53 protein-coding genes and 1 pseudogene (1 of these 54 running past the window's edge) are annotated in these 57,671 nt (G+C 40.0%); 15 read left to right on the forward strand and 39 right to left on the reverse strand.

Features of this window, described 5'->3' with window-relative positions:
* Positions 1–21: 21 nt before the first annotated feature.
* The 10 genes from P20311_RS05240 to thrS all read right to left on the reverse strand — a co-directional run bounded on the left by P20311_RS05240 (position 22) and on the right by thrS (position 10,458).
* A complete protein-coding gene (locus tag P20311_RS05240; protein WP_008110464.1) occupies positions 22–846 on the reverse strand; it encodes a LytTR family DNA-binding domain-containing protein in 825 nt (274 codons plus the stop codon).
* Positions 843–1,916, reverse strand: a complete 1,074-nt coding sequence (locus P20311_RS05245; protein WP_008110465.1) for a sensor histidine kinase — start codon at positions 1,914–1,916, stop codon at positions 843–845. The genes P20311_RS05240 and P20311_RS05245 overlap by 4 nt, the downstream gene beginning before the upstream one ends.
* 258 nt (positions 1,917–2,174) lie before the next feature.
* On the reverse strand, positions 2,175–3,731 hold the full coding sequence (locus P20311_RS05250) for a SulP family inorganic anion transporter (RefSeq protein ID WP_008110467.1): 1,557 nt from the start codon (positions 3,729–3,731) through the stop codon (positions 2,175–2,177).
* 114 nt (positions 3,732–3,845) lie between these two features.
* Positions 3,846–4,304, reverse strand: a complete 459-nt coding sequence (locus P20311_RS05255) for an Lrp/AsnC family transcriptional regulator (protein ID WP_008110469.1) — start codon at positions 4,302–4,304, stop codon at positions 3,846–3,848.
* 84 nt (positions 4,305–4,388) lie between these two features.
* Positions 4,389–5,030, reverse strand: coding sequence for an MBL fold metallo-hydrolase (locus P20311_RS05260; RefSeq protein WP_008110471.1), 642 nt, complete (start codon positions 5,028–5,030; stop codon positions 4,389–4,391).
* 1 nt (position 5,031) lies between these two features.
* On the reverse strand, positions 5,032–6,849 hold the full coding sequence (locus tag P20311_RS05265; RefSeq protein ID WP_008110473.1) for a M14 family metallopeptidase: 1,818 nt from the start codon (positions 6,847–6,849) through the stop codon (positions 5,032–5,034).
* A gap of 287 nt (positions 6,850–7,136) precedes the next feature.
* The gene (rplT, locus tag P20311_RS05270) at positions 7,137–7,499 is read right to left on the reverse strand and encodes a 50S ribosomal protein L20 (RefSeq protein ID WP_008110477.1); all 363 of its coding nucleotides are present in this window, start codon (positions 7,497–7,499) and stop codon (positions 7,137–7,139) included.
* Positions 7,500–7,514: 15 nt separating this feature from the next.
* Positions 7,515–7,715 carry a 50S ribosomal protein L35 gene (gene rpmI / locus P20311_RS05275; RefSeq protein ID WP_004587840.1) on the reverse strand — a complete coding sequence of 67 codons (201 nt, stop codon included), beginning with the start codon at positions 7,713–7,715 and terminating at the stop codon, positions 7,515–7,517.
* A 212-nt stretch (positions 7,716–7,927) separates the two neighbouring features.
* Positions 7,928–8,488 (reverse strand): translation initiation factor IF-3, encoded by a 561-nt coding sequence (gene infC, locus P20311_RS05280; protein ID WP_008110479.1) that lies wholly within the window; start codon positions 8,486–8,488, stop codon positions 7,928–7,930.
* Positions 8,489–8,547: 59 nt separating this feature from the next.
* On the reverse strand, positions 8,548–10,458 hold the full coding sequence (thrS, locus tag P20311_RS05285) for a threonine--tRNA ligase (protein ID WP_008110481.1): 1,911 nt from the start codon (positions 10,456–10,458) through the stop codon (positions 8,548–8,550).
* A 564-nt stretch (positions 10,459–11,022) separates the two neighbouring features.
* Here thrS and P20311_RS05290 point away from each other — a divergent pair.
* A complete protein-coding gene (locus tag P20311_RS05290) occupies positions 11,023–11,469 on the forward strand; it encodes a DUF3010 family protein (RefSeq protein WP_008110482.1) in 447 nt (148 codons plus the stop codon).
* 331 nt (positions 11,470–11,800) lie between these two features.
* Positions 11,801–13,534, forward strand: coding sequence for an AMP-binding protein (locus P20311_RS05295; RefSeq protein WP_008110484.1), 1,734 nt, complete (start codon positions 11,801–11,803; stop codon positions 13,532–13,534).
* A gap of 45 nt (positions 13,535–13,579) precedes the next feature.
* Here P20311_RS05295 and P20311_RS05300 read toward each other — a convergent pair whose 3' ends face one another.
* The 7 genes from P20311_RS05300 to P20311_RS05330 form a co-directional block, all read right to left on the reverse strand.
* A complete protein-coding gene (locus tag P20311_RS05300; RefSeq protein ID WP_008110485.1) occupies positions 13,580–14,686 on the reverse strand; it encodes a GGDEF domain-containing protein in 1,107 nt (368 codons plus the stop codon).
* A gap of 180 nt (positions 14,687–14,866) precedes the next feature.
* Positions 14,867–16,219, reverse strand: coding sequence for an NADP-specific glutamate dehydrogenase (gene gdhA, locus P20311_RS05305; protein ID WP_008110487.1), 1,353 nt, complete (start codon positions 16,217–16,219; stop codon positions 14,867–14,869).
* 402 nt (positions 16,220–16,621) lie between these two features.
* Positions 16,622–17,095, reverse strand: a complete 474-nt coding sequence (locus P20311_RS05310) for a DUF1456 family protein (protein ID WP_008466937.1) — start codon at positions 17,093–17,095, stop codon at positions 16,622–16,624.
* A 98-nt stretch (positions 17,096–17,193) separates the two neighbouring features.
* Positions 17,194–18,438, reverse strand: coding sequence for a lipoprotein-releasing ABC transporter permease subunit (locus P20311_RS05315; RefSeq protein ID WP_008110491.1), 1,245 nt, complete (start codon positions 18,436–18,438; stop codon positions 17,194–17,196).
* Positions 18,428–19,126 (reverse strand): lipoprotein-releasing ABC transporter ATP-binding protein LolD, encoded by a 699-nt coding sequence (gene lolD / locus P20311_RS05320; RefSeq protein WP_008110493.1) that lies wholly within the window; start codon positions 19,124–19,126, stop codon positions 18,428–18,430. Before lolD ends, P20311_RS05315 begins: the two co-directional genes overlap by 11 nt.
* On the reverse strand, positions 19,119–20,336 hold the full coding sequence (locus tag P20311_RS05325) for a lipoprotein-releasing ABC transporter permease subunit (protein ID WP_008110495.1): 1,218 nt from the start codon (positions 20,334–20,336) through the stop codon (positions 19,119–19,121). Before P20311_RS05325 ends, lolD begins: the two co-directional genes overlap by 8 nt.
* 136 nt (positions 20,337–20,472) lie before the next feature.
* Positions 20,473–21,345, reverse strand: a complete 873-nt coding sequence (locus P20311_RS05330; RefSeq protein ID WP_029609976.1) for a LysR family transcriptional regulator — start codon at positions 21,343–21,345, stop codon at positions 20,473–20,475.
* Between the two features lie 130 nt (positions 21,346–21,475).
* Between P20311_RS05330 and P20311_RS05335 the strand changes: the two genes are divergently transcribed.
* Positions 21,476–22,597 (forward strand): S-(hydroxymethyl)glutathione dehydrogenase/class III alcohol dehydrogenase, encoded by a 1,122-nt coding sequence (locus P20311_RS05335; protein WP_008110499.1) that lies wholly within the window; start codon positions 21,476–21,478, stop codon positions 22,595–22,597.
* A gap of 66 nt (positions 22,598–22,663) precedes the next feature.
* Complete coding sequence (gene fghA / locus P20311_RS05340; protein WP_008110501.1) at positions 22,664–23,506, forward strand: S-formylglutathione hydrolase; 843 nt, start codon at positions 22,664–22,666, stop codon at positions 23,504–23,506.
* On the opposite strand, the gene P20311_RS05345 is transcribed toward fghA, so the two are convergent.
* Positions 23,460–23,792, reverse strand: a complete 333-nt coding sequence (locus tag P20311_RS05345; RefSeq protein ID WP_008110502.1) for a hypothetical protein — start codon at positions 23,790–23,792, stop codon at positions 23,460–23,462. The two genes, fghA and P20311_RS05345, sit on opposite strands and share 47 nt — an antisense overlap.
* Before the next feature lie 271 nt (positions 23,793–24,063).
* On the opposite strand from P20311_RS05345, the gene P20311_RS05350 reads away from it, so the two are divergent.
* Both P20311_RS05350 and P20311_RS05355 read left to right on the forward strand, forming a co-directional pair.
* The gene (locus P20311_RS05350; protein WP_008110504.1) at positions 24,064–24,480 is read left to right on the forward strand and encodes an MgtC/SapB family protein; all 417 of its coding nucleotides are present in this window, start codon (positions 24,064–24,066) and stop codon (positions 24,478–24,480) included.
* 127 nt (positions 24,481–24,607) lie between these two features.
* Positions 24,608–25,792, forward strand: a complete 1,185-nt coding sequence (locus P20311_RS05355) for a DUF1624 domain-containing protein (RefSeq protein WP_036984886.1) — start codon at positions 24,608–24,610, stop codon at positions 25,790–25,792.
* Positions 25,793–25,860: 68 nt separating this feature from the next.
* On the opposite strand, the gene P20311_RS05360 is transcribed toward P20311_RS05355, so the two are convergent.
* Entirely contained in the window at positions 25,861–27,768 is a 1,908-nt protein-coding gene (locus tag P20311_RS05360) for a beta-ketoacyl synthase (RefSeq protein WP_008110509.1), read from the reverse strand.
* Positions 27,769–27,897: 129 nt separating this feature from the next.
* Here P20311_RS05360 and P20311_RS05365 point away from each other — a divergent pair, with 129 nt between their 5' ends.
* A complete protein-coding gene (locus tag P20311_RS05365; protein ID WP_008110511.1) occupies positions 27,898–28,908 on the forward strand; it encodes a GlxA family transcriptional regulator in 1,011 nt (336 codons plus the stop codon).
* On the opposite strand, the gene P20311_RS05370 is transcribed toward P20311_RS05365, so the two are convergent.
* Positions 28,897–29,247 carry a GGDEF domain-containing protein gene (locus tag P20311_RS05370; RefSeq protein WP_008110514.1) on the reverse strand — a complete coding sequence of 117 codons (351 nt, stop codon included), beginning with the start codon at positions 29,245–29,247 and terminating at the stop codon, positions 28,897–28,899. The genes P20311_RS05365 and P20311_RS05370 overlap by 12 nt on opposite strands.
* A 38-nt stretch (positions 29,248–29,285) precedes the next feature.
* The gene (locus P20311_RS05375; protein WP_008110515.1) at positions 29,286–29,942 is read right to left on the reverse strand and encodes a GGDEF domain-containing protein; all 657 of its coding nucleotides are present in this window, start codon (positions 29,940–29,942) and stop codon (positions 29,286–29,288) included.
* Positions 29,943–30,174: 232 nt separating this feature from the next.
* Here P20311_RS05375 and P20311_RS05380 point away from each other — a divergent pair, with 232 nt between their 5' ends.
* On the forward strand, positions 30,175–31,404 hold the full coding sequence (locus P20311_RS05380) for an EAL domain-containing protein (RefSeq protein ID WP_008110517.1): 1,230 nt from the start codon (positions 30,175–30,177) through the stop codon (positions 31,402–31,404).
* A gap of 12 nt (positions 31,405–31,416) precedes the next feature.
* Here P20311_RS05380 and P20311_RS05385 read toward each other — a convergent pair whose 3' ends face one another.
* The 3 genes from P20311_RS05385 to P20311_RS05395 are packed head-to-tail and all read right to left on the reverse strand — an operon-like array spanning position 31,417 to position 34,485.
* On the reverse strand, positions 31,417–31,929 hold the full coding sequence (locus P20311_RS05385) for an MgtC/SapB family protein (RefSeq protein ID WP_008110519.1): 513 nt from the start codon (positions 31,927–31,929) through the stop codon (positions 31,417–31,419).
* A 16-nt stretch (positions 31,930–31,945) separates the two neighbouring features.
* Positions 31,946–33,091 (reverse strand): GNAT family N-acetyltransferase/peptidase C39 family protein, encoded by a 1,146-nt coding sequence (locus P20311_RS05390; RefSeq protein ID WP_008110521.1) that lies wholly within the window; start codon positions 33,089–33,091, stop codon positions 31,946–31,948.
* Complete coding sequence (locus P20311_RS05395) at positions 33,091–34,485, reverse strand: RimK family protein (protein ID WP_008110523.1); 1,395 nt, start codon at positions 34,483–34,485, stop codon at positions 33,091–33,093. The genes P20311_RS05390 and P20311_RS05395 overlap by 1 nt, the downstream gene beginning before the upstream one ends.
* Before the next feature lie 315 nt (positions 34,486–34,800).
* On the opposite strand from P20311_RS05395, the gene P20311_RS05400 reads away from it, so the two are divergent.
* Positions 34,801–35,136 carry a zinc ribbon domain-containing protein YjdM gene (locus P20311_RS05400; protein WP_008110524.1) on the forward strand — a complete coding sequence of 112 codons (336 nt, stop codon included), beginning with the start codon at positions 34,801–34,803 and terminating at the stop codon, positions 35,134–35,136.
* A gap of 148 nt (positions 35,137–35,284) precedes the next feature.
* Here P20311_RS05400 and P20311_RS05405 read toward each other — a convergent pair whose 3' ends face one another.
* From P20311_RS05405 to P20311_RS05430, 6 genes are all read right to left on the reverse strand, one after another.
* Entirely contained in the window at positions 35,285–35,626 is a 342-nt protein-coding gene (locus P20311_RS05405; RefSeq protein ID WP_008110527.1) for a hypothetical protein, read from the reverse strand.
* A gap of 406 nt (positions 35,627–36,032) precedes the next feature.
* Positions 36,033–36,329 (reverse strand): hypothetical protein, encoded by a 297-nt coding sequence (locus P20311_RS19265; RefSeq protein WP_008110529.1) that lies wholly within the window; start codon positions 36,327–36,329, stop codon positions 36,033–36,035.
* Positions 36,330–36,433: 104 nt separating this feature from the next.
* The gene (locus P20311_RS05415) at positions 36,434–36,910 is read right to left on the reverse strand and encodes a GreA/GreB family elongation factor (protein ID WP_008110531.1); all 477 of its coding nucleotides are present in this window, start codon (positions 36,908–36,910) and stop codon (positions 36,434–36,436) included.
* A 265-nt stretch (positions 36,911–37,175) separates the two neighbouring features.
* Complete coding sequence (gene secF / locus P20311_RS05420) at positions 37,176–38,105, reverse strand: protein translocase subunit SecF (protein WP_008110532.1); 930 nt, start codon at positions 38,103–38,105, stop codon at positions 37,176–37,178.
* Positions 38,098–39,936: a protein translocase subunit SecD gene (gene secD, locus P20311_RS05425; RefSeq protein ID WP_008110534.1), complete on the reverse strand. Its 1,839-nt coding sequence runs from the start codon at positions 39,934–39,936 to the stop codon at positions 38,098–38,100. Before secD ends, secF begins: the two co-directional genes overlap by 8 nt.
* Before the next feature lie 108 nt (positions 39,937–40,044).
* Positions 40,045–40,506: a hypothetical protein gene (locus tag P20311_RS05430; protein ID WP_036984887.1), complete on the reverse strand. Its 462-nt coding sequence runs from the start codon at positions 40,504–40,506 to the stop codon at positions 40,045–40,047.
* Positions 40,507–40,619: 113 nt separating this feature from the next.
* Between P20311_RS05430 and P20311_RS05435 the strand changes: the two are divergent.
* The 4 genes and pseudogenes from P20311_RS05435 to P20311_RS05450 all read left to right on the forward strand — a co-directional run bounded on the left by P20311_RS05435 (position 40,620) and on the right by P20311_RS05450 (position 46,928).
* Positions 40,620–42,409, forward strand: a pseudogene (locus tag P20311_RS05435) (ABC transporter ATP-binding protein/permease).
* 187 nt (positions 42,410–42,596) lie between these two features.
* Positions 42,597–44,675, forward strand: a complete 2,079-nt coding sequence (locus P20311_RS05440; protein WP_008110542.1) for a M13 family metallopeptidase — start codon at positions 42,597–42,599, stop codon at positions 44,673–44,675.
* Positions 44,676–44,847: 172 nt separating this feature from the next.
* Entirely contained in the window at positions 44,848–45,561 is a 714-nt protein-coding gene (locus P20311_RS05445) for a YebC/PmpR family DNA-binding transcriptional regulator (protein WP_008110544.1), read from the forward strand.
* Between the two features lie 92 nt (positions 45,562–45,653).
* Positions 45,654–46,928, forward strand: coding sequence for a leucine-rich repeat-containing protein kinase family protein (locus tag P20311_RS05450; RefSeq protein ID WP_008110545.1), 1,275 nt, complete (start codon positions 45,654–45,656; stop codon positions 46,926–46,928).
* A gap of 299 nt (positions 46,929–47,227) precedes the next feature.
* Here the strand turns inward: P20311_RS05450 and gap are convergent, their stop codons facing one another.
* The 5 genes from gap to glk all read right to left on the reverse strand — a co-directional run bounded on the left by gap (position 47,228) and on the right by glk (position 53,125).
* The gene (gap, locus tag P20311_RS05455; protein WP_008110546.1) at positions 47,228–48,232 is read right to left on the reverse strand and encodes a type I glyceraldehyde-3-phosphate dehydrogenase; all 1,005 of its coding nucleotides are present in this window, start codon (positions 48,230–48,232) and stop codon (positions 47,228–47,230) included.
* The gene (locus tag P20311_RS05460; protein ID WP_008110547.1) at positions 48,229–48,861 is read right to left on the reverse strand and encodes a bifunctional 4-hydroxy-2-oxoglutarate aldolase/2-dehydro-3-deoxy-phosphogluconate aldolase; all 633 of its coding nucleotides are present in this window, start codon (positions 48,859–48,861) and stop codon (positions 48,229–48,231) included. Before P20311_RS05460 ends, gap begins: the two co-directional genes overlap by 4 nt.
* 33 nt (positions 48,862–48,894) lie before the next feature.
* Complete coding sequence (edd, locus tag P20311_RS05465; RefSeq protein WP_008110548.1) at positions 48,895–50,745, reverse strand: phosphogluconate dehydratase; 1,851 nt, start codon at positions 50,743–50,745, stop codon at positions 48,895–48,897.
* A 338-nt stretch (positions 50,746–51,083) separates the two neighbouring features.
* Complete coding sequence (locus tag P20311_RS05470) at positions 51,084–52,097, reverse strand: LacI family DNA-binding transcriptional regulator (RefSeq protein WP_008110549.1); 1,014 nt, start codon at positions 52,095–52,097, stop codon at positions 51,084–51,086.
* Between the two features lie 29 nt (positions 52,098–52,126).
* Positions 52,127–53,125, reverse strand: a complete 999-nt coding sequence (gene glk, locus P20311_RS05475; RefSeq protein WP_008110550.1) for a glucokinase — start codon at positions 53,123–53,125, stop codon at positions 52,127–52,129.
* A gap of 291 nt (positions 53,126–53,416) precedes the next feature.
* Here glk and P20311_RS05480 point away from each other — a divergent pair, with 291 nt between their 5' ends.
* Positions 53,417–54,433, forward strand: a complete 1,017-nt coding sequence (locus tag P20311_RS05480) for a LacI family DNA-binding transcriptional regulator (protein ID WP_008110552.1) — start codon at positions 53,417–53,419, stop codon at positions 54,431–54,433.
* A 285-nt stretch (positions 54,434–54,718) separates the two neighbouring features.
* Complete coding sequence (locus P20311_RS05485; RefSeq protein ID WP_008110553.1) at positions 54,719–55,351, forward strand: trimeric intracellular cation channel family protein; 633 nt, start codon at positions 54,719–54,721, stop codon at positions 55,349–55,351.
* 9 nt (positions 55,352–55,360) lie between these two features.
* Here P20311_RS05485 and P20311_RS05490 read toward each other — a convergent pair whose 3' ends face one another.
* The 4 genes from P20311_RS05490 to P20311_RS05500 form a co-directional block, all read right to left on the reverse strand.
* The gene (locus tag P20311_RS05490) at positions 55,361–55,600 is read right to left on the reverse strand and encodes a DUF3955 domain-containing protein (RefSeq protein WP_008110554.1); all 240 of its coding nucleotides are present in this window, start codon (positions 55,598–55,600) and stop codon (positions 55,361–55,363) included.
* A gap of 57 nt (positions 55,601–55,657) precedes the next feature.
* Positions 55,658–55,798, reverse strand: a complete 141-nt coding sequence (locus P20311_RS19090; protein ID WP_162470240.1) for a hypothetical protein — start codon at positions 55,796–55,798, stop codon at positions 55,658–55,660.
* 352 nt (positions 55,799–56,150) lie between these two features.
* A complete protein-coding gene (locus tag P20311_RS05495; RefSeq protein ID WP_008110556.1) occupies positions 56,151–56,633 on the reverse strand; it encodes a DUF2971 domain-containing protein in 483 nt (160 codons plus the stop codon).
* A 454-nt stretch (positions 56,634–57,087) separates the two neighbouring features.
* Positions 57,088–57,671, reverse strand: the 3' end of a protein-coding gene (locus tag P20311_RS05500) for an alpha-amylase family glycosyl hydrolase (RefSeq protein ID WP_008110559.1). It continues 1,129 nt past the right edge of the window; the window shows 584 of its 1,713 coding nt (coding positions 1,130–1,713); its start codon lies beyond the right edge, outside the window — the gene reads right to left on this strand; it ends in the stop codon at positions 57,088–57,090.

Below are 57,671 nucleotides of genomic sequence, written 5' to 3' on the forward strand. Positions count from 1 at the left end.
TTTTTATGTTATTTATTAAAATTAGCTAGCCAGTGCTGCTTTTACTTTATCACGGTAACTTCTACTTACTTTAAGCTCTTGTCCGTTATCTAACACTAATAAATATTCACCACTAACCTGAGTTACCAGCTTGCTAATTTGTTTGGTGTTAACAATCGCGCTGCGATGAACACGTACAAATAAGCTTGGATCTAATTCTTGTTCAAGCTCTTTCATGGTTTTACGTAATATATGCGTTTGCCCATCTTGGCAATGCAGACACATGTAATCACCTGCCGCATCTACCCACTGTATAGTAGCAACGGGTACTCTGACAATTTCGCCCTGCTCTTTTACGGCCAATGACTCAGGATAACGACGATCTGTAAGGGTATCGCCTGTGGCCAATTTCTTTAAAATTTCTTCGCAGTTATTGCCTGTTATCCCTGCTACGAAACTCGCTAGTTTTTTCTTATGGGCGTTATCCTGCTGAGTTTTTAAATAGGTATGCACTTTTTCTACCGCCTGTTTTAATCTGTTATCATCAACGGGTTTTAAAATGTAATCTAAAGCATGAATTTCAAATGCTTTAACAGCAAAGTGATCAAACGCCGTAACAAACACAATGGCAGGTAAATCTTTACTGCTTTCACTTAAAGCACGTGCGACTTCAAAACCGTTCATACCAGGCATTTGAATATCAAGAAAGACAAGATCAATTTTTTCGTTTTTACAACTTTCAATCGCATCAAAACCTGAGCTACACAGTTTGATCACTTCAATATCAGAAAACTCTTCAAGCCTGACGGCTAAACCTTTACGTGCTAATGGTTCATCATCAACAATAAGCGTTTTTATTCTTGTCATTTCTTCACAGCCTTCTCAAACGGGACTCGCAGATTAACTTTTAATCCACTTGGCGTATTATGTGATAATACAAACGAGTAATTATTTTCGTAGAGCGTTTTTAATCTGTCTCGGGTGTTTGCCACCCCTACGCCTTGTGCATTAACTAACTGACCATTTTCAATATCAGTGCCAGGCCCATTATCGCCCACTTCAAGTAATAATTCATTAGCAAAAACTTGCGCTTTTATATCAATAACACCACCTTCTGACATATGGGCAATGGCGTACTTAATGGCATTTTCGATGATCGGTTGTAATATTAAGCTTGGCACTAATGCTTGTTTGGCCTGCTCACTCACGTCCACATTAACTTGTAAGCGCTCATCAAAACGTACACGTTCAATTTCTAAATAGAGCATTAATGCATGTAACTCTTGCTCCAGCGGCACTTTTTTAATTGGATCAGTATTAAGCGTATAGCGTAAAAAGTCACTCAATTTAGATACCATCAAGTTAGCATCTTTATTTTCTTTTACCAAAACTAAGGTTGATATTGCATTGAGCGTATTAAACAGAAAATGAGGATTTAGCTGGTATCTAAGCATTTTTAACTGCGCTTCGTGCGCCATTGTGGTCGCTTTTAAGGCTTTTTGACGTTCACTTTGTAATAACTGGTAATACTTAACCCCAAAGTACAAACCACTCCAACACAAAATAATATAAACAGAATCAAGTCCTTGTTGTAAATAATAAAACCATTCTTCAGGACGGTATCCGTGGCGATAAATTTCCCACAGGTTAAACTTTTGCACCACGGCCCATAATGTACCGGTTATATAAGAGGCGCCAAATACAACAATAATTAATACCCAAGGTGAGGCATTCCAAATTTTGCGATAAATATAACGCAGAGGCACAGTCATTAAACAGCCCGCATAGGCGTTTAGTAAAATAACGAATACGTAAATATCACGCATTTCGAATACTTTAGAACCAATATAGTTAACTAACGCATAACCTATCCAGCCTGCAATTTGCAAAAGCCAGAAAAAACGTTGTCTGTTATCAATTAAAGACTGCCAATTCAAAATTAATTATTACCTTGTAAATTTGTGACTATTATATCGATTTATCGTCAGGTATAGCACTACCAACTGTCTTACTTTTTAATAGCCCTATCGCAAACAATAAATTAAATAAATGCAGGATGGATGTTCAGTTCTGGTTTAGTTGTTACGTTGAACAGGCTAAAACTCGTGTTGCAATTACCCCTTGCGGATGGTTTAAAGCGCATAAAAAAAGCGAAAGGAATTCACCTTTCGCTTATCAATGTTTACTTTTATTTTTTAAGCAAGCTTATCTGAAGCAACTTTATAAGTCGGATCTTCAATTACGTTCACTTCAACTAAGTCACGTGCTTTATGAAGTAGTTCTGTACAGTCTTTACTTAAGTGACGCAAGTGCAGCTTTTTACCCGCTTTATTGTATTTGTCAGCTAAGCTGTCGATGGCCTCAATCGCACTATGATCCGCAACGCGACTGTATTTAAACTCAACAATCACATCTTTAGGGTCATTCTTAACATCAAATAAATCAGCAAAGTTTTTAACCGAACCAAAAAATAAAGGCCCATGTAGCTCATACACTTTTGAACCTTCTTTATCAATATAGTTAGTTGTGTAAATATGTTTTGCATGCTGCCATGCAAACACTAACGCAGAGACAATAACACCTACACACACCGCAATCGCAAGGTCGGTAATAACCGTTACACCCGAAACTAATACAATTACAAAAGCATCAGATAAAGGCACGCGTTTCATCATTTTGAAACTCGCCCATTCAAACGTACCCAGCACCACCATAAACATAACCCCAACTAATGCGGCCAGTGGAATCATTTCGATTAAGCTTGAAGCGAAAATAATAAATGCAAGTAACATCAATGCTGCACTAATACCTGATAAACGCGAACGCCCACCTGAATTAATGTTGATCATAGATTGGCCAATCATGGCACAGCCACCCATTGCACCAAAGAAACCACATGTGACGTTGGCCGCACCTTGGCCAATACATTCTTTATTAGAATGGCCACGGGTTTCTGTAATTTCGTCAATCAAGCTTAGCGTTAACAGCGATTCAATTAAGCCAATTGCTGCAAGAATAAGCGCATATGGAAAGATAATTTGTAGTGTTTCTAGGTTAAAAGGGACCATAGGAATATGAAACTGTGGTAAGCCACCGGCAATGGTTGCAGCTTCATTTCCTGTCATGCCTTTTAAGAAATCAAGTACTGTACGCGCTTCTAAATCAAGACCAATCACTAAACCCGTTACAGTAACAATAGCAACCAGTGATGAAGGCACTGCGGTAGTTAATTTTGGTAAAAAGTGAATAATTGCCATCGTTAGCGCCACTAAACCTAACATGATGTAAAGCGCACTGCCCGTCATCCACATTTGGCCGCCAGCACCATCAGGCACTTTAAACTGTCCAAGCTGGGCTAAAAATATAACAATCGCTAAACCGTTAACGAAACCGAGCATAACAGGATGCGGAACCATACGAATAAATTTACCGAGCTTAAATACCCCAGCCAATATTTGTAGTAGTCCCATCAGCAACACAGTGGCAAATAGGTATTCCACTCCGTGATCAAGTACTAAACTTACCATCACAACCGCTAATGCACCGGTTGCACCCGAAATCATACCCGGACGACCACCAAAAATAGCCGTAATTAAGCCCACAATAAATGCGGCGTATAAACCAACAAGAGGTTCTACATTTGCAACAAAGGCAAATGCAACAGCTTCTGGGATCAAGGCAAGTGCCACTGTCAATCCAGAGAGAATATCGTTTTTAGCAGAGCTTGGCGCTCTGCTGAGTAAGTTAAACATTGAGTTCCTCAGTTTTATTTCGCTAACAAAAAAAGCGCTAGATTTTATCAAATTAGCGCTCATTTCACAATTATAGTTAATTCAGCCTGTGTGTTTTTAGCTGCTTAGTAAAGTTTAAAGTGGCAGTGCCGTGCTTCGTTTAACACACGTCATGGTCACATTAGAATGAACCTCTTGTACATATTCTAAGCTAAGCAAGTTATCGCGTACAAAGTGCTCATAACCTTCTATGCCTTGAGAAATAATACGCAACATAAAGTCCATAGTGCCAGCCATGGTGTAACATTCAGTCACTTCATCATAGCTAAGTATTAATTTTTCAAACTCAGCTAAATTCTTTTTACCATGGTTTGATAAACGTACATGGGCGTAAACCAACATATCAAAGCCCAGCTTTTTTTCATCAAGCAATGCGACTTTACTTTTGATGTAGCCATCTTGTTCTAATTTAGCAATACGACGCCAACAAGGAGACTGAGAAAGTCCGACTTTGTCTGCAATCTCAGCAGTTGATAAACTTGCATCTTGTTGTAAAAGTGCCAATATTTGGCGATCTACGTGATTTAGAGACATTTTATTTCTTATTTATCTAATAAATTGGTTAAATTATACAGCCTTTTTAAAAAGCAGTCTGCTTATTTTTAACAAATATACACATCAACCAAACTGGCCACTTACAAATGGGTTAGTAGCCTGTTCATGAGCAACATGGGTGTTGTCACCATGGCCACTTAAAATTGCAGTGTTCGGTGGTAATGTCATGATATGTTGCATTATAGAGTCGATTAGCTGCTTGCTGTCGCCTTTAGGAAAGTCGGTACGCCCTATTGAACCTTTGAAAATAACATCCCCGACGATAACCGTATTGTGTGCTTGTTGATAAAACACAACATGGCCAGGCGTATGCCCTGGGCAATGAAGTACTTTAAACTCAAGCTGCCCAACCTTGATACTATCACCATGGGCTAACCATTCATCAGGATAGAAGGAGTTAATCGGTTTAAAGCCAAACATAGTGGCTTGCATCGGTAAATTGTCGAACCAAAAACGTTCATCCTCATGGGGACCAATCATTTTTACCTTGTGTTGCTCGCGTAAATTATGCGCAGCGCCTACATGATCTAAATGCCCATGGGTTAACCAAATCGCTACTAATGATAAATTATGCTGCTTAAGTGATGCATTAATTTTGTTAGTATCACCGCCAGGGTCAACCACAACAGCTTGCTGGGTTTGTTCACATACTATAATGCGGCAATTTTGCATAAACGGGGTTACGGGAATAGTGATTATTTTCATCTTATATTTCTTTATCTTTTTGTGCTGGAATAACTATATTCTCTTCGTATGACATTAAAACTGGGTATTTCAAATAAGCTTGATCATAAAATGGGCTATGCTCATATAACCAATTTAAACGTGCATCAGCGTTCTTAGCAAAGTCTTTATCCTGGTTTACTTTTTTATCAAATTCTTGGGCTAATTTGGGGTCATCAGCAAGCATTTTTTCAGCAAACGGTATCAAAGCATAATTTTCCATATATTCAGTGCGCTGAAAAATAGTATTAAACTCCCCCCAAGCAAAAAATGAATCTGGTGCTTCAGGATGTAGCAAGTGGACAGCTAACTCTCCTGCCTTTTGCTGCGTACTCACTTCAAACCAACCATCTAAATCCACATTTGTAGCTGGTACATAATCAAAACTAGCCGACACTCTAAAACGCCCTTCAAATGGCGCTTTATCAAAACTATATTGCGCTACTTTTGCCATTTTTAATGGCTGAGTGTTGGCACCACTGAGCTTATTAACTGACACCCCATGCAGGGCTAATTTCTCAATAATATCGGTGTAAACAGGTGGAATAAAGAATGATTTTGGTACTTCAACCGTGTGCTGCACCTCTTTTTGCCAAAAAATAGGTAGCTTGTCATAACCCTGTTTTTTACCCAAATAGCTTACTTCTTGTTGATTAGACAATGGGCTCAGGCTTTTAGAATAAGCAATACCTTTAAACGCGATATGATCAGGCTGCTCAGAATAACCACGCTTAACAATTAATTGCTTAGGAACAAATTCTTGTTCTTTTTTTACTGCATTAGCGAGTTTATCTTTATGCGCTGATAATGCTTCAATAGCACCATCTATAAACACATAAGTCCCTAACACGCGTTGTTTGTATGGCTTTAAAGAATGGTTTTCAACTAAAATGGTAGGCAATGACTTTAAATCACCCCACCCGTTTGAAAACCGCGGTGTGGCAACCCAACCGGCCAGCCCTGATTTAAATTCTTGCTTATCCATAACAAACACTAAAGGGCCCGGAATATGGCCTTGCTCAGTGAGGGTTTGATCAATCATTGGTTTAAAATAACGGTTAAGCGCATCTGAAATGGCAGGCGACTCGCTAGCAAATACTGGGTTATAGCCATAGGTTACATCGTATTGGTAATCAGCCCCATCAGTGACGTGTACGTCAATATACAAATTCGGATTATAATCATTAATTACTTGAAGGACGCTTTTAACCTCTGGCGTATCAAGCTTAGTGTAATCACGATTTAAATTAAGATTATTTGCGTTTGTTCTAAAACCCATTTTTACAGGGCCACGCTGATTAATACGATTAAACGCACTACTACGCTCGTGACCATCAACGTTTAATATTGGGATAAATAAAATGTTTACCTTTTTTAATATATCGCGTCGTTTACCCGTAGCAATGTCTCTAAGCAGCATAAACATCGCATCTTTACCATCAATCTCACCAGCGTGAATACCAGCCTGAATAAGCACGGTTGGTTTGGTGCTATTGGCCATTTGCCCCGCATTAAAAAAACCTTGTTCGCTGGCAATCAACATTTTTATTGCTCGTTTACTATTACTATAGCCAATCGTTTTTGATTTAAATTGAGTGGGATTCGCCGCCACTAATCTATCAACAAATGCCATGGTATTAGCATAATTGGGAGACGAGACTCCTGCAGAAATTTCAAAGTCTGTGGTTAAGGGTCCCTGTTGTTGCAATAGTGAGGTACTACTACCTTCCCATGGCAATAATGGCGGTAAATGATTGCTATTTGCCATACTTGCAGATAAAACCAATAAACTTATAAACATATACTTCTCTAACAAACCCATTAATTAAGAAAAATTATAGCAATTAAACTTTTCTAGTTGCCAAAACTGCGGTGGTTCAACAAAAAAATACAGCCAACGGCATTTTTAGTTGCAGCCCAGCCACGCTATCAACATCTACTGAATAAAAAGGGCTAATAAGTACCTAAAAAAACGAACACACAACGGTAATAAATAAAGGAAAAAGCCTACAAGCGCATAAAAAAGATAATAAATTATAGGCACAAAAAAAGGAGCCATGGGCTCCTTTTCATTACTTATACAAAAACTTAAGCTGCCGCTAGGCCTTCTTTTGCTTTTGCTACAAGCGCTGCGAATGCAACTTGGTCGTAAACAGCGATATCTGCAAGGATCTTACGATCGATTTCTACAGATGTCTTTTTAAGACCATTGATAAAACGGCTGTAAGACAGACCATTTTGACGTGAAGCAGCATTGATACGTGCAATCCATAGTTGACGGAAAGTACGTTTCTTAGCACGGCGGTCACGGTAAGCGTATTGACCCGCTTTAGTAACAGCCTGGAAAGCTACGCGGTAAACACGTGAACGTGCTCCGTAGTAACCTTTCGCTTGTTTTAAAACTTTTTTGTGACGTGCACGTGCGACAACGCCGCGTTTAACTCTTGCCATTTCTAAAAACCCCTATTAAGCGAATGGTAACATACGTGAAACTAGACCATGGTCATTTTTATGAACCATCATCTTAGGACGTAGGTGTAACTTACGCTTAGAAGTTTTCTTAGTCAGAATGTGACGAAGATGCGCTTGTTTACGCTTGAAACCGCCAGAAGCAGTCTTTTTGAAACGCTTAGCTGCGCCTCTGTGACTTTTTAGCTTGTAAGCCATTGCAATAACTCCAATTGTATTGCTTTAAATTTAGTAAGAAGGCGTGAGATATATTGCTATAGCTCCACTTTAAAGGCCTAACTTACTGCTATGTTCCGGTGAAAACCCGATATAAATACCGCAATTTTACTTTAAAACCGGTTAACTCAGGTGGACATTTTCACATCACTTGCAAACCTGAGCTAAATTCGGTGCGTATTATCGCCTAATTATTACTTTTTAGCAACCGGTGCCATCATCATAACCATTTGACGACCTTCAACACGATTTGGGAAAGACTCAACAACTGCTAACTCTTCTAAATCGGTTTTAATACGGTTTAATAATTCGATACCAATTTCTTGGTGAGCCATTTCACGACCACGGAAGCGGATAGTTATCTTAGCTTTATCGCCAGCTTCTAAGAACTTACGTAAGTTGCGCAGCTTAACCTGATAATCGCCTTCATCCGTTCCCGGACGGAATTTGATTTCTTTAATCTGGATTTGCTTTTGCTTCTTCTTCTGCTCTTTTAGTTCTTTGCTTTTTTCAAAGATGAACTTACCGTAGTCCATAACCTTACAAACAGGCGGCTCAGCGTTTGGACTGATCTCTACAAGATCAACACCCGCTGCATCAGCCATAGCTTGCGCGTCTTTTAATGACTGAATTCCAGCTTGTTCGCCGTCGATGTCGATTAAACGAACTTCTAGCGCTGTAATTTCTTCGTTAATACGATTTTTTTGAGCTGTTTGTTGCCCTTTCTTGCCGCCTCTAATGGTACGTTCCTCCAAGAATATCAATAATATAAGCGTGTAGTTGGCCGTTTGTGATTGCCCTACACGCTCGATTTTTACTGTCGATTTTTGATTTCTTCACTGATTTTAGCGATAAAATCATCGACATTAAATTTGCCTAGGTCTTCACCTGTGCGAGTTCGTACTGCTACTTCTTGTTGTTCAACTTCTTTATCGCCAACAACCAGTAAGTAAGGAATACGCTTAAGTGTATGTTCTCGGATTTTAAAGCCAATCTTCTCATTTCTCAAGTCAGCAGCGGCTCTAATTCCAAGTTTATTTAATTTTTGTACAATTTCCTGCACATAAGGTGCTTGTTTATCGGTGATATTCATAATCACCACTTGCTTAGGCGCAAGCCACGTTGGGAATAAACCAGCGTACTCTTCTGTTAAGATACCGATAAAGCGCTCAATAGACCCTAAAATAGCGCGGTGTATCATAACAGGTGTGCGACGTTCGTTATTTTCAGCTACATAAGTGGCGCCCAAACGACCCGGTAATGCAAAATCTAGTTGCACTGTACCACACTGCCACGCTCTGTCTAAGCAATCGTACAAAGTAAATTCAATTTTAGGGCCATAAAACGCCCCTTCACCTGGTAAATAATCAAATTCAATGTCATTTGCTTTAAGTGCGTCAGCAAGTGCAAGCTCTGCTTTGTCCCACATTTCATCTTCGCCAATACGTTGCTCTGGGCGAGTTGAAAGTTTAACAACAATTTTTTCGAAACCAAATGTTTCATAGGTATCGTAAACCATTTTAATACAGGCCGATACTTCATCCATGATTTGCTCTTCTGTACAAAATACATGCGCATCATCTTGGGTAAAGCCGCGTACACGCATTAAACCGTGAAGTGCGCCTGATGGCTCGTTACGGTGACAACAACCAAACTCAGCCATACGCAGTGGTAAATCACGGTATGATTTTAAACCTTGGTTAAAAATTTGTACGTGGCCTGGGCAATTCATTGGTTTAATTGCGTATTCACGCTTTTCAGATTCAGTGGTAAACATCGCCTCTGAATATTTTTCCCAATGCCCTGATTTTTCCCACAAAGAGCGATCCATCATCATTGGACCTTTCACTTCTTCGTATTGGTACTCACGTAATTTTTCACGCACAAAGTCTTCTAGCTCGCGGTAAATGCTCCAACCATCGTTGTGCCAAAATACCATGCCTGGCGCTTCTTCTTGCCAGTGCCATAAATCAAGTGCTTTACCAATACGACGGTGATCACGTTTTTCAGCTTCTTCTAAACGCTTTAAGTACGCTTTAAGTTGTTTTTTATCGCCCCACGCTGTGCCGTAAATACGCTGCAGCATTTTATTTTCAGAATCACCACGCCAGTATGCACCTGCTACCTTCATAATTTTGAAGTTTTGACAGAATTTCATGTTAGGAACGTGTGGTCCACGACACATGTCTACATATTCTTCGTGGTGGTATAAACCTGGGCGATCATCTTGAGCAATATTTTCGTCAAGAATTTCTATTTTGTATGTTTCGCCACGCGCCGCAAACGTGTCGCGTGCTTCTTGCCAGCTAACGGTTTTTTTCACTACATCGTAGTTTGTTTTTGCAAGCTGTAGCATACGTTTTTCAATGGCATCAAGATCATCTTGAGATAACGAATGTTCCATATCAATATCGTAGTAAAAACCGTTATCAATTGTTGGACCAATCGCCATTTTTGCATCAGGGAAAAGTTGTTTAACAGCATGACCAATTAAGTGCGCACACGAGTGGCGAATAATCTCTAGACCATCGTCGTCTTTTGCGGTAATGATCTCAAGACGAGAATCGTCACTAATTAAATCACACGCATCTACGCGTTCGCCATTAACACGACCCGCAATGGTGGCTTTAGCAAGACCTGGGCCTATATCGTTTGCTACATCAAGTGTGCTTACAGGGTTTTCAAAACTACGCTGACTACCGTCAGGAAGAGTAATAACTGGCATTATAAATCCTTACATACAGTGGTGACACCTACAATGTATCACGTGTATTTTAATTAATTAAATGAGAATGACTCGACAACGCTTTTACGAATAAGCATTGACTATTTTTCGCCGACAAAGGCTAATGTAGGTGCTGAGTCTGCTCAACTACAAGAGAGTTATTGTCGCGTGCTGCAGCATTAATTACAAGTTTTAAGCTATTAAAAACCACCCAATTTTACCATAAAAGTGCAATTAATAACGTTTAATAGGAGTCTGTTGGCTTTCTATATTAGGATTTGTTCAATCTAGGGGCGATTTAGTTAAAGCCCGGGAGCTATCACCTGGCGCTAAGTAAAAAATTGAGCAACGCTCACACCTATTTAAAGTAAACAAACCATAGCGCTGTCTTGGCTAAAAAAAGGAGGGCTGCATATTTAGCCGCAAAGATAAACAGACCTTGTTACATCAAAATGACGAATGGACGTTAAGCGCTAACAAAAACACCACTGTAAGTGCTTAAACTCGCATTTTAATGCGTGTTGCGTATAATAACGGGTAATTAAGTTATAGTAGAGATTAGCAATGAGAACATGTGGTGTAGAAATTACCGGTAGTGATGTACTACTTTGTATTTTAAGTAAAGATAATGACGTTTTTGATATTCGTGATGTGCGCCAAACACGCTTTACCTTAGGTAACGGTAACGACACTGAAGTAATGCGTAAGTTTCAGTTTGATTTTGCCAAGTTAATGCAAGATTACCAAATTGATTCGGTTGCCATTCGCGAACGCCAACCTAAAGGTAAGTTTGCTGGCAGCGCTAAAGGATTCAAAATGGAAACCGCTATTCAGTTAATCGATAATCTCGATGTACGCGTGTTTTCAACCACCGAAATAAAAGAACAAGTAAAACGTAATCCGATACCTATCGCGTTTGAAGACACCGGTCTTAAAAAGTATCAAGAAAATGCATTTGTTAATGCTTACGTTTACATCATGAAAAAAACGTATCGCAGCGACGAAATGTAAATTAATTACACCCTTATAAAAACGCGTATTCGCTAGAGAGTACGCGTTTTTTTGTCTTTAAATTCTACATAAAAACAGTAATACCAATTCGCTTAACTAAGTGATCTAATTTGAGGGAGGAAAATCGTGTCGATATCAAAGCAAAAATTTCGTTAGTTAGTTGTTCTAAATGAGAAATTTTTAACACAGTTAGCGTCTGATTTGCCCCCTCAAAATGGTTTAGTATTATTGCCGATTGGTATAATACATTAGTCTAACCCTCTTCCTTTTGTCGACAATTCGTGTTTATTTAAACAGCAGGCCTCTCAAAAATAAAAACATGGAGTATGTCATGAAAGCGACACAAAAAGTGATAAAAGAAGTAGAGAAAATAAACACTATACCGCTATCAAGCAGCTATTTTAAAGGAATTCAGAGCACACCATTAGTAGAACAAACCATAGGCGAATACTTTGACGCCATTGTCGACAATAACCCAGACGCTCTGGCCGTAGTCGTTGCCCATCAAAATATACGTTTAAGCTATAAGCAATTTCAACAGCAGATTAATCAACTTGCTATGGGGTTACTGGCTTTAGGGGTAAAACCTGGTGAACGGGTCGGTATTTGGTCACCGAACAATATACAGTGGTGCTTAACACAATTTGCCACCGCTAAAATAGGTGCCATTATGGTATGCATTAACCCAGCTTACCGCCCTAGTGAACTGCAATATGCACTAAACAGTGTGGAATGCTCTACGCTTATAACCGCCACTGAATTTAAAGGCAGCCACTATATTAATATGCTGCAAAGTTTAGCGCCTGAGCTTAGCGGTTGTAACAAAGGTGAGTTAACCGCAGTCAAATTACCCACTTTAAAAAATGTAATTTGTATTGGTGATGAACCCGTCGATGGGATGTTTTCCTTTAATGAGGTTATGAGCATGCCCACCGATGCACATAAATTAGAACTGCAAGCGGTGGCCAAAACCCTCGATTGCAATCAAGATATCAATATTCAATTTACCTCTGGCACAACAGGAAACCCTAAAGGGGCTACGTTGACGCATAAAAATATATTGAATAATGCGCTTTTAGTCGCACAAGCTATGCACTTTACTGAGCGCGATAAGCTCTGTATTCCTGTTCCGCTATATCACTGCTTTGGCATGGTATTAGGCAGTTTATTGTGTGTCAGTAAAGGGGCCGCTGCAATTTATCCAAGTGATTCTTTTGATCCAAAAACTACATTAGAGGTGGTACAACAAGAAAAATGCACCGGCCTTCATGGTGTACCCACTATGTTTATAAGCGAGTTAGAGCTTAATAACTTTAACGAGTATGACTTAAGTACACTGCGAACGGGTGTTATGGCAGGCTCAACTTGTCCTGAACAGGTGATGCGTAAAGTACAAACACTCATGAATATGAATCAGGTGGTAATTGCCTATGGGCAAACAGAATGCAGCCCAATTAATAACATTACCGAAACCGACTCTTCTATTGAGCGTCAAGTCACTACGGTTGGCCGAGCACTTGCACACACCGAAGTAAAAATCATTGATGAAGTGGGTGACATTCAAAAAATCGGGCAGCCTGGTGAAGTATGTAGCCGTGGGGCCGGCATTATGCGTTGCTACTGGAATGATGAAGAGAAAACCAAAGCCACTATCGACAATGACGGCTGGCTGCACTCGGGCGATTTAGGGGTAATGGACAGTGAGGGCTTTGTCAGCATTGTTGGCAGAATTAAAGACATGATTATTCGTGGTGGTGAAAACATTTATCCGCGTGAAATTGAAGAAGTGCTTTACACCTATCCGGGTATACAAGACGCCGCTATTTTTGGTATTAGTGATGAAAAATTTGGCGAAGAAGTCTGTGCTTGGATCCAGCCTAAAGAAGGTGAAGTGCTTGATGAGCAAGCAATTCGTCTGTTTTTAAAGGACAAACTTGCCTACTTTAAACAACCTAAATACATTCGCTTTGTTGAAAATTACCCGATGACGGTAACCGGCAAATTGCAAAAATTTAAAATGCGTGAACAAATGCAAGAAGAGCTCGCCGAGTCTGCATTTTCGTAATCCGATTCAATGCGAAGCACTATCAGCTTAGTGCTTTGCATTGTCTTACTCAATTTCAGGTTGTTTAGGGTCAACAAAATCGGTAATACTGATATTTCGTCCTGCATTTTTAGCTTTATAAACCCCTACATCAGCAGTTGCTAACAATGATTTTATTGAAGGTCTGTATGTAGTGTATTTATCAATTGCAATACCAGCAGAGACAGTAATACGGTTAAAAGGTGAATATTGGTGTGCAATGGGGTCGTCTGCGAAGCGTTTAGGTAAGTCATTCAACCAGTCTAGCTCATTCGCTTGCAATGTTTTTACCAATATGAATTCTTCACCACCAAAACGCACCACAATATCAGCGTCACAATGCTTTAATCGGTTTGCTACTGCTATTAGTACGTTATCTCCCTCTAAGTGGCCGTAGTTATCGTTATATTTTTTAAAATAGTCGATATCAATCATTGCTAACCCTAAATATTGTGATGGCGCTAACTTGTTAATTAATGCTTTACTGCGCCTATCAAAACTATGCCGATTATGCATACCTGTTAACTGATCGGTGTTGGCTTTTTCCGTTTCAAATAACTCCGCTTTATATTGCTTTCTTAATAAGGTATCTAGTTGATATTGCACAATAGCCAATACAATCACCATGCTAAAATAAAAATAAAGTGTCCATATAATCGAAGTAGAAGAAAAAAGCTCAATAAATATCAAGGCAATGCCGATTATTGACCATAAAACCAGTTTATGTCCTAAGTGCAGCATCGGTATGGCTATAAATGCAGCCGCTACAAGCATAGGCCCTCCCTCTTTCAACTCACCGTAACGCTGAACATATACCCAGAAGAAATAACTAAATAAAAAACAAAATAAAACCGCATAACTAAAAAAGCGCGAATGTAAGTACTCTGAACTTAGTGTTTTATTTATAATAATGAGGACTATCGATAACAACACCATAGTTACGCGTAAAATTGTTATGGTTGAATTGGCAGGCTCTTGTTGATTAAGCCAAGACATAAAAATAAAAGACAATAAAAACAGTGTTACTAGATAGAGTGATGCATCAGCAAGACGCATTGAGCTTTTATTGAGTTGATTTTGGAAGTTGTGCTCTGTTGCACTTGAAAAATAAAAAACTGCGGGAATAAGACGCACCTGCACTCTCCTTAATAAGCTCACTTATCCTTATCCACACTATAGTTTATTGTTATTAATTAGCGAGTTAAATTTACCTTATTAAATAATATTATACATTACTTTTGCTATATCCTGAACAATCCCTATTCAGGGTATAAAGAATAAAAGTAGAGAGTTAATTAAATAGCCGAGGCGCTACTATACAACGCCTTGTTCAATCATTGCATCGGCTACACGTCTAAAACCGGCGATGTTAGCGCCTAGTAATAGATTACCGGGCTGATCAAATTCTTTTGCGGTATCGCTTGCTGTTGTGAAAATATCTTTCATTATTTGTTTGAGCTTTTCATCTACTTGCTCAAATGTCCAGCTTTGCATACTGGCATTTTGCGCCATTTCTAGTTGGCTGGTTGCCACGCCACCTGCATTTGCTGCTTTGCCAGGTCCATAAGCAATTTTTGCTTCTATGAAACAATCAATCGCTTCTTTGGTTGAAGGCATATTTGCTCCTTCACTGACTAAAGTACAGCCATTTTCAAGTAGTGCTTTTGCATCCGCTTGGGTTAATTCATTTTGTGTAGCACAAGGAAAAGCCGCATCCGCACTGTAACGCCATACCGCATGACCATCCTGAGGGTACTCATCGCGAGGCGTATACTTTGCCTGAGGGTGAGTATCTAGGTAGTCACTCAAACACCCTCGTGATTGCTCTTTTAATTGCTTAATGAGTTTTAAGTCAATGCCACTCTCATCGTACAAAGTGCCTTTTGAGTCACTACAGGTGATAGGCGTAGCCCCTAATTGATATAATTTTTCCATGGCATAAATTGCCACATTGCCAGAGCCTGAAATTAAACAGCGTTTTCCTGATAAGCTGTCATCACGATCTTCAAGCATATAGTTAGCAAAATACACTGCGCCATAACCCGTTGCTTCTTTGCGAGCAAGCGATCCGCCCCAAAGTAAACTTTTACCGGTTAGTACGCCTTCATAGCGCCCTGTTAAGCGTTTGTATTGGCCAAACATATAACCAATTTCTCGTGCCCCTACACCAATATCCCCTGCAGGTACATCGGTAGTCGGGCCAATATGACGATATAACTCGGTCATAAACGATTGGCAAAAACGCATTATCTCGCCATCAGAGCGTCCTTTAGGATCAAAATTAGCGCCTCCTTTGCCGCCGCCTATAGGCAAACCAGTCAGTGCATTTTTAAAAATTTGTTCAAAGCCTAAAAATTTTATGATGCTGGCATTTACACTTGGATGAAAACGTAAGCCGCCTTTGTAAGGGCCAAGCGCCGAATTAAATTCGATACGGTAGCCTTTATTAACTTGAATATTGCCCTCGTCATCAACCCAAGGCACGCGAAACATTAACTGACGCTCTGGCTCTACCATTCTTTGAATAATTGCTTGTTGTTGGTAATGACTGGTTTGCGCAAATACAGGCTCTAGCGAGTCTAGCACTTCTTCTACTGCCTGATAAAACTCACATTGCGCAGGACTCGTCTGCTTTAATTGCGCAATTGTTCTGTGTATATAATTCATATTTATTCTTCCATGTGGGTATTTTTAAATTCGAAACAGGAAAAATGATCAACGTTATTGTTAGTAGAGAAATTGATTATGCGATCATTATTTTTACACTTTAACATCATAGATAAACTGGATGCACGTGTTTGATGTTGAATTAAATTGTTGTTTCTTTTGTATAAAAACCCGTTAAAAAAGAATTTATATGCTAAAAATACCAATTTAAATGAATAACACGTTAAAAGTATTAAAAAAATAGTAAAACAAAAGACGACTCTACGTTTTTACGAGAGCGACAACATAAAATGCTTTATAAGACTGAAGTTGTAGAAGGATAAGACTAATAATAGCGTAGATTTTAGTGAGTTCGTTTAAGAGGTTTAAATGGAGATTGCTAACCAACCTCCATAAAATGCATTAAGCTTTTTCGCCATCTGGGCGAAAAGTACGCTGCACACCAGTTAAAAATAAACGTAAAACTTGATCGTTACACACACGGTAATGTTTGTTTTCAACTTTACGTGAAAATGCACTGAGCTCATGCTTACTTAAATCAAAATCAACTAAGGCTAGTGTGGCAATCACGTCTTCTGCTTTCATATTTAAAGCAATACGTAATTTCATAAAAATAATATTATTGTTTAATTTAGTCTCTGGGATTGGCTGCTCACCGTCACGTTTACCGCGCTTAGTGTTTATAAAGCCATTTAAAAATACCGCAAATTCGGTGTCACTTATTGGGGTGTAACCTTGCTCGCCCTCTTTAGTTAACCATGCAATCACCTGCTCAGTGCTGACGCTCTGCTCTGCAGCGGCGAACACGTCAACCATTGCTGAATCGGTTAAATCGAAGGTGTAGCGAATACGGCGTAAAATATCGTTATGTGTCAAAGTAAATCCCAAGGTAAATAAGTGCTCAGCAAACAAAAGCTGTTTAATAGCGGCGCAGTTTATCAGAGTTACACGTAGCGCCCTATTAAATACTGTGTTTAATTACCCAATACTTTTGCCGGATCAACACGTGTTGCTTGCCATGCTGGATACAGCGTCGCCAATATTGCAAGCACAAAGGTGGCAATAACAGTTAACACTATATCTTGCCAAACTAATTTACTCGGTAAGAATTCGATAAAATACACACCTTCTAGCGGATTTTCACCCAGCAATAAACTCAGCCAAGTAAAGAGCTCACTAATATTGATTGCTAGAATGACTCCAATAATAGAGCCTAAAACAACGCCAACAAACGCTTGGGTTAAGCCTTGCATTACAAAAGTAGCCAAAATAGTACTGTCTTTGGCACCCATGGTTTTTAAAATGGCAATATTGCCTTCTTTTTCGCGCACTTCCATCACTAATGACGAAACAATGTTAAAACTAGCGACTGCAATAATTAAAAACACCACAATATAAACAATCGTGCGCACCATTTGAATATCTTGATACAAGCTACCTTGCGTTCTAAGCCAACTCGAAATATACACGTAATCGGTAATGGTTTGGCCAACACGAAGCGCTATTTGATGCGCCGAAAACACATCATCAACACGCAAGCGTAATCCTGTTACTTGGCTTTGATCGTAGCCTAAGGTTTGTTGTGCTTTGTTAAGATGAATAAAAGCAGCGCTGCTGTCGATTGGTCCACCCATTTCTATAATGCCCGCAAGCGTGAGGGTAACGCGTTTTGGGGCAAGTAATGACTGGCCTTTTTCACTAATTTGTGGGATTAACAAGGTCACATTATCACCTAATGCGATGTTAAGTTGCTTAACAATTTGCTTGCCTAAAATAACATCATCACCAGCTAACTGGCTGACTAATTTACCTTGTGTAAATTGATTGATGGCTGACACATCACCTTCCAACGAAGGCTCAACACCTCGAATCTCAACCGCTTTTAATTGGCTTTTAAATTGCGCCATACCATTAACGGCAATAAATGGGGCTGCGCCTGTTACGTGTGGTTGCTGTTTTAACTTTTCGACTTTAGTGGGCCAATCGGCAATTGGCCTACTTGGGGCAACATATTCAACTTGCGGCACTACACTTAATAAACGATGCACTAATTGCTGCTCAAACCCATTAATCACCGATAACGCCACAATTAACACGGCAACACCAAGTAAAATACCGATAGTGGATGCTTTGGCTATAAAACTTACAAAGGCATTTTTTTCATCTTTATGGCCTGAATAGGCTCTAAAGCGTTTACTAATAAAGGCACTAAGCAACATGGCTAGACTCTTTTATTGATAGTTTTCCATCATCTAAGTACGCTATTTTACCCAGCTTATCAGCCAGCTCTAAATCATGAGTCACTACCACAAAGCTGGTGTTTAAACTTTTATTTAACTCATTAATTAAATCGTAAATTTTAATCGCATTTTGCTTATCTAAATTACCCGTTGGCTCATCAGCAAGCACCAGCGCAGGCTCTGTCACTAAAGCGCGAGCAATGGCAACACGCTGACGCTCACCACCAGAAAGAGCCGAAGGCTTGTGGCTACTTCTGTGTGCAAGGCCTACTTTATCTAGCATGTTAAGTGCTTTTTTATTGGCTTCTTTTGCGCTCAATCCTTTAATGAGTAATGGCATGGCAACGTTTTCAACCGCACTAAATTCCATTAATAAGTGGTGAAACTGATAAATAAACCCTAAATTTTTATTTCTGAAAGCCGCTTGCTGCGAGCGAGATAACTTAGCAACGTCTTGGTTTTTTATTTTTGCACTACCCGCACTGGCCGTGTCTAAGGTGCCTAAAATATGTAACAAGGTGCTTTTACCTGAACCTGAGCTGCCTACAATTGCCAGCATTTCACCTTGCGTTAGGGCTAAATCAACGCCTTTTAATACCTCAACCTGATTTTGCCCGTCTTGGTACACTTTACTTATTTTTTCACAACTAATTACTAAATCATTCATAACGTAATACCTCTGCTGGGTTTACTTTAGCGGCTTGGCGTGCTGGATATAAAGTCGCTAAAAAGCTCATTGCTAAGCTTAAAACGGCAATAACACTTAAACTAACCACATCAAATTTGACGGGGAGTGAAATTCCCGATAGTAAATTTAAACCAACCAAAGCCAGCAGTTCATTTATATATAAGCTTAATAAAATACCTAAAGAGGCGCCCACGGCCGTGCCAATTACTCCGTTATAGAGCCCTTGTACCATAAATACGGTTTGCACTTGGCTTGGTGTGAGCCCTAATGTTTGCAAGATTGCTACTTCGCTTTGTTTTTCACTGACCATCATGGTCAGTGCCGATACAATATTAAATACCGCCACCAGCACAATTAAGCCAAGGAGCATAGACATAATACGTTTTTCCATCGCAACGGCGGCAAATAAAGTGCCTTGACTGCTCCGCCAGTCGGTGAGTTTAAAGTCATTGAGTATGTGTTGGCTGTCTTGCATAAACTGGTCAAGTGCAAACGGCTCATGCAGTGACACGCTTAAATTAGGTACCGTATTGTTGCTAAGTTTTAAAACCCGTTGGAGTGATACGCCACTGGTAAATGCTAGTCCCATGTCTATTTCAGAGCCAGTTTCATAAATAGCAGCAATTTTAAATAAACGTTGGCTTGGCATGCGCCCAAGTGGGGTGTACGTAGATGCGTTAGGCATAATTACTCGTAACTTATCGCCTAAGCCAACGCCAAGTTTGCGGCTTAAATAACGACTTATTGCAATGTTATAATTATTGTTTAGTACGCTTTGCCAATTGCCGTGGACTATTTTGTCGGTGATTTTATACAGCGAGCCGTTATTGTCGTAAAGCCCTTGTAATAACACCCCGTGAAGATCTTTATTGGTTTGCAATATGGCTTCACCGTGGCGGTACAAACTAACATGATCAACATACGGTGATTGCTCAAGCGCAGGTTTTAACGAATTCATTTGCGCTTTGGAGTGATCTTTGGCTTGTACTTCAACGTGTGGAATAAGCCCCAACATATTTGATTTTAAACTACTCTCAAAGCCGTTCATTACACTACTGACCGTAAAAAGCGCCATTAAACCAATCGCTATACCTGCAATAGAAAAAAACGAAATGAACGAAATAAACGCATTGCCTTTAGAGGAGCGGCTATATCTGAGTCCGATAAATAGGCTAACAGGTTGAAACATATTAATTAAAACATTAATGCCAAAAGTGTGGCGTTATAGTAGCACGAACTCAGCGCAATTGAATATCACCATAAATGTACGAAATAATTTATAAATCTGATACTTGGCTATATTTTAAACAAGCCAGTAAACCCTGCTAAACTTTCAGCCCTGTTACTAAGTAATCAAGTAATACCCGCACATTAGTAGCCACAAATTGCCGTGGCGGATATAGACCCCACACGCCCTCTTGTTGTGGTTGGTATGCAGTTAATATAGGTACTAACTGACCGGATTTGATTTCATTTTCAATATAGTAATCAGGCAACTGAACAATACCTAAACCCTTTATAGCGCCGTCAACGAGTGCCCAGCCGCTATTACAATGCAATCGCCCTGCTACCTTAATATGTTTATCACGATTATTTTCATTTACTCGCCAATAACTACTATTGCCAATTAAACATTGATGATTATTAAGCTCCCCCAAAGTGTGAGGCTCACCAAAACGCGCTAAATATGCAGGTGAAGCACACATAATAAATCGTCGCGAGCTCAAGCGCCGCGCTTTTAAGCTTGAATCTTTTAAATGGCCTAGTCGAATGGCTAAATCAAAGCCCCCCTCTAATAAGTTTTCTTGCTCGTTAGAGAGCGTTGCGATTACTTCTACCTCAGGGTGATCATGCATAAATGAATGCACAATGGGCATAATAAAACTTTCACCATACATAACCGGTGCTGTTAATTTAATTTTACCTTTAGGTGAGGTTTGTACCGATGCTAAGCCTTGAGTGGCCTCGTCCATTGCGTGCTGTAAATGTTTAACTTGGTGTAAAAACTGCTCGCCCTCTTTGGTTAACACAACCTTTCGAGTGGTACGTGTTAATAATTGCGTATTTAACCGTTGTTCTAGCTTTGTAACATGGCGGCTAATATGAGCAACCGATAAACCTAACGTCTGTGCAGCTTGGGTAAAACTCCCCTCTTCGCCAACAGCAATAAACTCATCAATACCTTCCCAACGCATAATTATTACCATACTGTAAAAGTGTTTTATTAAATTGAAGATTATCATTATCTGAGAAACAAATACAATAACCTAATCACCCAAACAGTATGGGTCTACAATTCATATTCAAACCACTACAAAGGATATACACATGTCTGAATTTATAAAATCAAAAGCAGCGATTGCCTGGGGCCCTAATCAGCCTTTAAGCGTTGAAGAAGTTGATGTGATGATGCCTAAAAAAGGCGAAGTAATGGTAAAAATCACTGCCACTGGTGTATGCCATACAGACGCTTTTACTTTATCAGGTGAAGATCCTGAAGGTATTTTCCCCGCTATTTTAGGTCATGAAGGCGCGGGTGTGGTTTATGCTGTGGGCGAAGGCGTTACGAGTGTAGAAGTTGGCGATCACGTTATTCCTTTATACACCGCAGAATGTGGTGAATGTAAAATGTGTACTTCAGGTAAAACAAACTTGTGTTCAGCAGTGCGCGAAACGCAAGGTAAAGGCTTAATGCCAGATGGCACCACTCGCTTTTTCAAAGATGGCGAGCCTATTTATCACTATATGGGTACATCTACATTTTCTGAATACACAGTATTGCCAGAAATCTCATTGGCTAAAGTAAACAAAGAAGCGTCGTTAGAAGAAATTTGTTTATTAGGCTGTGGTGTTACTACCGGTATGGGCGCTGTAACCAATACGGCTAAAGTAAAAGCGGGCGATACGGTAGCTATTTTTGGTTTAGGCGGTATTGGTTTATCTGCCATTATTGGCGCTAAAATGGCTGGTGCAAGCCGTATTATTGGTATTGATATTAATACCTCTAAATTTGACTTGGCGACCAAACTAGGTGCTACCGACTTAATTAATCCAAAAGACTTTGACAAGCCAATTCAAGAAGTCATTGTTGAAATGACCGATGGCGGTGTTGATTACTCATTTGAATGTATTGGTAATGTTGATGTAATGCGCTCTGCGCTTGAGTGTTGTCATAAGGGTTGGGGAGAGTCTGTGATTATTGGTGTAGCTGGTGCTGGCCAAGAAATTTCAACTCGTCCGTTCCAACTTGTTACTGGCCGTGTATGGCGTGGTAGCGCATTTGGTGGTGTTAAAGGCCGCTCACAACTTCCTGAAATTGTAGAGCGTTACATGGCGGGTGAATTTGCGCTAAACGACTTTATCACTCATACCATGAGCCTAGAAGAAATTAACGATGCCTTTGATTTAATGCATGAAGGTAAAAGTATTCGTACTGTAATTCATTACTAATACGCTCATTTCACTTAATTACCATCACAAGCCGTTGCTATTAAGTAACGGCTTTTAAGGATTGTTATGTTAGAAAATATTTCAACAGCTAAAGTGGCTGGCGGATGGCATAAGCAATACAGCCATAGCGCCTCAAGCACTCGTTGTACTATGCGTTTTGCAGTTTTTTTACCGCCAGGCGCCAGTGAAACCAATAAGGTGCCGGTACTGTACTGGTTATCAGGTTTAACCTGTACCGATGAAAACTTTATGCAAAAAGCAGGCGCATTTAAAAAAGCAGCGGAGCTGGGTATCGCTATTGTAGCGCCAGATACGAGCCCACGTGGTGAAAACGTGCCAAACGAAGACAGCTATGATTTTGCACAAGGTGCTGGGTTTTACCTTAATGCCACAAAAGCGCCCTACAACACCCATTTTAATATGTATGATTACGTTGTTAATGAGTTACCGGCACTAATTGAGCAACACTTTCCTGTTACAGATAAAAAAGCAATTAGTGGTCATTCAATGGGCGGGCACGGCGCATTGATGATTGCACTTAAAAACCCACAATCGTACACCAGCGCTTCGGCATTTAGTCCTATTGTTAATCCTATGGCGTGTCCGTGGGGTGTAAAAGCATTTACAGGCTACTTAGGTGACGACAAAACAACGTGGGCACACTACGATACTTGCGAATTAATGCAACAGGCCGAGCAAGCTAACTATTTACCTATGCTGGTAAGCCAAGGTGATGCTGATAACTTTTTAGAAGAGCAGCTTAAGCCGCAAAATTTGGTCGATATCGCTAATACAAAAGCGTATCCGCTGCAGCTCGAAATGCACGCTGGCTACGATCATAGTTACTTTTTTATTAGTAGCTTTATAGACCAACACTTATTATTTCATCATCAGTTTTTATCGGCTTAGATTCATTACTGTGTAGAGTAGATTTATCTACTTCTACACATTCTTTTAAGACCTTAGTAACCTGCCTACATTTTTTAATCACACCGTCATCTCCTTTTATAAATTCAAATATGGCTTTATCAGTTTCGTAATCAAGTTTGCTAAAACTTAAACCATCTTTATCCTTTACAAAACTATTAGTGCTATTGATGTTTGAATTGGATCTCGCCGTTTCATCCAAAAATATACCCATTACTGTGCAACCACTTAATATATTTAAAAAGATAATAATTAATAAAATACGCATGTAAACTCTCGTTGCAAATAAGCCAAATTATATACGACTTAAAAAAGGAGTGTTGTAAAAATATGTAAGCCCCACAATTTTACATAATAGAGTTTGCTTGTGTGGTACGCAGCTGAAATTCATTGCTGGGTAAAAACGCACTTTATTGTGTAAATATTGCTAACGCCACTCATCCCCCTCGATAAAACAAAGGTAACATATTGATTTTATTTAAATTAATACCTTGATTCAATTTTTGCTACTTATTTAAAATTTATCCGTGGAAATAGCAATGGAAATTGATTTACAGTGGAGAGACATTATTGATAACTTGATTCATCTTGGCATGGCGTATTTACTTGCCCTGCCAATGGCATATGATAGAGAGCATAGCCATAATGGTGCAGGTCTAAGAACGTTTCCTTTAGTTGCCGTCGCATCCTGTGGTTATGCACTGATTGCTATGTCAGTTTTGGAGGGGGCAGAGGCGCAATCTAAAATGTTACAAGGTATTATTACAGGTATTGGTTTTATTGGTGGTGGCGCTATTTTAAAAAATAACCAGTCTACATCTGAAACAGCAACAGCTGCGAGTATTTGGAATATGGGTTTAATTGGTATCGCTATTGCGTACAGCCGCTATGAAATAGCTATTTTGTTGGCAGTAATAAACTTCATAACGCTTAGGTATGTTAAAAAATTTAAATAATGAAAATTATAATTAATTGCTTAGCGCTGATGCGATCACCCTGTTAAATTCAATCTTCAAACTCGCCTTTTGATATAATATAACATATAATCAAGTTCATTTTTTTCATTCTTATTAATTGTATTTTATGCCATTATCTTTGTCGCAAAGTCGCTTGCATCATATTGATCTATTACGCGGCATTATCATCATATTTATGGTGATAGATCACGGCATGTATTATTGTCTAAATTATTCAGTAACTGATCCCATGACCATACCCGGAACAGATGCGCTTACTTTTTTCACACGCTTTATATCGCATTTTTGTGCGCCATTATTTGTATTTTTAGCAGGCCTCTCTGCCACTATTACAGAGCATAAATACGCGTGTACTCGTCAGTTTGCTAACGCTTTAATAGTTCGAGGCTTAGTGCTTATTTTATTTGAGTTTACAATTGTGTCATGGTCATGGAGTTTTAACCCTCTTTTCCCGATGTTATATGCTCAAGTAGTTTGGGCGATTGGCTGGGGCTTTGTGGTGCTTGGCTTGCTTCGCTTAATAGGTATATACCCTGTATTTATAGCTGGGTTAATACTGATATTTGGTCATAACTTATTAGATGGTATTACCTTTGAAAGTAACACCATCGCGCATACACTGTGGTCTATCGTTCATCAAAAAAATGTATTAGCACTGCCGTTTGGTTTTTCTATTAGAACGACCTACCCCGTTGCGCCTATTGTTGGACTCATGTGTTTGGCTTATTATGCAGGTGTATATTATAAATCTCAGCATTATAGTAAAAAAGTGATGAATTACGCGTTTATTTTGGGTATGAGCTGCCTAGCACTTTATTCAATACTACGCGGCTTTAATTTATACGGTGATATGTCACAGTTTTCTACACATACAGATCCACTGCTGACTATTATGTCGTTTTTAAATCCGACTAAATATCCGTTGTCGTTACAATTTATGTTACTTACTGTAGGGCTTGGTTTAATTGCGCTAAAACTATTGAGCCACTTAAAGGCTAGTTTTTCGCAAAATTTTCTGCAAGTCCTAGGTAAAACCAGCATGTTTTCTTACCTCACTCACTTGTATTTGCTGCATGCTATCAGTTGGCTTTTAATACCTGCTCTTGGATTTAACTTTAGTGATATGACCTATGGTGAAACCCTTGTTGGCTTACCATCAGGGTATGGTATGAGTTATATTGCAACCATGGCGATGATAGCTGTAGTGGTTGTGCTTACCGCCTTACTCGCTAAGCGCTACTTAAACTGGAAATATCGCAATAAAAACAGCCTGATTGCTAAATATATTTAGTTATTACGCTGTTGTTTTTAGTCATTAAAAAAGGCGCTAAAAAGCGCCTTGCTAACAAGTATGTGTGCTTAGAACATATCTTGATAGGAATTTGTTGTATTGAATATAATTGCTTTTTCAAAGCCTGGCAGCTGAATGCTGTGCTCATCAATAACAATGTCATTTTCATCAATCAGCCCATCACCAAAACGATAAACTAACGCGTATTGACCTAAATCTGCTTGTTGTTGATAGTGCTGTTGTGCTTCTTTTACCGTTGCATGTTTGCTGGTATAGAGCCCCATCATTTCATCGCCATGACGCTTAGTAAGCATCTGCATCGTTACTTTTGCTGAAAGCACTGTGGCTGTTGCATTATTACCACCAAACCCTTTAGAATTTATAAATGCAATATCCATATCACCACAATCATAGTGACTGTTACGAATATCTAAATGATCTGCATAAACATCATCAGCCACTTTATCTATAGTGGTAATACCCGGCATAATATTATGACTAAATACACCTAAGGCAATGGCAAGCTGATCGCCACTGGCAGGTGCTATAGTATGGCCAACATACGCTTTAGGGGCGGTTACTTTCCAATTATCTATTGCAAATGTTTGCGCTACTTTATGATAAATTAACGACTCAGTTACGCGGTTTTGTGGTGTGCTTGAACCATGGGCTAAAATAAAGCTACGTTGCTGTAATGCCTCTTTACCTAGTAAGCTACTGGCAAGTGCAGCCGATTTTGCCATGGTAATGTAGTTACCAGGCCCAGGTGAAGTAATTGATTTTTTTACTCCATCGGCGTTAACAAATACATCAGGCACACAGCCCATAATGTCTGCACCTAGTTCAAGTGCCAGCGCATCATCCATTAATATAGCCACTTGTGCGCCTTCACCTAAAGTAAAGCCACAGTTTTCGCCAAATGGGCGGCTGCTTCTACGATAATCAGGTTCATCGTCATTACTTAAATCATCTAAGCGGCGCAAACCTTCAATATTAGCCAGCGCACTCATATTGCCAAAGCCTTCAACCACTTCAGGGGTAATCGCACATTCTACACTTGCCACAATTGCAACACGTGTGCGCCCCGCTTGTATATCATTTACTGCTGCGCGCAAGTTATATAAAAAAGTAGCACACGCACCCGATGTAGAAAAAGTAGTCCCTACATTGCCCGTAACATAGGCATTGATAAAATCAGTCGACATTGTATTTAAACCCAGTGCTAGCTGCTTAGTGCTGACACGATCACCCTGCTGGCGCGCTTTGACTAACCCACCTAAGCCTTTATCGTCCATTTGGCCAATAACCGATGCTGAATAGGTACCAATTTTATCAGGCTCAACACTATTCATAATGTATTGCCAATCAAGTCCGGTTGATTTTATTGCATCGGTGGCAGCAAAAATAGTGGCTTGTAAACCACGAGGTTGGTAGCGGCTATTGTACATAATTGACGGATCAAACCCTGTGGGTAGTTGCCCAGCAGATTTAATTGGGTTATCACGAGTAGAATCATGTTTAATATCAAATTGAGCAGCAATAGTTACTTTCACTTTTTTATTTACAAGTTCTTCTACGTGCCAACTTTCAGGAACTGGCGAAGGTAAATCACGACGGCGTGTTTCAAACACAATCGCGTTTTCATCCGATGCGGTTAACGTCATTTTTTGCTGCCATGGCGTGGCATCTACATCAAAATGTTGTTTTTCAATTTTACGAATTAATGTACCTGCAATAATTTGCTCACCAAAACGTGCTTCTATGTCGCTTTGCTCAACATTATTGCCTTGCATGTCTTGTAGTTGTCCATTCACAGCACTCACTAAATTCATTAATGTGGCAAGGCCTAAAAATGTTTCTTGGCGAGCTTGAGACTCTAAGCTATCTAACACGATACGACGATAACCTTGGTGAAAAGAAGTACGGCCAGCGGCATTAATGCCTCCCATGCCGACAATGACGGGTAATGCGGTCATAATTTACCTTTAAAAAAAACGTGTTATAAGAATATGAAGTTAGTTTAAATGGATTACGCACACATCTTTGTGCTTTAATAGCCAAATATTAAGTACAAAAGGCCAAAAACAACTGGTCGGAGCATTTAAATGAGCAATAACCCAACAAATCCACCATTAAATATAGCCATTGCTGTTTACTCGCACCTACTGGTAACTAGTTTAACCCTGCCAATTGAAATGCTCCGAGCAGGTGAAGCGTTCGCCAAAGGGCACACTAGTAAGCAACACTTTAGAGCGCTGAATATTCATTTAATTGCTAAAAATATGGCTCCTATTGCAACCAGAACAGGTTTAGCCATCGTGCCTGATTGCAGCAGTGATAACGCCCCCTATTGCGATTTAATCATTGTTCCGGGTATTTGGCGTAATCCACGCCCGGTTGTTAAAACGAATCAACCAATAGTTAATTGGCTCAATGAGAGTTTTACGATGGGAAGCCATATTATTGGTGTTGGTACCGGCAATTGTTTGCTCGCAGAAGCCGGTTTACTTGATGGTCACCCTGCAACCACTCACTGGCATTATGCCAAGCAATTTTCTCAAGATTATCCAAACGTTAGCTTAAAACCTGATTTTTTTATTACCCAATCAGAGCGCATGTATACGGTAGCCAGTTTAAATGCCTTAGCTGACGTTATTGTTCATATTATTAGCCAATACTATGGTAAAGAAGCGGCGCAGCATGTTGAGCGGAACTTTTCACATGAAATACGTAAACCCTACGAAGATCAACGCTATTTAGAAGGCGCCGTTAACCGACATGCTGATGAACTTATTGCACAAATACAATTTTGGTTAAAAACTAATTTATCTAGTGAGTTAGATTTACAAGAAGTCGCGGCACAATTTAGCTTAAGCTACCGCACGTTTACACGCAGGTTTCGACTTGCTACAAATCAAAGCCCTATAGAGTATTGGCAGCAGCTACGTGTTGAAGGTGCAAAAGAATTACTGGCCTCATCAAACTTATCAATTCAGGAAGTCGCGTTAGAAGTTGGCTATAACGATCAAGGACACTTGACCCGTGTGTTTAAAAAGGTATTGAGCCAAACCCCGAGCGAATACAGAAAAGTAGTCAGACGAAAGTTATTTGGTTAATGTTTCTTTGCCCTTGTTTGATATTTTATTCAGGCCGTTGACAACGCAGTTTCGACCGTTGTTTTTAGCTAAATATAAATAATTATCGGCTAATCTTAAAATTTCACTCAGGTGAGTATGCTCATGTGCATCAATACCGACCAAGCCAATACTGATAGTGATGTTTAACGTGCTCTGCATATAAGTAAATTGATGATTTTGTATGTCAGTTCTTAGCTTATCCATTGTGATTATAGCGACCTCTATGTCGTCATTTACCACCAATGTAAATTCTTCACCGCCAAAACGATAAACATGTTCATCGCCTAAATGTTTTTTAAATAACTGCGTTAATTGCACCTACACTGCATCACCGGCATCGTGCCCATATTTATCGTTTACTTTTTAAAAAAATCCAGATCAGCCAAGGCAAAACAATAGGGGTTAGAAAAGTCGATATGGTTATGAAAATGGCTTTTAAAAGCACGCCGGTTATAAGCCTGCGTTAAGCTGTCGCGTAATGCTAAATTAATAATTTCCTCTTGATTAGAGGCTCTCATCGATTCAAAAACATGTGAAACACCCCACACAATAATATACGTCAGCGAAAGATTAATGATGAGCTTAAAATTTATTTCAACTAACCGTTTGTCGATCACATAAAACAGCAGTAACAACGTAATCAAAAAGCTAAAGCTGCTTATAAAGCCATGCTTTTTTCCAAACAATAAGCAAACCAATACAGGAAGAGTACACACCCAATGCGATATGCCAGTCTCTAAGTTAATTGCGGTGATAGCAAGCAACACAACTGCAAAGTAAGTATAAATAACAGCATAGCGATGCCATAATTTAGAGCGATTTGTTCTCGTTTGGTGATACGTATAAATACAAAAAAAAGCTAATGCAAGTTCAATAAAGCCCAAAACATAATTTTTACTCATAAACACATTAACGTAAGCGACAACTAAAGCAACTAATGTAATTATTAAGCTTATATTTTTGAATACGGTTAATCTGACTGATTCTGTTTTATCAAATGAATGCTGATGCATTAATATCCCTTTAAATTATTACCTCCCATAAACTTCAAGCATATCAGCCTAGGATTAAAAAATAGATAATAACTACAACTTATATGTAAGCCTACTTACTATAACAGCTAATATTAGCCTAAATTTAAATATGCGTGAACAAAGATTGATAGGCCTTGATTAGATCTTTTTATATATATAAATTATAGTATTACTCATTAGGTGTAGTGGTATTAACATAGGGAGATAGCCGATGGATGAATTAACCAATTTGCTTGTCGAACAACACAACAATGCATCCATTAAGGCTAAACTAGCTAACTTACTCACTTTGGTTCGTAAACATTTAGATATGGATGTTGCTTTTATATCTGAATTTATTAACGATGAGCGTGTTTTTAAAGTGGTCGATAACCCCTCTGAAAACCAAATTGTTAAAGTGGGTAATGCCGATCCGATTAATGAAACGTATTGCCAACAAATCACCGACAACAAGCTTAGCCCTATTATTACTAATACCAAAGCAAACCCAATAACCAAAGCGATGCCGGTTACAAAAAAATTAGGTATAGGGGCATATATAGGTGTACCTATCAACCTGTCGAACGGGAAATTATATGGTACGTTTTGTTGTTATAAATCACACCATGATGAGAGCTTAAATGAGCGCGATTTATCTTTTTTAAATATTATTTCAGAAATAGCGACCGGATTAATTGAAAAGAGTTTAGATAAAAGCGTATCGTACAACCACACAAAATCAACTATTGAGCAAATTATTAGCGATAATGATATTAGTATCTATTTTCAGCCTATTTATAGTCAACTAAATAATAAAGTTGTAGGTTTTGAATCACTTGCTCGGTTTTTTACCACTCCTTATAAAACCCCTGATATATGGTTTAAAGAAGCAAGTAAGGTTGGCTTAAATGAAGCATTAGAAATGCTCGCTATTAAAAATGCAGTCGCAGACATGGCACAGTTAAATGATACAACTTACATTGCCATTAATTGCTCGCCTTCGCACATTCTTAGCGGTGCACTTGAAAATACATTACAAAACATTGACTGCACTAGGCTAGTATTAGAAATTACTGAGCATTCGCCAATCTCAAACTACGAAAAAATGCGAGCAGCACTTAGGCCTCTCAGAAACAAAGGTCTGCGCTTGGCCATTGACGATGTAGGCGCTGGCTTTTCCTCTTTTCAGCACATACTAGAGCTTGAGGCCGATATTATAAAATTAGACATTAGCCTGACTCAAAATATAAACACAGACGATCGTAAATTTTTACTGGCAAAAGCACTGTGTGGATTTGCAAAAGCAATCGACTGCACCATTGTTGCCGAAGGGATCGAAACCGCAGAAGAACTCAACTCGTTAAGAATACTCAATGTAGACAGTGTACAAGGTTATTTTATTGGCCGCCCCGCACCAATTGAAGATGCGCTTAGCTTCCAAAACAAAGCACTACCCGCATAAAAACGCCACTATTTAGTGGCGTTCGCTATCTATACTGTCTTTTCGATAATAACGTTTGTGATAACTTTTTACTTTAGCATGCACACCTTTGCTGAGGCTTTTAAACTTAGCTTCGAGCACATCAACACCATATAAAATACCAACCACCAATATAGAAAGCTTAATTGCAGCACCTAAGTTTTCGGTTGCTATCATCACCCCAATAGACGCGAGCACCCAAATAGTGGCAGCGGAGGTAACCCCTACTACTGCACCGTCTTTTGCTAGCATAACGCCTGCGCCTAAAAAGCCAATACCCGTGATTATTTGCCCCACTACACGAGAATGATCAATCACATCTCCTTGTAAGTTAAACGCCGTTGATAAAAACAAATATGTACCTAAGGTTATTAACGCTGATGTGCGAATACCTACAGGTTTGCCACGCAATTGCCGTTCTATACCAATAATAGCACCACAAAAAGCCGCCGTACCAATAGCTGCCCACGAGTATGGGGCTACATCGATAAAATCTAAAAATGTCACTTAAAATCCTAATCTATTATTTTTTACCAATAGCAACTGCCGTTCTAAGCCTTTGACTACCAAAAGCCGACATTTTACTAAAATCGCTGCGTGCAATTGGCACATATTGACAGTCAATCGCTAATTGATTGTCGTTACCTGGTTCGCAAAACGGGTCATGTACGTACACACAGTGCGCATCTAAATGAGTAACACATACCCAATGCGGTGATTTTTTTCCATCAAACCGATAAGTGCTTATTAACAGTAACACACTAAAACCTTGGTTTAACCACGTTTCTATATCGGTTAGTTCAACATCTTTATAGGTAACAGGAATATTAGCCGAGGCTATGCCTTCAACAAATTGCTGATGTACTGTCGCCAGCACCATTTTTTTATTATCACTGCGTACCCCATCTAAAAATAATGGCTCTGAGGTATTAACAATGACCTCACTTTTAAATCCCCGTTTATTTGCAGCCAATGCCAAGCCAAACGGATGACAACCGCCATGTCCCGAGGTCATAAAAATGGTGGTGCCTTCACGCCATAAGGCTAATTCATGTGACTGACTCAGCTCTGTGCTGTTATCAAGCGAGCCCATTGCCATTAATAACGCAGCAGGTCCACAGGTAAACTCGGTGGTTTGCTGATACCATGGCGTTAAACGCTCAACTTGCAATTCGCTGGTTTGGCGAATGTTTTTTTGCATGCGCAAGGCATCACTGTGATCATCGTAATAATCACTATATTGACCAAAAACACGATACCCTACACTTTTATAAAGCCCTATGGCACTGTCGTTATTTACCGCCACTTCTAAACGCAAATAAATACGCCCACGCTCACTAGTGACTTTTTCAAGCGCTTTAAGCAGCGTTTTAGCGATTCCTTTGCCCTGCATCGTCGGTAATACGGCTAACGAATACAAACGCGCTAACCGCGTGCCTTTATGGCACCACACCAAACCGTAACCACATAATTGCGCATTGTGCTCGGCAACTAATAAAATCCCATGTTTAGCACTAAGCCAACGCTTTAAACTTCGCGCACTAAGCTTATCGTTACTAAAGCAGGCATTTTCAAGCGCCACTAAGGCGTTTAAATCACTCGCGCTTGCAGGGCGAATACTAATACCCGCTCCTGCAAAAATCGTTATATCAGACAATGCGTTAAGCATTAGCCGCGACCTCGTGCTTCAAGGCGCTGTTTAAACTCATCCATAATGATCATGTATAACTCATCACCTAAGTAACCATCTTCTACTTTGTGATCAATACTTGGGTTATCGTTTACTTCCAACACATACGCACGGCCTTGATGCTCTTTTACATCCACACCGTATAAACCCTTACCCACGGTTTTACATGCTTTTAAAGCAGCATCCAGTACAGCTTTAGGTAATTCAAACGTAGGTAATGTTTCAAAGCCACCAGAGAAAAAGCGTTTTGCGTCATGGTTATATATTTGCCAATGGTTACGCGCCATTAAATAACGACACGCATAAATAGCACGACCATTAAGTACCCCTACACGCCAATCGTATTCTGTGTACATGTACTCTTGCGCCAGAACTAACGCACTTAAAGCAAATAATTCACTAAGCTTAGCTTCTAATTCATCACGATTAGCAACTTTATACACGCCTTTTGAAAACGACCCTTCTGGCATTTTTAATACCAGCGGATAAGTAAACGACGCTTCTAGTTGCTCAATTGTGTCTTTTGATTGTTCTGCCACCACCACGGTTTTTAAGCTCGGTACTTTCTGATAATTAAATGCATCATGTAAGTACACTTTATTACAGCATCGTAAAATAGACTCCGCATCGTCAATCACCACTAAACCTAAGCTTTGCGCTTTACTTGCAAGACGGTAGGTTGGGTGATCAATCGCTGTTGTTTGGCGAATAAACAACGCATCAAATTGGGCAATATTGTCTATTTCCTCAAAGCTGAGTGCTTTTGCGTTAATACCATGTTTCGCTGCTGCTTTTATAAAACGGGCTATTGCATCTTTATCACTTGGCGGTACTTTTTCGTTATGATCAACCAATATCGCCATATCCCAACGGAAACGGCGCTCTACTTTACCAATTCGCCACTGTGTTTGGGTAAACTCATTTAGTTTTTCAACAAAATCAGTGTGTTGCTGCTCGCTCAAGGACGCTAATGATCCTTGTTGTAATAGGCCTTGCTCATCTACAAATAAAATAGGCGCTGGATATTGTTTAAATACCGATTTAGCGGCTTTAGCTTGTTGTTCATTTCCCGCGTGACCAAAATAAACAGCACCATCAATATGGCCAATATTTTGTAATGACGCTTGATTGCTTCGAAGCGCGTTAATTGTTTTTACACTCGGTAATACTTGATGCTTGCGTGCCTCAGCAAGTAACGAACAGTAATAGCCTTTACTTAAATACTGGCTAGCATCACATAGATTTATTATGCGGGTTTTTGGTTCGTTGCGTTTGGGGTAATCTCGTAAATAGGTGTCAAATGTAATGACATTTTCAAATGAAAGAGCAAGCGTTTGCTCATTGTTATCAACCACAATTAAGGTTTTAAACACGACTTTTCCTAGTTAAGTCAAAATATACAAAGCAGCCTTGCTAATCACTTAGCTCAGCGAATAAAACAGCAAATAGAAACACCTATCGCACTAAGTGCAGCAAATAGCAAATCACTTAATACGATAGGTGCTTTAACGAATATCTACTATAAACGTTAGCGCTTAAATTGCTTAAGCGACAGGTGATTTATAAGCCCTTTTTTACATCCACACAAACGAGATATTTTTAGCGTGAAGATAAAAATATTTGATGAACTTTTTTATTGTTAATTTGTGTTTTAAAATAGCCAAAATTTACCACTAAAAGTGATCATCATGTCTCTTCCCGCTTGCCCTAAGTGCCAATGTGAATACGTTTACGAAGACCAACAACTGCTTATATGCCCAGAATGTGCCTATGAATGGAATCCAAATAATACAAGCGATGAAGACGCTATTTTGGTAACAGATACAAACGGCACTTTACTAGCCGATGGTGACAAAGTAACCGTTGCCAAAGATTTAAAAATTAAAGGTAGCTCACAAGTTATTAAAATTGGCACCAAGGCCTTAGTAAGACGTGTACTTGATAAAAAAGATCATGAGCTTGACTGTAAAGTAGATGGCATAGGTGAAATGATGGTGACGGCTAAATTTGTTAAAAAAGCCTAAACCCATTGAGATAAACAATTAAATACAGCAATAACCAGTGTAATCTTGGCGCTTTATTGCATTAACAAACTGACATACACTTTAACTAATTGATTTTCAGCGCCTTTTAAAAAATTGAAAATCTATATTCAGTTCTCATAGTGGTGTGTTAGTTGTCTAGTATTACTACTTCTGCTTTGTAAAAGTGTGATTTTGCGCTTTGCAAAACATCGGCAGTAAACTTTGAGTTTGGCACTGGTATATCAATAACATTGCCACTTTTACAAAATAAAGTAACGGTATTTGACGCTAGCTGTATTTTAATTATCGCCCCTTTAGGAATAAGCTGCATTCTACTTTTATTATTATTGAACCAGTGAGGTTTTTTGCAAAGTAGAACGTTTTCTCCAATATCAGAAAAAACACGCTCAGGCCTAAACGTTAAGTACTTTATAAATAAAGCCGTGAGTAAAACACCCGTAATTGTGACGGTAAAAATCCCTATCTCCATAATATTCCCTTAAATTTATGTCCTTTATTTAACTGCTTATCCGTTAATGATTATCAGACTCAAGCAAATCTTATAAGTTCACGCTATAAATGCCTTAGTTGTGATTGAGTGAAACCGGCTAACATCGAGTTATAAACACTCCTTAACTAGTTTATTATATTAGCTTATTAGATGACACAGTTAATGTTTGATCGTAAGCATTTTGATTAAAGTTACTTGAGTGTGGGTTCATAAAACCATGTAAGTAATTAACATGCTTTACATTAACATTAGCTTTTGTTGCCAGCTCAACGTGCAGTGATTTAACATCAAAGTGCGGTTCATAATGCGGAAGTATAAGTTCAATCTCAAACTGTGGTTGTAAGTCTGTATGGTGCCTAATTTGCGAGCTGTAAAAACAAATGCCCTAAACTATCGTTTTAATCGCCGGATGTGCAGACATTGACCAAATTGCCGATGCGCCAACACTAAAACCAATCAATATGATGTTACCAGCGAGTGGTTTAATCGCTTTTTGTAAAATAGCGACATACTCATCAAGGCTAATATGCTGACTAAAATACTCATAGGCCTGCTGTTCATTGTAAAATGCCATATCCACCCCGCCATAGGGTTCGACAATAGACTGAGCGTTTAGCTCTTCAGCTAATGCTTTTAAAGCCGCTGTTTTACCAAATATATCATTAACCAAAACTAAGTTCATAAACGGCTCATCTTTAATTTTATTCTTTAAGTTTCAGGCAATTATTTAACAAAGAGGCCTACGAGATGCTGCGTCTCAGAGTAAGAGACAAATAAATACTACATTCAAAGCACTTTAACCACATCGTAACTATGTTTTACATCACCGAGTGTTAAACTAACTTCATCATCGACTTGTTTACCTAATAACTGTTGGCCTAATGGTGCACCAGAGGTAAGTACTTGAATAGTTGTGCCTTTAATATCAACGGTTAATCCACCAGCTGCAGGGCCTAAATAAAACCATTTTTGTGTGCCTGCATCATCTTCTAAACACACCAATGAACTGACTGCTATTGTGCCTGTAACGGCGTCGTTGTAGATGGCTTCAAATAGTTGTATTTCTTTATAACACTCATTCACCCGATCAGCGTGACCTTGCGCTAAATACGCAGCTTCAAGCCCGAGCGTATCATATTGAGTTTCTGCAATACTTTCTTCGTGGGTCGCGGTATCGTGGGCTGTTTGAGCTGCAATTTTCGCAGTATTGAGCTGCTCTTCTAAGGCAAAACGCAGGTGCTCTGTAACATGGGCTTTATTCATTTGGAGAATTCACTCAATTCGATAAAAATAATTTGCTATTTTATACCAATCTGCTTGGATATGGGACCTATTTTAACGATAAGAAAATTGCTCTATAACTAGGCAAAATTTTTGACATCTAGTTGTTCTAAATGAAAAAATTTTAACAACGTTATAGGGGGATTTAATTCGTTAAATTGTTCAAATATTTATGTAGGTTGGTATTAGCATTGTTGCTACACCTAACACTATCCCTTTGCTGTGTAACAACAATGCTGATTTAAGCCTATGGCATATCCATTAATGCCTGCGTTTGCTGATCCACTTGCTTATCGTAGTTTTTAGCACTTAACCCAAGTAGCTCGGGTAATGTTGCAGCAATACAAATGGACGATAACGTGCCTACGACTATTCCTGCAAACAGAGCAATTGCAAATCCCTGAAGCGGCGCCCCTGCTAACAGCCAAACACTTGCCACCGTTGCGAGCGTAGTCCCGGAGGTAATAAGCGTACGAGTTAAGGTGCTTTTAATAGCACTGTTGATAATACTGCTTGGTTTGAGTGTGATGTTTGTTGGTATGCGCAACAGCTCGCGCACCCTATCTCCAACTATTATTGAGTCATTTAATGAGTAGCCAATAATCGCCAACAAACTGGCTAAAATAGTTAGGTTAAACTCTATTTGTAACCATGAGAATAAGCCAACCACCAGCACTAAGTCATGAAATAAAGCCACCACAGAGCCTAATGCCAAACGCCATTCAAAACGAACAGCTAAATAAATCATTACCGCGACCATCGCAGCAAATAATGCTAAGCAGCCTTGTTCAAATAGTTCATCACCCACTTGAGAGCCAATATAAGCCGATGATAAAACCTCAGCATTTATAGTTGGGTTTTGGATTATAGCCGTTTTCCAGTCATCGTTATTGCTTGTATTATTGGGGCCTTGTGTTAGTTGAAAATGATTATTGCCCTGTGCTGTTAGCTCAAATTCACCCTGATGATTTTTTGCAATAAATTGCTCAAGCTGTTTTAGTTCAACACCTTGGCTGGTGGTAAACTCTGTTAAGTAACCACCCGTAAAATCAAGGCCAAAGTTTAGCCCTTTTTGTGCAATGGTGAATACTGACAACAACACAAATATGGCGCTGATCAGCATGCCTGTATAACGTATACGAGACCCTGCCTCACATTTTAAAAAAGAATTAAGCATGCGCGTTTACTCCTGCTTTTTTACCCAGCTTTAAATATAAGCTTTGGCTTAAATATTTCGATACATACACACCAGTAAATACCGATGTGATAAGTCCCAGCGCCAGCGTTATAGCAAAGCCTTTTACAGGGCCATAACCTATGCCATATAAAATAATCGCGGTGATCATCGTGGTAATATTGGCATCTAAAATCGTATTCGCTGCCTGTTTATAGCCCTCTTGTATCGCTTGATATGGAGGACGTCCTTTGCGGCGCTCTTCTTTAATGCGTTCAAATATAATCACGTTAGTATCAACTGCCATTCCTATGGTTAGCACCAAACCTGCAATACCAGGAAGTGTTAAAACCACCCCAGGTAATAATGACATTAACCCCACTAAAGACGTTAAATTTAAAACTAACGCAACATTTGCAATAAGCCCTAAACGACGATACCACAGCGCCATAAAGGCAAGCGTTAACCCCATGCCTAACATTAACGCCGCCAACCCATTGTTAATGTTGTCTTGGCCAAGGCTTGGACCAATAGTTTGTTCATGTACTATGGTCACTGGCGCCATAAGCGACCCCGCACGGAGTAATAGCGCTAAATCGGCAGCCGCTTGCTGGCTTTGCATATTGGTTATACTAAAGCGCGAGCTTAAATGCTGGGCTATATTCGCCACATTAATGACTTCGCTTTTTTTAACCACTTCACCTTTAGCATTTTGTGAATACTCTGAATAGAGCGTTGCCATCGGCTTACCTATATTCGCCTTAGAAAACGCCGACATAGCATCGCCACCTTGGCTATCTAGGCTCAGTTGTACTAAAGGTTTACCCCAGTCATCACGGCCAATATTGGCATTATTAATATGCTCACCAGTAAAGATAGGCACAGGGTCGAGCTTAATAGTCCCACCCGATTGCAAATTAAATGTTTGCCCGCCTCTCTCTTTAAGTTGATAAAACCCCAATGACGCGGTTGCACCAATTATGCGTTTTGCTTCAGCTGGATCTTGCACGCCAGGTAGCTCAATACGAATGCGCTGCTTACCTTGGCGCTGTGTAACGGCCTCAGTTATACCGAGCTCTTCAATACGTGAGCGAAGTGTGGTGAGTGTTTGGCTCATCACTTCTTTATCAAATGCGCTGCGCCCTTGCTCAGAATAGCTAATTTCAACGACCTGTAAGTTGCCATTAGTTGATGTGGTTGTAGTGAGGTTTTCAAAACGGCTTTTAAGCTCTTTTATGACAACTGTTAGCTTATCGCCAGCATTCTCAAGCGCACTTATTTCAAAGCCCTGATTAGTCTGCTTCGCTTTAACGCCATAGGCTTTTTGCTTAACAATAATGGCTTTTGTTTGTTGATATGCACTGAGCAATTGCTCATCAATGGCTTTATTTAAATCAACATCAAGTACAAACAATACCCCGCCGTTTAAATCAAGACCCAGCTTTATAGGCGATAAGCCAAACTCTTGTAACCAAATAGGGCTGGTTGCATGTTCAACAATTTTAACTTGTGTGTTTGGAAAGTTTGATTTTAAAGCCGCTTGAGCCTGCGCACTTTGCGTAGGTGTATTTAAAAGTACATTAATATTTGCTTGGTCTTTTAAACTTTCACTCACTTCAAAACCTTGGCTATTTAAAAAGCGTACAAGATTTTCAGTACTAGGCAATGCTTGTGCTTTAACCTCAGAAGTTGCACTAACATGCAACCACGACTTATTCGGGTATAAATTAGGTAAGGCGCTTATTGCTAGTAACACTAATACAATCAGCATGGCTACATAGCTCAATTTAAACTTAGCCTTAAATGGCTTTTTCTCTTTTTTTAGACTTAACATAGTTATTCCTTATTACTAGGCATAGCCCAGTAACGTACCTATTAGGCACAATTAATCTGCAGGTCAAAACGCGATGCGTTAAAACCAATTAACATTAAATAAGGAACTTTATGCGTGGTAGGTGGTTACAGCGGTGTATAACAGATTAGCGTCTTTCCAGCCGCTCAAGCGCGACTTTTTACTTTTAAATACCCTAGTATACCAAGGCTGACTTATAGTAACTGCTTGCGGTCGCAAAAAAATATGCCTACAGCCATTTAGGGCAAAAAACTCATGCACTACATCGTATTCAGGATCGCCCTGCGCACTATGCAGAAATAAAAATGAGTTATTGGCTGTTAACCTAGGTTGATGAGCATCAAAATCAGAATGCTTTGAGTTTTTGTGCTTTAAATTGCCAAGCGATTTTGTAGGTGTAGGAGTGTTAGTTAAATGGTCAACATTAACAATATCGGTAAGACTGCTTAAGTTACTGCCTAAACCCTGCTTTACGCCCATAGCATGGCTTTGCACACTAAAGAGTGCAGCAAAAAACAAGCATGTAGCGAAAAAAACGCGAAATTTAAACATTGGTCATTTAAAACTAAAATAAAGGATAGCTAGTATATAAGGGCAGCTAATTAAAATACAATAGCAGTTCTTAAGCTAATTAATTTATATAAAAACAAATACTGAGATCCTCGATGCGCTCCAGACAAAGTTCAGTAAAACGCCCCGACGCCATGAATTTAAAACAAAGTATTCAAACTCTTTGGCCTTATATCACTAAATTTAAAGGCCGTGTGCTGATTGCCATATTAGCGCTAGTCGGTGCTAAAGGGGCGACATTACTCATGCCATGGGCTTTAAAAGAAATAATTGATTCGGTTGATAAATCAATTAACCCACTACTACTCGTTCCTACTTTATTACTCGTTATGTACGGCGCATTGCGCTTTGCTAGCGTATTTTTGGGTGAAGTACGCGATGCGGTATTTTCGCGAGTCACCGAGCATGCCATGCGAGATATTGGCCTAAAAGTGTTTAAACATTTGCACTCGCTAGATTTAGCCTTTCATTTAGACAGACAAACTGGCGGTATAAGTCGAGACATAGAGCGCGGCACCAGTGGCTTAAGCTTTTTAATGCGTTTTTAATGTTTAATATTGTGCCCACGTTGTTTGAAATAATGACCGTAGCGATTATTTTTGGCACCTTATTTTCTATTTGGTTCGCACTGATCACCCTACTTGCTGTGGCTATTTATATCTTTTTTACCGTGACGGTTACCCAATGGCGAAACCGCTTTATTCGTGAGTCAAACGCTGCCGACAACCAAAGTAACACCCGCGCCATCGACAGCCTATTAAATTACGAAACCGTAAAATACTTTAATAATGAACAGCATGAAGCCCAAACTTACGACACATTTTTAGCAACCTGGGAACAAGCACGATTAAAAAACAGACTCTCGTTACTGGCGCTTAATTCAGGGCAAGCACTGATCATTGCATGTGCCATAACCGCATTAATGTGGCTTGGAGCCAATGAAGTGGTTACCGGCGAGTTAACGATTGGTGAGCTGGTAATGATCAATGCGTATATGATCCAATTATTTTTACCGCTTAACTTCTTGGGATTTGTGTATAGGGAAATACGCCGTGCCCTTACCGACCTTGAAAACATGCTAGGGTTATTAAATACCTCACCCAAAGTAGCAGATAGCGAAACCGCGCAACCATTAGCACTCAAAAATGGGGCAATTAGCTTTGAAAATGTCAGCTTTAGCTACGATAGCAAACGCCCTATTCTTAAGAACGTCAGTTTTCATGTAACCCCTGGTGCTAAGGTAGCGGTTGTAGGTGCTAGTGGCGCAGGTAAAAGCTCGTTAGCCCGCTTGTTATATCGTTTTTATGAACTTTCATCAGGCGCTATAAAAATTGATAATCAAGCCATAAACACGGTCACCCTAGCAAGTTTGCGTAAAGCTATTGCCATAGTGCCGCAAGATACTGTGTTATTTAATACCAGCATACGCGAAAATATTCACTATGGCAGACCTAGCGCCAGTGAAGATGAAGTAAACAAAGCCATAAACATGGCGCATCTAACAGACTTTATTAATAGCCTAGATAAAGGCGATAAAACCTTAGTCGGTGAACGCGGACTAAAAGTCTCTGGCGGCGAAAAACAACGTATTGCTATTGCTCGCGCTATTTTAAAACAATCGCCGATTTTAATTTTTGACGAAGCCACTTCCGCGCTCGACTCACAATCTGAGCAGGCCATATTAAACGCTATGCGAGAAGTAGCCTCTAACCATACCAGTATTGTTATTGCGCACCGCTTATCAACAATTACCGATGCCGATACTATTATCGTGCTCAAGGCGGGAGAAGTGGTAGAGCAAGGTAAACATGATGAATTACTCATGCAAAATGGTGAATATGCTCATATGTGGACCTTGCAACAAAAACAGTCAAAGGCGCAATAAACTAAGCCTCTCGGGTACGATTGAAGTATCTGAGTGCTATTTTGCTAGTATTTCATTCATCTTATCGACCGGTACGGTTATTCACCTCAAAAGGTTTGTTTGCAGTGAAGTTATCAATACAATCAAGTAGCTATTTTTATAACAAAAATATAACGAATTAAATAACGTGAATTCATAGGGGAAAATAATGAAAAAGAGTTTAATTGCAGCGGCGCTCGCTGCCACATTTATTACTGGCTGTTCTGAGCCACAAACAACAAAAACTGAGCAAGTAGCAGCAGTTGCAGAAAAACCACAAGTAACAGAGCAAGCCGAATTAGGCACGTTTGGGGTTGATTTAACTGCGCGTAACGAAGCTGTAAAACCAGGCGACGATTTCTTCATGTACGCCAGTGGTTCATGGTACGACAACTATGAAATGCCAGCAGATAAAACCCGCTATGGTGCATTCTCTGCGCTAGCTGAGCGCAGTGAAGATCGCGTTAAAGAAATTATTGAAGAAATTGCAGCACGTGAAAACTTAAACGCCGAAGAGCAACTGGTCGCTGACTTTTATAACTCGTACATGGATACTGAGACGCTTAACAAACTTGGTATCACGCCAATTAAGCCGTTGCTTAACGACATCAATTCGGTTGCCTCTACTGATGATTTGGCAAAAGTATTTGGCCAATCTTGGCTTACGGGTTTAAGTGCACCACTTGGTGGCGGTATGTGGTTTAACCGTTTAGATCCCAATAAATACGAAATGTCATTAGGTGCAGGTGGCTTAGGTTTACCTGATCGTTCTTACTACCTTGAAGATGCAGAACGTTTTGTAAAAACCCGTGAAGCGTATGTTGCACATATTGCCGATATGCTTAAATTTGCAAAGGTTGATAATACCACAGAGCGTGCACAAGCGATTTTAGCGCTTGAAACCAAAATTGCAGAAGGTCATTGGCCACGTGAAAAACGCCGTAATCGTGATTTAACCCTAAACCAAGTAAAACGTGATGAGTTAAGTGCGCAATACCCAGGATTTAACTGGGATTTATACTTTGCACAAACAGGTTATAAAGTACCACAATTAAACGTATCGCAGCCTGAACCTGTTAAAGCCATGATTGACTTAATCAATAACGAAGATTTAAGCGTATGGAAAGACTACCTTACATATCATGCGATTAATGGTAACTCACGACTATTATCTGAAAAAATATTTAACACTAGCTTTGCCTTTTATGGAAAAGAGTTAAATGGTCAGCAAGAGCCACGTCCACGCTGGAAACGCGCTATCAGCCAAATGTCTGGCACCAGCTCATTGGGCTTTGCAATTGGTAAAATTTACGTAGATCGTTATTTCCCTGAGTCATCTAAGCAACAAATGTCTGAGCTTGTTGAAAACTTACGCACAGCACTTGGTGAGCGTATTGATAACTTAGATTGGATGGGCGCAGAAACAAAAGTAAATGCGCGTGCAAAATTAGCAGCGTTTGTGCCAAAAATTGGTTACCCAGATGAATGGCAATCGTATGAAGGCTTAAGCATTAGCAACAATGACTTAATGGCTAATGTAAAAAATATGCGTGAGTTTTTCCAAGCTGAAAGTGTAGAAAAAGAGCTGAAAAAGACCGATCGTAATCGTTGGGGCATGACACCACAACGTGTAAATGCTTATTACAATAGTTCGTTTAACGAAATTGTATTCCCTGCCGCTATATTACAACCACCGTTTTTCGATCCAAATGCAGATCCAGCGGTAAACTACGGTGGTATTGGTGCTGTGATTGGCCACGAAATGGGTCATGGTTTTGATGATCAAGGCTCAAAGTCTGACGCTAACGGCATACAACGTAACTGGTGGACTGATGAAGATCGTGCTGCTTTTGATGCTAAAGCCGACAAACTTGCAGCCCAGTACAGCAAATACGAACCAATTCCAGGTAACTTTGTAAATGGCCGCAACAGTTTAGGTGAAAATATTGGTGATGTGGGTGGTTTAGCCATGGCTTATCATGCTTATAAACTAAGCTTAAACGGTAAAGAAGCACCGGTAATTGACGGCGTAACCGGCGATCAACGTTTCTTCTTAGCATGGGCACAAGTATGGAAAGAAAAACGTACTGAACAAAGCATGTTAAACCAATTACGTGGTGGTACGCACGCACCAGGTCGCTTTAGAGCACAAGCGCCTCGTAACCATGACGCTTGGTATAAAGCATTTGATGTAAAACCAGGTGATGAATTATACCTACCAGAAGACGAACGCGTTCGTATTTGGTAATACCCTGACAAACGTTCATCATTTGTTACGAATAAACAACCCGCTTTGGCGGGTTGTTTTATTTTTGGCTTCTGATCAATCTCAATACTTACTAGCCCTGCCCGGCATTTACCTTTAGAATACGGGCTTGCAAATTTTTTCAATTATTTATACATATTAAGGCGAAACGCAGATGGGAAGAGCTTACCAAAACAAAAAAGATTCAATGGCTAAAACTGCGGGTGCTAAAACTAAAGTTTATTCAAAATACGGTAAAGAAATTTATATTTGTGCAAAAAACGGCGGTGTTGATCCAGATGGAAACTTAGCACTGCGTCGTTTAATTGAACGCGCTAAAAAAGACCAAGTACCGGCTCACGTAATTGAACGTGCTATTGATAAAGCCAAAGGTGGCGGCGGTGAAGACTATGCTGCCACGCGTTACGAAGGCTACGGGCCAGGTAACTGTATGATTATTGTTGACTGTTTAACCGACAACAACAAACGTACTTTTGCTGATGTACGTGTATGTTTTACCAAAGCAAACGCTAAAATTGGCGCACAAAACTCAGTTTCACACTTGTTTGATCACCTTGCTATTTTTGTGTTTGACGGTGACGACGATGAAACCGTACTTGAAGCACTGATGATGGCAGATGTTGATGTTACCGACGTTGAAGTAGAAGACGGCAAAGTGACCGTATTTGCACCGCACACTGAATACAACAATACCCGCACAGCACTTGAAGAAATGGGTGTTACAGAATTTGATGAAGACTTAATTGCCTTTGTACCTCAAGTTGAAGCCCCTATTGAAGGCGAAGACGTTGAAGTTATGGAGCGCTTTTTAGCCATGCTTGAAGATTGTGATGACGTACAAAACGTTTACCATAATGCTCAATTTTAATCGTTAAGCAAATAACCTGAACTTTTGATAATAAATGTTTAAAGGCCAACTTAGTTGGCCTTTTTGTTTTATGTAAAATGGATTAGTTAATTTTGAATACCCTGACAAAGCTACGTACCGGTGCCTTAACTGGTGTTAGTCACTTACAATTGGCTGAAAACCTCACTGACTTTCCAGAAGAAATTTTCACTCTTGCCGATACCCTTGAAGTGCTGGACTTATCAAACAATCAATTAAGCGATTTACCCGCTAACTTTGCTAAACTTACAAAGTTAAAACGGTTATTTTTATCATTTAACCAATTTCAGCATATTCCTCGTGTATTAAGTCAATGCCCTGAATTAATAATGATAGCCTTTAAAGGGAATCAAATTACTGAATTTAGTGAGCATAGTCTGCCACAAAGCACTCAGTGGTTAATATTAACTGACAATCAGCTTACTCAATTACCTGACTCTATGGGTGAACTAACCAAACTTAAAAAGCTAGCGCTGGCAGGAAACCAACTCACCCATTTACCCGTGACTATGCAAAACTGTACAGCACTAGAGCTGGTGCGTTTAAGTGCTAATACACTAACCCAACTTGATGACTGGCTATTTGAACTCCCTAAACTGACTTGGTTAGCGTTTGCAGGGAATGAGTTCAATCGCTCACAACAACTTAACCATGAGTTATTCCCGCGTACACCATTAACTGAGATTGAACTGGATAAAGTTATTGGCCAAGGTGCATCGGGTATTATTCATAGTGCCCAATGGCAAAATAGCACGATTGCCGTAAAACTGTTTAAAGGCGCTATAACCAGTGATGGTTATCCATTAGACGAAGTTAACTGTTGCTTACAAGCACAGTTACACCCAAACTTAATTAAAGTGCTTGCTTATATTGAACACAATGAGCAACTTGGGTTAGCTATGGAGCTTATTGACCCTAGCTACGTTAACTTAGGGCTGCCTCCTAGTTTAGAAACCTGCACACGAGACACCTTCAAAGATGATTGCCATTACAGCACGGCAACAATTTATGCTATTGCTAAGCAGCTCGTCAGTACTGTTGCTCACCTACACCAGCATACACTTAGCCATGGCGATATTTATGCGCATAACATTATGATCAATGAAAATGATGAAATAGTGTTTGGTGATTTTGGTGCGGCGACAAACTTAGTCACGCTCAGTAACTACCAACAGCAACAAATGCAACGCATAGAAGTCCGTGCTATAGGCTGTTTAATTGATGATTTACTCTCTACCTGTAACGAACAAAGCGAAGAGGTGATCCACCTACAACATATTGCAAAGCAATGCATGAATGAAAATAGTACAAAACGCCCTTCGTTTGAATATCTGGCGGGTTGTTTATGATCCCAAGCTAAAATCATTTGTTATACCAATTCGCTTAATTAAGCGGTCTATTTTGAGGCTGGAAAAACGAGTTGATAGCTAGGAAAAAAATTCGCTATTTAGTTGTTCTCGGCAATTGCTCCTGCATTGCTCTACCTTCTGCATCCATGCAGTCGTAAATGAGAATTTTTTAACACAGGTAGCGACACGTTTAGCCCCGCAAAATGATTAAGTATTATTGCGGATTGGTATTATAAATAAAAAAAGCCACGCAGTGCGTGGCTTGGCTGGATAAAGTAAAATTTAACTACACGGAAAAATTATAAATAAGCACCCAGCGCTTTAACTTGATCTAACATGCGGTTTGAGAAACCCCATTCGTTGTCGTACCACGCCATTACTTTAACTAATTTACCATCAGCACGCGTTTGCGTTGCATCAAAAATAGATGATGCTGGGTTATGGTTAAAGTCGATAGAAACAAGCGGTAGCTCGTTGTACTCTAAAATACCTTTCATAGAGCCAAACGCAGCGTCTTTAACCACTTGGTTAATTTCTTCAATGCTTGTATCGCGCTTAGCAATAAAGGTTAAATCAACTAACGAGACATTGATGGTTGGTACACGAACCGCCATGCCATCTAATTTACCTGCAAGTTCAGGCAGTACTAAACCAACTGCTTTCGCTGCGCCCGTTTTAGTTGGGATCATAGATTGAGTTGCACTACGCGCACGGTATAAATCTGGGTGGTATACATCAGATAAATTTTGGTCGTTAGTGTAAGCATGAATGGTGGTCATGCTACCTTGTTCAATTCCTACTGTATCGTTAATCGCTTTAGCAACAGGCGCTAAACAATTGGTTGTACATGAAGCATTAGAAATAATGTTGCTATCGGCATTAATTACATCGCTATTTACACCGTGTACTACCGTTGCATCCATATCAGTACCAGGAGCCGATACCACTACTTTTTTCGCGCCCGCTTCAATATGCTTATTAGCTGCTTCGCGAGAAGTAAATAACCCCGTACATTCAAGTACGATATCGACGTTTAGAGCTTTCCACGGTAAATTAGCAGGGTCACGCTCTTGCGTTAGCGTGATCACATCATCGCCAATTAGCATAGTATTATCTTTAAGTGTTACTTGCTGTGAAAAACGACCATGTACTGAGTCAAACTGAGTCAGATGAGCATTTACATTGGCTGGCGCTAAATCGTTAATAGCTACAATTTTAATTTCATTATTTTGCGCTGACTCATACAGTGCACGCAATACATTACGACCGATACGGCCGTAGCCATTAATTGCTACATTAATCATTTTTGACTCCTATTAACTTCACATGCTTGGCGAGCAAGCGTTTCAATAGCTTGCCAGTCTTTATTTTCAATAAGTTGTTTATCTAACATCCAGGTACCACCTACGCAAATAACATTGTTAAGTGCTAAGTAATCAGGCGCAGTAGCTAAACTAATGCCACCGGTTGGACAAAAAGTAATATCAGGTAATGGGCCGCCAATCGACTTAATCATTGCAGTACCGCCTGCGGCTTCTGCAGGGAAAAACTTTAAAAATTTAAAGCCATACGCTGCCAAGTTCATCACTTCGCTTGGGGTAGCTGCACCTGGTAAAAAAGGGATACTCGACTCTTGTGCCAATGCTAACAGTTCATCACTTACACCAGGGCTAACCATAAAGTCAGCGCCCGCTTCTACTGAGGCGTTAAAGCTTGCTTTATCAACCACAGTGCCAGTACCTACATAAGCTTCTGGTACCTCAGCTTTCATTAGCTTTACAGCTTGTGCAGCAATTGGCGTACGTAGTGTAATTTCAAGTGCTTTTAAGCCACCGTTGTATAACGCTCTTGCAAGTGGTGCGGCATCTTCTAATTTTTCGATTACCACTACTGGCACAACCGGTGCCGATGCTAAGATTTTTTCAATACTCATTACTTGTTCCTCATTACCCAAGATGGCTAATTATTATTCAAGTCCAAAAGCACTTGCACCTAAATCGGCACTGCTTACGATATTTCTAAATCCAGTAAATAATTCACGTCCTGTACCAAATGTTTGCGTTGCTTGGCTAATCTGTAGCTCACGCTGAGCAAGCTCTTCATCACTCACATGCAGTTTTAAAATACCATTTGGCGCATCTAAAGTAACAATATCGCCTTCATGTATCTTGGCTATAATGCCACCTTCAACCGCTTCAGGTGCTAAGTGAATTGCCGCAGGTACTTTACCTGATGCACCCGACATACGTCCGTCGGTAACAATGGCCACTTTGTAGCCCTGATCTTGCAATGTTGCCATTACCGGAGTGAGTTTATGAAGCTCTGGCATACCTTTAGCTTTAGGGCCTTGCTCTTTAAGAACTGCAATAAAATCTTGGTTAAGTTCACCACGGCTGTAGGCATCTTGTAACTCACCTTGTGAGCTAAATACTTTAGCTGGCGCAGACACCACTTGATGCGACTCTGCAACGGCTGATACTTTAATAACGGCTTTACCTAAGTTACCCGTTAGTAGCTGTAAACCGCCTTGCTTACTAAATGGATTACTCACAGGGCGAAGAACTTCTTCATCATGTGAGTTTTCAGGACACGCAACCCATTTAACTTTGCTTGGGCCATTTGCATTACTCATAATCAAGTTATCGTCTTTATCGAGTAGCGGCTCACACATGTAAGGTGCAAGACCTTCGCCTAAAATAGTCATCACATCTGTATGTAGGTAACCAGCACCTGCTAATTCACGCATTAAGAAGCCCATACCACCGGCTGCTTGGAAATGGTTCACATCTGCTGAACCGTTAGGGTAAATACGCGTCAGTAGTGGTACAACTGCTGATAAATCAGACATGTCTTTCCACGTAACCTGAATACCAGCCGCTTTTGCAATTGCCACAATATGGATTGCATGATTAGTTGAGCCACCAGTTGATAGCAAACCAACGAGACCATTAATAATGGTTTTTTCGCTGATCACATCCGCTAAACACGGGCCATCTTTGTTTTCTGTAAGCTGCTTGAGCATGGTTTCAACCGCATTACCGGTTAAGCCATCGCGCAATTCTGTGTATGGATTGATAAACGAGCTACCTGGAAGGTGTAAGCCCATAATTTCCATTAGCATTTGGTTTGAATTTGCAGTGCCATAAAAGGTACAGGTACCAGCGCTGTGGTAAGATGCGCTTTCTGCCTCTAATAGCTCTTCACGAGACACTAAGCCTTGTGCAAACTTTTGACGAATACGTGCTTTGTCTTTATTTGGAATACCTGACTGCATTGGCCCTGCTGGTAAGAAATACACAGGTAAGTGGCCAAAGGATAAAGCGCCAATTAATAGGCCTGGGACAATTTTGTCACATACTCCTAAACAAAACACACCATCAAACACGTCATGCGATAAAGATACCGCAGTAGACATAGCAATCACGTCACGAGAAAACAGCGATAGTTCCATGCCGTCACGCCCTTGGGTAACGCCATCACACATCGCAGGAACACCGCCAGCAACTTGCGCGGTCGCGTCAAATTTAGTGGCAATGCTTTTAATTAAATCTGGGTATTCTTTGTAAGGCACATGCGCAGATAACATGTCGTTATATGAATTAATAATTGCAAGGTTTGGAACCTCATCTGCTTTTAAACGCGCTTTGTCGTCGCTGCTGCACGCAGCCATAACATGGGCGATATTGCCACAGCCTAAACCAGCACGAACTCTTGTTTGTTTTTTTGCGTGCGAAATACGATCTAAATAGGCTTGACGGGTTTGTTTACTGCGCTCAATAACGCGTTCTGTGACTTCTTGAATTCGAGGGTGCAACATAATTTTACTCATCTCTATTCGTTAGAGGATAAAGGCTCAGTAACAATTATAGACTCCACGAAAATAACTGTACTGAGCATCTTTGACTTACCCGTTCAAAGGTACGCTACCAGGGAGCCTCTCACAACAACCCTGACACCGGTGTCAGGGTATTAACGCATGACACTGACACCGGTGTCAACCCTGAGTAATAAAAATAGTCCTTTTTTTTAACATGTACAATAAATAAACGTGAATTTTTAATGAAATATCAGTGGAAAATAATGAAGATTAAAAATGCAGATAAAAAAAGCCCGAGTAAGCGTCACTCATACTCGGGCTACTGTGAAAAATCGGTGTTATTTTACGGCTGCGGTAGACTCACGCGTGATTAATTTTGCTTCTAAAATCACTTTATATGGCGACTCTTGCGGCTCAATAATATGGGTGATCAATTGCGTAACGGCTTGTTTTGTCATTTCTTCTACAGGTTGCGCTATGGTGGTCAGCCCAGGCCAAATGTGGCGCGCTATTGGTGCATTATCAAACCCAGCGATAGAAATATCATCAGGTACACGTAAGTTACGCTGCGTGGCTAATTTGAGCACTGCCGCTGCCATGTAGTCGTTTGATGCAAATACAGCGGTAGGACGTGGTGATAAATCTAAAATACTACGCGCACTGTCTACTCCTGAATGGTAACTAAAGTTACCCTCTTCAACTAAGCGTTCGTTAAATTCAATGCCATGAGTTGTTAATGCGCGCCTGTAACCTTTAAAACGCTGCTCAGTGGCACTGTGATCTGGGTGACCTTTAATAAACGCGATAGACGTATGTCCTAGATTTATTAAATGCTCGGTAATTTCAAACGCACCCTGCTCGTCGTTGCTGGTCACAGAAATAGAATCATCATCTAAAATTGCAGAAGCAACTCGAGCATAAGGGATTTTTTTCGACTTTAAAAAATCTACCAACTCGCCAAAATCACAAAATGGCGGGGTTAATACTAAACCGTCAAGGCGTGATGACTGCAATAACTGCTCAATATTGTTAATGAGTGCATCGCCCCTGAGCTCACAAGGATGAATAAGCAAGTTATAGTTGTTCTCTTGGCAGGCAGCCAGTGCGCCTGTTTGCACACGGGTGATATAACTTTTACTGGGGTTATCGTAAATGCAACCAATGATAAAGCTGCGATTTTGTGCAAGGCCGCGTGCAATTGGGTTTGGGGTGTAATCTAGCTCTTTAAATACGGCTAACACTTTTTCGCGTGTAGCTGCACTGACATTAGGCTCATTGTTGAGTACTCGCGATACGGTTTTTTTAGAAACACCTGCATGACTGGCAACGCTGTTTATAGTGACTTTTTTCATCTATTTATTTCCAAACCTATGCAAAGCGATTAAACCTGTTGGCTCGTATGCAAACACGCGGCAGCCCCAATTAAAGGGATGTTGTCTTGTGTTACTAACGTCACCGGAATTTGACCTGTGTACTGCGACATAATGCCTTTTTGCGAAAAGCGCTCAATAAAACGACTTTCAAGTAAACGAGCCTGCATGCGTGGTAAAATCCCCCCGCCAATATAAAGGCCGCCTAAGGCGCCGTAGGCCAACGCTAAATCGCCTGCAACACTGCCAATCCAGTCACAAAATTGATTAAGCGTTGCATCACACACTTCGCATTCACCGCTATTAGCTAAGCTACTAATTTGTGCGGCATCTAAATTTTTTGCTGCCACCCCTTTAACCGCAGCCATGGCTTTATATAAATGAGCAATACCTGGGCCCGAAAATACCGTTTCTACTGATACATGAGGGTGATCTTTTTTAAGTTCTTGAATTAGTTGAGCGTCAAGTTGATTAACGGCTGCTAACGAAATATGCCCGCCTTCTGAACTCATCACCGCGCACGAATGCGCGGTTCTCACTAAGCACGCTGCACCAAAACCGGTGCCTGGCCCCATTACACCTATATTGGCAGACCCATCGGCTTGGCCAGGTTTAACGGTGACATTTTGTGAAGGGTCTAAATACGGTGCTGCGTAGGCAAAAGCAGCAAAGTCATTTATAACGCTTAATTGAGCAAGGTCAAAGTGGTGTTTAAAATCATTAACGCTAAAGTGCCAACCTAAATTAGTTAAATGAACTTGCCCTGCATTTATAGGGCCTGCTACTGCAAGGCATGCGCGTTTAGGGGTTATATGAGACACTGTTGATAAGTAGTACTCGGTAGCACTTTCGAGCGATCCATAGTTAGCACTGGGAAAAGTATGATTATGCTCAATGGTAAATTGATTACTTGATTCGTCGAACCCAGTGATCAACGCAAAACGAGCATTTGTGCCGCCAATATCGGCAACCAGAATAGGATCAAAGTGTGTGCTAGAGTGTAAACCCATAGTGTTATCTCTTTTGTTTAAGTAATGAGTACTTATTATTTTAATGGGGTATCATTGATACTTATTTACTTTGAGCTATCACCTCAAAGCAGCTATCACTGTAAAAAAATGCTACCTTTAATAATAAAGGTAGCTAATACGTTTTGACAACAAAATGATAAAACGCCCTTATTGTGACACCGGTGTCATGAAAAAATCAATAAAAAAATGCCTTTATTGACAATTAAGCTTGAAAAAAATCACTAATAAACGAGAATAACCCCCTATTGTCCTCTTAAGTAAGTAATCGTGATGAAAGGTAAAGCCACCTCGTTTGATATAGCCCATTATGCTGGGGTGTCTCAATCTACAGTTTCGCGTGCTCTACGAAATAGTCCACTGGTAAATGACGAAACTCGAAGACGTATTCACGATATTGCTAAAAAACTTAATTACAAAGTAGACAAAAACGCCAGTAACCTTCGCACTCAACAAAGCAGTACCCTAGCATTGCTGTTGTTTGAAGACCCGACCTCAGATGAATCACAAATCAATCCGTTTTTTTTAGCCATGCTGGGCAGTATTACCCGTGCTTGCGCAAAAGAAGGTTATGATCTACTTGTTTCATTTCAATCAGCTAGCGCTGATTGGCAAGCAGACTACGAAGACAGCCATCGAGCAGATGGAATAATCTTATTAGGCTATGGCGACTACATTGATTTTCAACCAAAATTTAATACCTTGCTTGAACAAAACACTAAATTTGTTTGCTGGGGAGCAAGCGTTGATAACCGCCCTGATTTAACTATAAGTTGCGATAATTATGGCGGTGGTAAACTTGCCGCTGAGCATTTACTGGCGCATAACCGAACTGATTGTGCATTTATTGGCGATGCCTCTGATCACAGCCCTGAGTTTTTTGCCCGTTTTAATGGCTTTAAAGACGAACTGCAGCAGAACGGTGTCCCCTTAAATGATCGTAAAATTGCCAATGCAATTTCTACCGAAGAATCTGGCTACCATGCTACTCGCTCTTTAATTGCTAATAACATTACTTTTAATGCACTTTTTGCTGCCAGCGATCTGATTGCTATAGGCGCAATACGCGCGCTAAAAGAAGCCAATATTAACGTGCCAAAAGATGTAGCCGTAATCGGCTTTGATAATATTTCTATTGCAAGTTACATTAATCCGCCGCTCACAACCATAGAGCAAAACACCACTATAGCGGGGCAAATGTTAGTTGAAAACTTACTCAAATTAATTCGTGGTGAGCAAGTACAAAGCACCCTGCTGCCACCGCGTTTAATTGCGCGCGGCTCAAGTTAACTCATTGCGTGAGGCCCCCCTTTAAAAAGTAGCCAAATGCCCCTCCTCTTACCCTTATATTTATTTAGGCTTTATTGGCTTAATTGCGGTCATTTGTCCTTGCTGTTTTTACCAGCAAACCAAAAGTATTCTTTAGATTAACAGCCTATTCACACCTTGCTATAACATTAGTTTTTTTAATCTGAAAGTGGCTGTTTTTAATGTGATTTTTCACTCGTCAATGCACTATTTTATCTCTACAATCGCACTTTAATTTTTGCTCTTAAAAGTTTAAGTGACTATTTCATGCTACTCACTATTGTTTACATCATCGGAATTACAGCAGAAGCCATGACCGGTGCACTCAGCGCTGGGCGCAGAAACATGGATTGGTTTGGGGTTATGCTAGTAGCCAGTGCCACAGCGATTGGGGGTGGCAGCGTACGCGATATTTTACTTGGCAATTACCCGTTAACGTGGGTTAAACACCCAGAATATTTACTGATCACTTGCGTGGCGGGTATTGTTACAACTTGGCTAGCAAAATGGGTGGTTAAATTTAAAGGCATATTTATGCGTTTAGATGCCTTAGGGCTTGCCGCATTTAGTATTATTGGCTGCCAAGTAGGGCTTAATATGGGTTTGCACTATGGTATTTGTGTGGTCGCTGCTATTGTGACCGGCGTATTTGGTGGATTATTGCGTGATTTAATTTGTCGCCAAGCGCCATTAGTACTTCATCATGAACTTTACGCAAGCGTAGCGCTTATTGTTGCTTGTTTATACTTAGCACTGCACCACTACAACATTGATGACAATATCAGCGTGGTTGCAAGTTTAGTGGCAGGTTATTTAATTCGAATGGCATCGGTACGCTTTAAATGGCGCTTACCAACATTTAATTTATTAGAACCCGCTAATTTAAATAATGAGCAATAAACGCTGAGGTTAACTTTCCTCTGCCCTTGCGCTTTTAAAGAGCTCTATTACTTTGCGGGCTAACAAACTAACCACAAAAAGAACTCCCAAAGCAAAACACAGTATGCTCAAGGGCATAAACAAGCTTTCATGTAGAACACCATTATGATCAACATATTGATACACACTGTTTTCTATCAGCATAAAACCCGTGCCAAGCAATAAAAAGCAAACACTTAATGTGGCTGTTTTGTTTGTAAAAAAGCGCATAATCTATCCATAAATATTTTATTAAATTGTCAGAATAGCAGTTTGAATGAGCGAATATTAATCTACAGTATCGGTTAGGAGAGCAAGAAACTTTTCTAAGTCTTTGGAAGTTACATTTGGTGCTTGGCTAGCGACCATCGCATCAAAATAATTTTGACCTAGCTCCTTAAAGTCTGTTTTCGATTCTTTTGCTGACACTGGTAATGATGCCATCGCAAAAAATGCTAATATTAATAGTTTTTCATTAAATACTCCTTTATCTGAAATTCACATAAAGCCCCGCGCATGAGCGCGAACTTATGAGAGTCGCAGGGGCCGCAGGCCCAGTATGACGCGGATTGTTATAACTCAACGAACTCGATCTTGAACTCTGTTGGTGAAATACTTGCCTGCTTGACCACCACGTTTTCATATTTCGAACTAAGAACGTTGAGCAGCTGATCTTTTTTTCCATACGCGCCCCTAAGATGACTTCTTTGACCGCACTTTTTGGAAAGTTAAAAAGGTGTATAGGGTACATATCCACCTTAATCACTCTGTTTGAGTCGCTTTATACAGCACACATACGCCACTCTTGCTCATAAAACCAATCTTCAGATTTAACTAAGAGGAGTTCAACTCCAGTAAGCTCCATTACTCGTTTTGTCGGTCTATCTTTCGCATATTCTACTTTTCGAAGATGATAAAGCTCATCTCTATCGCTTCGTTTTTGATTGAAGAACGGATTGTTATCGTCAAATCCTATGCAAAATCCTGTATGTGAACGGACATAGTGCGCCCACATAAGTAAATTGCTGTTTTTTTCCGTTAGCGAAAGAACTCCGATTATTTCGTTTGATTTTTCATCAAAAGTTTGGGCAACTACGCCACCCATGGCTGAAAACGGTTTGTTTATTTCCGGCCAATATTGACCGTAGTTTTGTCTTGTTAAAGCTTCTAACTGAGCTGGCGAAATTAATTTGCTTAACTCAGGGGATATTTCTAACTCAGTTTTAATTAAACTCTTGATTTTGCTTTCGAACACTTCGTCCATTTCTTCTTTTGAAGCCAAAGTTGAAATGACAGGTTTAAACTCAAAAGGATCATTAAAGTCAGCTGGCTGTGTAAAGCGAATAAGATTCTAATCTAAAACATCAATTCTATCTGGAGCTAGGTATTTAAATAGCACAGCGCCCTCCTTGAGTTTTAACAATTTTATAGTGCGCTCTCGTCGCGTATATTTCTGCGAACGTCACGCTAATCTATTTATTAATTACTTTTTAACAAATAACCTAACCATTGCCAGCTGTAATTTTTTTCTTGGTACTAAATATAAGACTAAAGAAGGAAATGCGCTCGTCTCGCATTTTCATGATAAGCGCCATGACGCCAGAAGAAATTAAGCGACTTATGACTCATTAAAAGCGCTGTAACATGGGGGTAATGCAATAAGAGCACTTTTACCAAAAGGGGCTTACGTATGTTAACCCCTTTTATGTGTATTTTATTTATAGTGTGTTATTCAGTAACAACAAACCATAGCCAGCGAGTTGCTCGCCATTGAGATCGTGTTGCCAGTTAGGCGTTAACCCACCGCGTTTAATACTGCTAATGCTTTGTGCGTTAGCGGTTAAGTTAAGCACAAACATACTTTTACTGCCGTTTAACTCGCGGGTTATTTCAACTAGGCCGTTGTTGTGTTGCGTTAATTCATAACTGCCTTTAATACCAAGCTCTGGGCGCTGTTTTTTTAGTGCGATTAAGTGCTGATATAAACGCCACAGTGAATCAGATTGTGCTTGTTGAGTTTTTACATTGCGATCAGCAGTATTAATTTGCTGTGCTAAATATTCAGGCCACCACTGGGTGTAGTTATCACCAAACAGTTCAGCCTGCTCAACCCAACTTGTTTGAGCTTGAGTAAAGCCAGCTTCATTGCTGTTATCCCACTGCATTGGCGCGCGTTTATACACATCATGACCTGTGCCACCTTGTGTTAGGCCAATCTCTTCACCGTAATAAATATACGGCGTGCCAGGAGAGCTAAATAACATGGCGGCGGCAAGTTTTGCTTTATCGTCGTGCTCTGCAA

Origin of the sequence: Pseudoalteromonas sp. BSi20311 (genome assembly GCF_000239875.1) — a bacterium.
Taxonomy (GTDB): Bacteria; Pseudomonadota; Gammaproteobacteria; order Enterobacterales; family Alteromonadaceae; genus Pseudoalteromonas.

Bases quoted from the DNA above. Each gene is read 5' to 3' on its own strand.
- P20311_RS19265 (WP_008110529.1), bottom strand. From the start codon at position 36,329: ATGAACTTAGTTTTGGTTAATGATATATTTGGTAAAACAGCGGCTTTA.
- secF (WP_008110532.1), bottom strand. From the start codon at position 38,105: ATGCTTAATTCTTTTTTAAAATGTGAGGCAGGGTCTCGTATACGTTAT.
- P20311_RS05480 (WP_008110552.1), top strand. From the start codon at position 53,417: ATGAAAGGTAAAGCCACCTCGTTTGATATAGCCCATTATGCTGGGGTG.
- P20311_RS05290 (WP_008110482.1), top strand. From the start codon at position 11,023: ATGAGAACATGTGGTGTAGAAATTACCGGTAGTGATGTACTACTTTGT.
- P20311_RS05430 (WP_036984887.1), bottom strand. From the start codon at position 40,506: ATGTTTAAATTTCGCGTTTTTTTCGCTACATGCTTGTTTTTTGCTGCA.
- gap (WP_008110546.1), bottom strand. From the start codon at position 48,232: ATGATTAATGTAGCAATTAATGGCTACGGCCGTATCGGTCGTAATGTA.
- lolD (WP_008110493.1), bottom strand. From the start codon at position 19,126: ATGAATGATTTAGTAATTAGTTGTGAAAAAATAAGTAAAGTGTACCAA.
- P20311_RS05380 (WP_008110517.1), top strand. From the start codon at position 30,175: ATGGATGAATTAACCAATTTGCTTGTCGAACAACACAACAATGCATCC.
- thrS (WP_008110481.1), bottom strand. From the start codon at position 10,458: ATGCCAGTTATTACTCTTCCTGACGGTAGTCAGCGTAGTTTTGAAAAC.
- P20311_RS05495 (WP_008110556.1), bottom strand. From the start codon at position 56,633: ATGGACGAAGTGTTCGAAAGCAAAATCAAGAGTTTAATTAAAACTGAG.
- edd (WP_008110548.1), bottom strand. From the start codon at position 50,745: ATGTTGCACCCTCGAATTCAAGAAGTCACAGAACGCGTTATTGAGCGC.
- rplT (WP_008110477.1), bottom strand. From the start codon at position 7,499: ATGGCAAGAGTTAAACGCGGCGTTGTCGCACGTGCACGTCACAAAAAA.
- P20311_RS05255 (WP_008110469.1), bottom strand. From the start codon at position 4,304: ATGTCTCTAAATCACGTAGATCGCCAAATATTGGCACTTTTACAACAA.
- rpmI (WP_004587840.1), bottom strand. From the start codon at position 7,715: ATGGCTTACAAGCTAAAAAGTCACAGAGGCGCAGCTAAGCGTTTCAAA.
- P20311_RS05490 (WP_008110554.1), bottom strand. From the start codon at position 55,600: ATGCGCTTTTTTACAAACAAAACAGCCACATTAAGTGTTTGCTTTTTA.
- P20311_RS05485 (WP_008110553.1), top strand. From the start codon at position 54,719: ATGCTACTCACTATTGTTTACATCATCGGAATTACAGCAGAAGCCATG.
- P20311_RS05345 (WP_008110502.1), bottom strand. From the start codon at position 23,792: ATGCGTATTTTATTAATTATTATCTTTTTAAATATATTAAGTGGTTGC.
- P20311_RS05355 (WP_036984886.1), top strand. From the start codon at position 24,608: ATGCCATTATCTTTGTCGCAAAGTCGCTTGCATCATATTGATCTATTA.
- gdhA (WP_008110487.1), bottom strand. From the start codon at position 16,219: ATGAATTATATACACAGAACAATTGCGCAATTAAAGCAGACGAGTCCT.
- P20311_RS05315 (WP_008110491.1), bottom strand. From the start codon at position 18,438: ATGTTGCTTAGTGCCTTTATTAGTAAACGCTTTAGAGCCTATTCAGGC.
- P20311_RS05390 (WP_008110521.1), bottom strand. From the start codon at position 33,091: ATGCTTAACGCATTGTCTGATATAACGATTTTTGCAGGAGCGGGTATT.
- P20311_RS05460 (WP_008110547.1), bottom strand. From the start codon at position 48,861: ATGAGTATTGAAAAAATCTTAGCATCGGCACCGGTTGTGCCAGTAGTG.
- P20311_RS05240 (WP_008110464.1), bottom strand. From the start codon at position 846: ATGACAAGAATAAAAACGCTTATTGTTGATGATGAACCATTAGCACGT.
- P20311_RS05405 (WP_008110527.1), bottom strand. From the start codon at position 35,626: ATGGAGATAGGGATTTTTACCGTCACAATTACGGGTGTTTTACTCACG.
- P20311_RS05470 (WP_008110549.1), bottom strand. From the start codon at position 52,097: ATGAAAAAAGTCACTATAAACAGCGTTGCCAGTCATGCAGGTGTTTCT.
- P20311_RS05360 (WP_008110509.1), bottom strand. From the start codon at position 27,768: ATGACCGCATTACCCGTCATTGTCGGCATGGGAGGCATTAATGCCGCT.
- fghA (WP_008110501.1), top strand. From the start codon at position 22,664: ATGTTAGAAAATATTTCAACAGCTAAAGTGGCTGGCGGATGGCATAAG.
- P20311_RS05365 (WP_008110511.1), top strand. From the start codon at position 27,898: ATGAGCAATAACCCAACAAATCCACCATTAAATATAGCCATTGCTGTT.
- P20311_RS05260 (WP_008110471.1), bottom strand. From the start codon at position 5,030: ATGAAAATAATCACTATTCCCGTAACCCCGTTTATGCAAAATTGCCGC.
- P20311_RS05250 (WP_008110467.1), bottom strand. From the start codon at position 3,731: ATGTTTAACTTACTCAGCAGAGCGCCAAGCTCTGCTAAAAACGATATT.
- P20311_RS05325 (WP_008110495.1), bottom strand. From the start codon at position 20,336: ATGTTTCAACCTGTTAGCCTATTTATCGGACTCAGATATAGCCGCTCC.
- P20311_RS05335 (WP_008110499.1), top strand. From the start codon at position 21,476: ATGTCTGAATTTATAAAATCAAAAGCAGCGATTGCCTGGGGCCCTAAT.
- P20311_RS05445 (WP_008110544.1), top strand. From the start codon at position 44,848: ATGGGAAGAGCTTACCAAAACAAAAAAGATTCAATGGCTAAAACTGCG.
- glk (WP_008110550.1), bottom strand. From the start codon at position 53,125: ATGGGTTTACACTCTAGCACACACTTTGATCCTATTCTGGTTGCCGAT.
- P20311_RS05265 (WP_008110473.1), bottom strand. From the start codon at position 6,849: ATGTTTATAAGTTTATTGGTTTTATCTGCAAGTATGGCAAATAGCAAT.
- P20311_RS05440 (WP_008110542.1), top strand. From the start codon at position 42,597: ATGAAAAAGAGTTTAATTGCAGCGGCGCTCGCTGCCACATTTATTACT.
- P20311_RS05400 (WP_008110524.1), top strand. From the start codon at position 34,801: ATGTCTCTTCCCGCTTGCCCTAAGTGCCAATGTGAATACGTTTACGAA.
- P20311_RS05295 (WP_008110484.1), top strand. From the start codon at position 11,801: ATGAAAGCGACACAAAAAGTGATAAAAGAAGTAGAGAAAATAAACACT.
- secD (WP_008110534.1), bottom strand. From the start codon at position 39,936: ATGTTAAGTCTAAAAAAAGAGAAAAAGCCATTTAAGGCTAAGTTTAAA.
- P20311_RS05375 (WP_008110515.1), bottom strand. From the start codon at position 29,942: ATGCATCAGCATTCATTTGATAAAACAGAATCAGTCAGATTAACCGTA.
- P20311_RS05415 (WP_008110531.1), bottom strand. From the start codon at position 36,910: ATGAATAAAGCCCATGTTACAGAGCACCTGCGTTTTGCCTTAGAAGAG.
- P20311_RS05350 (WP_008110504.1), top strand. From the start codon at position 24,064: ATGGAAATTGATTTACAGTGGAGAGACATTATTGATAACTTGATTCAT.